This is a genomic window from Pseudarthrobacter sp. RHLT3-21, assembly GCF_059383495.1.
The window spans coordinates 55693-112046 of record NZ_JBWZCI010000004.1 but is presented as its reverse complement, the minus strand read 5'-3'; the positions used below and the strand labels follow the sequence as shown (position 1 = coordinate 112046).

55 protein-coding genes (2 of these 55 only partly in view) are annotated in these 56354 nt (G+C 63.8%); 21 read left to right on the top strand and 34 right to left on the bottom strand.

Annotation, left to right across the window (positions count from 1 at the left end; translation table 11 throughout):
- From rpsK to AC50YA_RS06205, 4 genes are all read left to right on the top strand, one after another.
- Positions 1-209, top strand: partial view of a 30S ribosomal protein S11 gene (rpsK, locus tag AC50YA_RS06220; protein ID WP_018769149.1) — the 3' portion only. It extends 193 nt beyond the left edge of the window; 209 of the gene's 402 nt are visible here — the last part of the coding sequence; its start codon lies off the left edge, out of view; the stop codon is at positions 207-209.
- Between the two features lie 132 nt (positions 210-341).
- Positions 342-1352 (top strand): DNA-directed RNA polymerase subunit alpha, encoded by a 1011-nt coding sequence (locus AC50YA_RS06215; RefSeq protein ID WP_056344331.1) that lies wholly within the window; start codon positions 342-344, stop codon positions 1350-1352.
- 77 nt (positions 1353-1429) lie between these two features.
- Entirely contained in the window at positions 1430-2113 is a 684-nt protein-coding gene (gene rplQ / locus AC50YA_RS06210) for a 50S ribosomal protein L17, sunset domain variant (protein WP_494981467.1), read from the top strand.
- A 32-nt stretch (positions 2114-2145) separates the two neighbouring features.
- Positions 2146-3039 carry a tRNA pseudouridine synthase A gene (locus tag AC50YA_RS06205; protein WP_494981466.1) on the top strand — a complete coding sequence of 298 codons (894 nt, stop codon included), beginning with the start codon at positions 2146-2148 and terminating at the stop codon, positions 3037-3039.
- A 129-nt stretch (positions 3040-3168) separates the two neighbouring features.
- Here AC50YA_RS06205 and AC50YA_RS06200 read toward each other — a convergent pair whose 3' ends face one another.
- The gene (locus AC50YA_RS06200) at positions 3169-3333 is read right to left on the bottom strand and encodes a hypothetical protein (RefSeq protein ID WP_494981465.1); all 165 of its coding nucleotides are present in this window, start codon (positions 3331-3333) and stop codon (positions 3169-3171) included.
- Positions 3334-3808: 475 nt separating this feature from the next.
- On the opposite strand from AC50YA_RS06200, the gene AC50YA_RS06195 reads away from it, so the two are divergent.
- Positions 3809-4612, top strand: coding sequence for a response regulator transcription factor (locus tag AC50YA_RS06195; protein WP_494981464.1), 804 nt, complete (start codon positions 3809-3811; stop codon positions 4610-4612).
- On the opposite strand, the gene AC50YA_RS06190 is transcribed toward AC50YA_RS06195, so the two are convergent.
- From AC50YA_RS06190 to AC50YA_RS06095, 20 genes are all read right to left on the bottom strand, one after another.
- Entirely contained in the window at positions 4609-5073 is a 465-nt protein-coding gene (locus AC50YA_RS06190; protein ID WP_494981463.1) for an Hpt domain-containing protein, read from the bottom strand. The genes AC50YA_RS06195 and AC50YA_RS06190 overlap by 4 nt on opposite strands.
- 92 nt (positions 5074-5165) lie before the next feature.
- The gene (locus AC50YA_RS06185) at positions 5166-6050 is read right to left on the bottom strand and encodes a type II secretion system F family protein (protein WP_494981462.1); all 885 of its coding nucleotides are present in this window, start codon (positions 6048-6050) and stop codon (positions 5166-5168) included.
- 7 nt (positions 6051-6057) lie between these two features.
- Complete coding sequence (locus AC50YA_RS06180; RefSeq protein ID WP_494981461.1) at positions 6058-6990, bottom strand: type II secretion system F family protein; 933 nt, start codon at positions 6988-6990, stop codon at positions 6058-6060.
- A 6-nt stretch (positions 6991-6996) separates the two neighbouring features.
- A complete protein-coding gene (locus tag AC50YA_RS06175) occupies positions 6997-8532 on the bottom strand; it encodes a TadA family conjugal transfer-associated ATPase (protein WP_494981460.1) in 1536 nt (511 codons plus the stop codon).
- Positions 8533-9729 carry a CpaE/TadZ family protein gene (locus AC50YA_RS06170; protein WP_494981459.1) on the bottom strand — a complete coding sequence of 399 codons (1197 nt, stop codon included), beginning with the start codon at positions 9727-9729 and terminating at the stop codon, positions 8533-8535.
- Positions 9726-10505, bottom strand: a complete 780-nt coding sequence (gene cpaB, locus AC50YA_RS06165) for a Flp pilus assembly protein CpaB (RefSeq protein WP_494981458.1) — start codon at positions 10503-10505, stop codon at positions 9726-9728. Before cpaB (AC50YA_RS06165) ends, AC50YA_RS06170 begins: the two co-directional genes overlap by 4 nt.
- A gap of 27 nt (positions 10506-10532) precedes the next feature.
- Positions 10533-11504, bottom strand: coding sequence for a pilus assembly protein TadG-related protein (locus AC50YA_RS06160; RefSeq protein ID WP_494981457.1), 972 nt, complete (start codon positions 11502-11504; stop codon positions 10533-10535).
- Positions 11492-11881 carry a TadE/TadG family type IV pilus assembly protein gene (locus AC50YA_RS06155; protein WP_494981456.1) on the bottom strand — a complete coding sequence of 130 codons (390 nt, stop codon included), beginning with the start codon at positions 11879-11881 and terminating at the stop codon, positions 11492-11494. The genes AC50YA_RS06160 and AC50YA_RS06155 overlap by 13 nt, the downstream gene beginning before the upstream one ends.
- Positions 11882-11970: 89 nt before the next feature.
- Complete coding sequence (locus tag AC50YA_RS06150) at positions 11971-12183, bottom strand: Flp family type IVb pilin (RefSeq protein ID WP_494981455.1); 213 nt, start codon at positions 12181-12183, stop codon at positions 11971-11973.
- Positions 12184-12457: 274 nt separating this feature from the next.
- Positions 12458-12673: a Flp family type IVb pilin gene (locus AC50YA_RS06145; RefSeq protein ID WP_494981454.1), complete on the bottom strand. Its 216-nt coding sequence runs from the start codon at positions 12671-12673 to the stop codon at positions 12458-12460.
- Between the two features lie 8 nt (positions 12674-12681).
- On the bottom strand, positions 12682-13557 hold the full coding sequence (locus tag AC50YA_RS06140; RefSeq protein WP_494981453.1) for a type II secretion system F family protein: 876 nt from the start codon (positions 13555-13557) through the stop codon (positions 12682-12684).
- A gap of 11 nt (positions 13558-13568) precedes the next feature.
- The gene (locus tag AC50YA_RS06135) at positions 13569-14519 is read right to left on the bottom strand and encodes a type II secretion system F family protein (protein WP_494981452.1); all 951 of its coding nucleotides are present in this window, start codon (positions 14517-14519) and stop codon (positions 13569-13571) included.
- A 2-nt stretch (positions 14520-14521) separates the two neighbouring features.
- A complete protein-coding gene (locus tag AC50YA_RS06130; RefSeq protein WP_494981451.1) occupies positions 14522-16006 on the bottom strand; it encodes a TadA family conjugal transfer-associated ATPase in 1485 nt (494 codons plus the stop codon).
- On the bottom strand, positions 16003-17208 hold the full coding sequence (locus tag AC50YA_RS06125; RefSeq protein WP_494981450.1) for a CpaE/TadZ family protein: 1206 nt from the start codon (positions 17206-17208) through the stop codon (positions 16003-16005). Before AC50YA_RS06125 ends, AC50YA_RS06130 begins: the two co-directional genes overlap by 4 nt.
- Positions 17205-17891, bottom strand: a complete 687-nt coding sequence (gene cpaB / locus AC50YA_RS06120) for a Flp pilus assembly protein CpaB (RefSeq protein WP_494981449.1) — start codon at positions 17889-17891, stop codon at positions 17205-17207. Before cpaB (AC50YA_RS06120) ends, AC50YA_RS06125 begins: the two co-directional genes overlap by 4 nt.
- Positions 17892-18011: 120 nt before the next feature.
- A complete protein-coding gene (locus AC50YA_RS06115; RefSeq protein WP_494981448.1) occupies positions 18012-19031 on the bottom strand; it encodes a pilus assembly protein TadG-related protein in 1020 nt (339 codons plus the stop codon).
- On the bottom strand, positions 19019-19468 hold the full coding sequence (locus tag AC50YA_RS06110; RefSeq protein WP_494981447.1) for a TadE family protein: 450 nt from the start codon (positions 19466-19468) through the stop codon (positions 19019-19021). Before AC50YA_RS06110 ends, AC50YA_RS06115 begins: the two co-directional genes overlap by 13 nt.
- 19 nt (positions 19469-19487) lie before the next feature.
- Entirely contained in the window at positions 19488-19688 is a 201-nt protein-coding gene (locus AC50YA_RS06105; RefSeq protein WP_494981446.1) for a Flp family type IVb pilin, read from the bottom strand.
- Positions 19689-19836: 148 nt separating this feature from the next.
- Positions 19837-20037: a Flp family type IVb pilin gene (locus AC50YA_RS06100; RefSeq protein WP_111906599.1), complete on the bottom strand. Its 201-nt coding sequence runs from the start codon at positions 20035-20037 to the stop codon at positions 19837-19839.
- Between the two features lie 267 nt (positions 20038-20304).
- On the bottom strand, positions 20305-20970 hold the full coding sequence (locus tag AC50YA_RS06095; RefSeq protein ID WP_494981445.1) for a prepilin peptidase: 666 nt from the start codon (positions 20968-20970) through the stop codon (positions 20305-20307).
- 297 nt (positions 20971-21267) lie between these two features.
- Here AC50YA_RS06095 and rplM point away from each other — a divergent pair, with 297 nt between their 5' ends.
- Positions 21268-21711: a 50S ribosomal protein L13 gene (gene rplM, locus AC50YA_RS06090; RefSeq protein ID WP_058931751.1), complete on the top strand. Its 444-nt coding sequence runs from the start codon at positions 21268-21270 to the stop codon at positions 21709-21711.
- A gap of 38 nt (positions 21712-21749) precedes the next feature.
- Entirely contained in the window at positions 21750-22256 is a 507-nt protein-coding gene (gene rpsI / locus AC50YA_RS06085; RefSeq protein ID WP_056344277.1) for a 30S ribosomal protein S9, read from the top strand.
- Between the two features lie 133 nt (positions 22257-22389).
- Here the strand turns inward: rpsI and AC50YA_RS06080 are convergent, their stop codons facing one another.
- From AC50YA_RS06080 to AC50YA_RS06065, 4 genes are all read right to left on the bottom strand, one after another.
- Positions 22390-24288, bottom strand: a complete 1899-nt coding sequence (locus AC50YA_RS06080) for an ArnT family glycosyltransferase (RefSeq protein WP_494981444.1) — start codon at positions 24286-24288, stop codon at positions 22390-22392.
- Positions 24260-26143, bottom strand: coding sequence for a glycosyltransferase family 39 protein (locus AC50YA_RS06075; RefSeq protein WP_494981443.1), 1884 nt, complete (start codon positions 26141-26143; stop codon positions 24260-24262). Before AC50YA_RS06075 ends, AC50YA_RS06080 begins: the two co-directional genes overlap by 29 nt.
- On the bottom strand, positions 26140-27378 hold the full coding sequence (locus tag AC50YA_RS06070) for a bifunctional glycosyltransferase family 2/GtrA family protein (protein WP_494981442.1): 1239 nt from the start codon (positions 27376-27378) through the stop codon (positions 26140-26142). Before AC50YA_RS06070 ends, AC50YA_RS06075 begins: the two co-directional genes overlap by 4 nt.
- 118 nt (positions 27379-27496) lie before the next feature.
- Positions 27497-28606, bottom strand: coding sequence for an acyltransferase family protein (locus tag AC50YA_RS06065; RefSeq protein WP_494981441.1), 1110 nt, complete (start codon positions 28604-28606; stop codon positions 27497-27499).
- 168 nt (positions 28607-28774) lie between these two features.
- On the opposite strand from AC50YA_RS06065, the gene glmM reads away from it, so the two are divergent.
- Positions 28775-30136 (top strand): phosphoglucosamine mutase, encoded by a 1362-nt coding sequence (gene glmM, locus AC50YA_RS06060; RefSeq protein ID WP_494981440.1) that lies wholly within the window; start codon positions 28775-28777, stop codon positions 30134-30136.
- Positions 30137-30216: 80 nt separating this feature from the next.
- Here glmM and mscL read toward each other — a convergent pair whose 3' ends face one another.
- From mscL to coaA, 3 genes are all read right to left on the bottom strand, one after another.
- On the bottom strand, positions 30217-30606 hold the full coding sequence (gene mscL / locus AC50YA_RS06055; RefSeq protein WP_494981439.1) for a large conductance mechanosensitive channel protein MscL: 390 nt from the start codon (positions 30604-30606) through the stop codon (positions 30217-30219).
- Between the two features lie 71 nt (positions 30607-30677).
- Entirely contained in the window at positions 30678-31553 is an 876-nt protein-coding gene (locus tag AC50YA_RS06050) for a M15 family metallopeptidase (RefSeq protein WP_494981438.1), read from the bottom strand.
- A 20-nt stretch (positions 31554-31573) separates the two neighbouring features.
- On the bottom strand, positions 31574-32539 hold the full coding sequence (gene coaA / locus AC50YA_RS06045; RefSeq protein ID WP_494981437.1) for a type I pantothenate kinase: 966 nt from the start codon (positions 32537-32539) through the stop codon (positions 31574-31576).
- A 189-nt stretch (positions 32540-32728) separates the two neighbouring features.
- Between coaA and AC50YA_RS06040 the strand changes: the two genes are divergently transcribed.
- From AC50YA_RS06040 to AC50YA_RS06030, 3 genes are read left to right on the top strand one after another with little or no spacing between them, the layout of a single operon-like run.
- Positions 32729-33931 (top strand): ATP-binding protein, encoded by a 1203-nt coding sequence (locus AC50YA_RS06040; RefSeq protein ID WP_494981436.1) that lies wholly within the window; start codon positions 32729-32731, stop codon positions 33929-33931.
- 32 nt (positions 33932-33963) lie between these two features.
- On the top strand, positions 33964-35856 hold the full coding sequence (gene glmS, locus AC50YA_RS06035) for a glutamine--fructose-6-phosphate transaminase (isomerizing) (protein ID WP_494981435.1): 1893 nt from the start codon (positions 33964-33966) through the stop codon (positions 35854-35856).
- Positions 35857-35864: 8 nt separating this feature from the next.
- Positions 35865-37019, top strand: coding sequence for a hypothetical protein (locus tag AC50YA_RS06030; RefSeq protein ID WP_494981434.1), 1155 nt, complete (start codon positions 35865-35867; stop codon positions 37017-37019).
- Between the two features lie 135 nt (positions 37020-37154).
- Here AC50YA_RS06030 and AC50YA_RS06025 read toward each other — a convergent pair whose 3' ends face one another.
- Positions 37155-37421, bottom strand: a complete 267-nt coding sequence (locus tag AC50YA_RS06025) for a type II toxin-antitoxin system RelE family toxin (RefSeq protein WP_494981433.1) — start codon at positions 37419-37421, stop codon at positions 37155-37157.
- Positions 37418-37669, bottom strand: a complete 252-nt coding sequence (locus AC50YA_RS06020; protein WP_494981432.1) for a type II toxin-antitoxin system Phd/YefM family antitoxin — start codon at positions 37667-37669, stop codon at positions 37418-37420. Before AC50YA_RS06020 ends, AC50YA_RS06025 begins: the two co-directional genes overlap by 4 nt.
- A 216-nt stretch (positions 37670-37885) precedes the next feature.
- Between AC50YA_RS06020 and AC50YA_RS06015 the strand changes: the two genes are divergently transcribed.
- From AC50YA_RS06015 to AC50YA_RS05985, 7 genes are all read left to right on the top strand, one after another.
- Complete coding sequence (locus tag AC50YA_RS06015; protein WP_056344245.1) at positions 37886-38233, top strand: holo-ACP synthase; 348 nt, start codon at positions 37886-37888, stop codon at positions 38231-38233.
- 37 nt (positions 38234-38270) lie between these two features.
- Complete coding sequence (locus AC50YA_RS06010) at positions 38271-39890, top strand: NAD(P)H-hydrate epimerase (RefSeq protein WP_494981431.1); 1620 nt, start codon at positions 38271-38273, stop codon at positions 39888-39890.
- Between the two features lie 63 nt (positions 39891-39953).
- Positions 39954-42209, top strand: coding sequence for a glycogen debranching protein GlgX (glgX, locus tag AC50YA_RS06005; RefSeq protein ID WP_494981430.1), 2256 nt, complete (start codon positions 39954-39956; stop codon positions 42207-42209).
- Entirely contained in the window at positions 42206-44560 is a 2355-nt protein-coding gene (treY, locus tag AC50YA_RS06000; protein ID WP_494981429.1) for a malto-oligosyltrehalose synthase, read from the top strand. The genes glgX and treY overlap by 4 nt, the downstream gene beginning before the upstream one ends.
- The gene (gene treZ / locus AC50YA_RS05995; protein ID WP_494981428.1) at positions 44557-46344 is read left to right on the top strand and encodes a malto-oligosyltrehalose trehalohydrolase; all 1788 of its coding nucleotides are present in this window, start codon (positions 44557-44559) and stop codon (positions 46342-46344) included. The genes treY and treZ overlap by 4 nt, the downstream gene beginning before the upstream one ends.
- Positions 46345-46395: 51 nt before the next feature.
- Complete coding sequence (mgrA, locus tag AC50YA_RS05990; RefSeq protein WP_494981427.1) at positions 46396-47433, top strand: L-glyceraldehyde 3-phosphate reductase; 1038 nt, start codon at positions 46396-46398, stop codon at positions 47431-47433.
- Positions 47434-47591: 158 nt separating this feature from the next.
- Positions 47592-48677: an inositol-3-phosphate synthase gene (locus AC50YA_RS05985; protein ID WP_494981426.1), complete on the top strand. Its 1086-nt coding sequence runs from the start codon at positions 47592-47594 to the stop codon at positions 48675-48677.
- Positions 48678-48763: 86 nt separating this feature from the next.
- Here the strand turns inward: AC50YA_RS05985 and AC50YA_RS05980 are convergent, their stop codons facing one another.
- From AC50YA_RS05980 to mshA, 3 genes are all read right to left on the bottom strand, one after another.
- Positions 48764-49681 carry a DUF559 domain-containing protein gene (locus AC50YA_RS05980; RefSeq protein WP_494981425.1) on the bottom strand — a complete coding sequence of 306 codons (918 nt, stop codon included), beginning with the start codon at positions 49679-49681 and terminating at the stop codon, positions 48764-48766.
- Between the two features lie 131 nt (positions 49682-49812).
- Positions 49813-51495, bottom strand: coding sequence for a formate--tetrahydrofolate ligase (locus AC50YA_RS05975; RefSeq protein WP_494981424.1), 1683 nt, complete (start codon positions 51493-51495; stop codon positions 49813-49815).
- Positions 51496-51549: 54 nt separating this feature from the next.
- Positions 51550-52815 carry a D-inositol-3-phosphate glycosyltransferase gene (gene mshA / locus AC50YA_RS05970; protein ID WP_494981423.1) on the bottom strand — a complete coding sequence of 422 codons (1266 nt, stop codon included), beginning with the start codon at positions 52813-52815 and terminating at the stop codon, positions 51550-51552.
- A 119-nt stretch (positions 52816-52934) separates the two neighbouring features.
- Here mshA and AC50YA_RS05965 point away from each other — a divergent pair, with 119 nt between their 5' ends.
- Positions 52935-53459, top strand: a complete 525-nt coding sequence (locus tag AC50YA_RS05965; protein ID WP_494981422.1) for a GNAT family N-acetyltransferase — start codon at positions 52935-52937, stop codon at positions 53457-53459.
- Here the strand turns inward: AC50YA_RS05965 and AC50YA_RS05960 are convergent.
- A complete protein-coding gene (locus AC50YA_RS05960) occupies positions 53456-54886 on the bottom strand; it encodes a family 4 glycosyl hydrolase (protein WP_494981421.1) in 1431 nt (476 codons plus the stop codon). The two genes, AC50YA_RS05965 and AC50YA_RS05960, sit on opposite strands and share 4 nt — an antisense overlap.
- 95 nt (positions 54887-54981) lie before the next feature.
- Between AC50YA_RS05960 and AC50YA_RS05955 the strand changes: the two genes are divergently transcribed.
- Both AC50YA_RS05955 and alr read left to right on the top strand, forming a co-directional pair.
- On the top strand, positions 54982-56073 hold the full coding sequence (locus AC50YA_RS05955; protein ID WP_494981420.1) for a carbohydrate kinase family protein: 1092 nt from the start codon (positions 54982-54984) through the stop codon (positions 56071-56073).
- A gap of 103 nt (positions 56074-56176) precedes the next feature.
- On the top strand, positions 56177-56354 hold the 5' portion of the coding sequence (alr, locus tag AC50YA_RS05950) for an alanine racemase (protein ID WP_494981419.1). It continues 1103 nt past the right edge of the window; 178 of the gene's 1281 nt are visible here — the first part of the coding sequence; its start codon is at positions 56177-56179; its stop codon lies beyond the right edge, outside the window.

The window sequence follows — 56354 nt, the reverse complement described above, 5'->3', positions numbered from 1 at the left end:
TCGCAGCCCAGATGGCTGCCGAAGCTGCTGCCAAGCGTGCGCAGGAGCACGGCATGCGCAAGGTTGACGTTTTCGTCAAGGGACCGGGATCCGGACGCGAGACCGCAATCCGCTCGCTGCAGGCCGCTGGCCTGGAGGTTGGCTCCATCCAGGACGTCACCCCCGCAGCGCACAACGGCTGCCGTCCGCCGAAGCGCCGCCGCGTCTAAGGCTTTTCCAGCAGCTTGAGCTTGCCCGGACCGTCAATGGTCCGGGCAAGCCCCGCCGCGTTAAGTCTTCAGACCGAATTTCCACCACCTGTGTTGCGTCATATAGCGGATGCTCGCCGAAAGGAAACCTAAGTGCTCATTGCACAGCGCCCCACCCTCTCCGAAGAGGTAGTCTCCGATAACCGCTCGCGTTTCATCATTGAACCGCTGGAACCGGGCTTCGGTTACACCCTCGGAAACTCCCTCCGCCGTACCCTGCTCTCCTCCATCCCCGGTGCCGCTGTAACCAGCATCCGGATCGATGGCGTGCTGCACGAGTTCACCACGGTTCCGGGTGTCAAGGAAGATGTCACTGAGATCATCCTGAACATCAAGAGCCTGTCGGTTTCCTCCGAGCACGACGAGCCGGTTGTGGCTTACCTGCGCAAGCAGGGCCCCGGAGTCGTCACCGCCGCGGACATTGCTCCGCCGGCCGGCGTCGAATTCCACAACCCGGATCTGCACATTGCCACGCTGAACTCGAAGGGCAAGTTCGAACTCGAACTGACCATCGAGCGCGGCCGCGGCTACGTTTCGGCAGCTCAGAACAAGTCCGGCGACTCCGAGATCGGCCGTATCCCGGTCGACTCGATCTACTCGCCGGTCCTGAAGGTTACCTTCCGCGTGGAAGCAACCCGTGTTGAGCAGCGCACCGACTTCGACAAGCTCATTGTCGACGTCGAGACCAAGCAGGCCATCGCCCCGCGCGATGCTGTTGCTTCCGCAGGTACCACCCTGGTGGAACTCTTCGGTCTGGCCCGCGAGCTGAACACCGCAGCTGAAGGTATCGAGATTGGCCCGTCGCCGACGGATGCTGCCCTGGCAGCAGACATGGCACTGCCGATCGAGGATCTGGACCTCACCGTCCGTTCCTACAACTGCCTCAAGCGTGAGGGCATCCACACCGTGGGTGAACTCGTTGCACGCTCCGAGGCTGACCTCATGGACATCCGTAACTTCGGTGCGAAGTCCATTGACGAGGTCAAGGCAAAGCTGGTTGAACTGGGCCTGTCCCTCAAGGACTCGCCTCCCGGTTTTGACCTCGCAGCACGCGCCGCAGCAATTGAAGAGGACGACGCCGCCTTCGGCGACGACGAACTCTAACAAACAGATCTTGGCCGGCTGGCTGGATGCACCACGGTGTGCGCAGCCCACTGGCTTCCATATGAGGAGAAACTATTATGCCTACCCCCGCTAAGGGTCCGCGCCTCGGAGGCGGAGCGGCTCACGAGCGTCTTATGCTCGCGAACCTGTCCGCCGCACTGTTCGAGCACAAGCGGATCACCACCACGGTGACCAAGGCCAAGCGACTGAAGCCGTACGCCGAGCGTCTGGTGACTTTCGCCAAGCGTGGCGACCTGGCTTCCCGCCGCCGTGTACTCGGCCTGATCAGCAACAAGGGCATCGTCCACGAGCTGTTCACCGACATTGCACAGGCAGTGGAGAACCGCGACGGCGGCTACACCCGCATCACCAAGATCGGCAACCGTAAGGGCGACAACGCTCCCATGGCTGTCATCGAACTGGTTCTCGAGCCGGTTTCCGCCAAGCAGGCCGTTGTGACCGAGGCTACCCAGGCTGCCGCCAAGGCTGCTCCGGTTGCTGAGCCTGTCGAAACTGAAGCTGCTGAGACCGAAGCTGCCGAAGCCAAGTACGCCGGCTCCAAGCCTGCTACGGCTGACAACGTCGCCCCTGAGGGCTTCGAGGTCAAGGGCAACGAGGACTCCATGAAGTACCACGTTCCCGGCTCACGCTGGTACGACGCCACGGTTGCTGAAATTTGGTTCGACTCTGCCGAGTCCGCCGCAGCCGCAGGCTTCGTGCCTGCCGGTGGCGAAGCTGCTCAGGCCGTCGAAGCTGAGTAATCAGGCTCTGACGCTCAAGTAGACTTATGTCTATGAACGACCAAAAACCCGCTGCCCCCGTTTTGGGGGGCAGCGGGTTTTTGCGTGTCCGGTTTGATTTATCGTACGACGGCGGTCCCTTCAACGGGTGGGCAGTGCAGCCCGGATTGCGGACCGTCCAAGGGATCCTGGAAGAGGCGCTGGCGTTGTTGATCCGCCGGCCCATCCGGGTCACCGTGGCGGGACGTACCGACGCCGGCGTGCACGCCCGCGGCCAGGTGGTCCACCTGGACCTGACCGAGGCCGAGTGGCTGAAGCTACCGCGCGGGCACGAACTGGATCCCGCCGTGGCGTTCCTACGGCGGATTCGTGGCGCCCTCAGCCGGGGGCTGGGGGACCTGAGCGGGGCTATCGAAGTCCACCTGGTGTCCTTGGCACCCATGGGGTTCGATGCCAGGTTCTCTGCACTCTGGCGGCGCTACAGCTACCGCATCGCGGACGGTCCTGCCCTGTGGGATCCACTCGAACGGTACTTCACGCTCTGGCACCAGAGCCCGCTGGACGTGGACCTGTTGAACGCGGGTGCCATGCAGCTGCTGGGGCTGCAGAACTTCCTGTCCTACTGCAAGCCGCGGGAGGGTGCCACCACCGTCCGTGAGCTGCAGCGCTTCGAGTTCCACCGCAGTGAAGACGGCGTCATCGTGGCCACAGTCCAGGCCGACGCGTTCTGCCACAACATGGTGCGGTCCCTGGTTGGCTCGGCCCTGTTCGTGGGCGAGGGCATCGAGGAGCCCGGCTGGCTGCATGAGCGGCTGCTGGCCAAGAAGCGTGACGCCAAGTCCGTCCTGGCCGCCCCGCACCCGCTGGTCCTTGAGGAAGTGGCCTACCCGTCCGACGACGAGATGCTGGCGCGTGCTGAGCTGACGAGGGCTGTCCGCAAGCACTGAGCCGGTCCGGTGGTTGAGCCTGTCGAAACCGAGTCCGGTGGTTGAGCCTGTCAGTAACCGAGCCGGTGGTTGAGCCTGTCGAAACCGGGCCTGTCGAAACCGGGCTCGGTGGTTGAGCCCGTCGAAACCCTACGGAATCGCTCGCCTGCCAGGTGCGGCAGAAAGTCCAGGCAAGTCGCTGCATCGGCCGCTTATGAGGGCTTCCCGCTTGGCGCGGCTCCAACCTTGAACCTGCCTTTCCCGGGTAAACGCCTGGTCGACACGGCTGAACTCTTCAATCCAAACGAGCTCCACCGGCCTACGGCGGCGTGTGTAGGCGGCCCCTTCACCCGATTGACGTTTGCGCGAAGCGCATTTCCATATTCACAGTGCTGCCCACGTAGTAGGAGCCGTCTGAGCATCGGAGCATATAGGCAAATGGCATGTGACGATTCTTCACCGAATTCCGAGCGTTCAAGAGTGCGAGAACGCGTATGTGGAAAACGGGCGTGGGGTTACTGACAAGCTCGACCACCGGGCCGGGGTTTCGACGGGCTCAATCACTGGGGTTTCGACAGGCTCAACCACCGGGGCGGGTTTCGAAGGGCAGCGCCAGCAACGCTCTGAATCCTAATGTGTATGCCCTGTCATGGTAATTGACTTTCCAAAACTAAACGCGGGAAGGCGTGTCATCCGCCGTTCATACTTGTACCGTATAGAGAGTTGGAGTGGATGAGGGGATTAGCGCTGGGCTGATGGGGACCTTTTCCACCTGGCAACAGGGATACACATGGAAGATCTTGGGGTAGCAGTAGTCATTGAAGACGACGCCGACGTACGGAATCTCCTGGAGGGGATCCTGCGTCAGGCCGGATTTGAGGTCCATACTGCCGCCGAGGGGCGGGCGGGCGTTGAGGTGGTACGGGATAACAAGGCCCAGGTGGTCACGCTGGACATCGGCCTTCCGGACATTGACGGTTTCGAGGTCCTGCGGCGGATCCGGAATTTCAGCGATGCCTATGTAGTCATGCTGACAGGCCGGACCGAGGAACCCGATTTGCTCTCGGCCCTGAACGCCGGCGCGGACGACTACATCGCCAAACCCTTCCGGCCGCGTGAACTCCGGGCCAGGGTGGCGGCCATGATGCGCAGGCCGCGCCATGAGATCACCACTCCACCCGAAGCTGCTTCATGGGCTTCACCTCCGGCTGCGCCGGTAACGTTCGCCCACACGGGCGTTCTCCAGCACAACGGGCTCATTCTGAACTACCGGACCCGCACGGTGGTGATTGGTGAGGCCAACCTCGGGCTCACACGCAGCGAGTTCGACCTCCTGCACACTTTGCTCCGCGGCGAGGGCGCAGTGTGCACGCGGTTGGATCTGGTGCGCGCGGTCCGGGGTGACCTTTATGAGGCCGATGCCTACATCAGTGAGGCTGACGAACGGGCCGTGGAAGTCCACGTGGGGAACCTTCGCCGCAAGCTGCGGGAGGATCCACAGTCACCGCGCTGGCTCCAGACCGTGCGGGGAGTGGGCTACCGGCTCGCACCGAACAGGACCGACCTGCAGGGCTGGCCGGGGGCGGATCACTAGTCGTTTTTGAGGATGTAGTTCGCCTGGAGCTCTGAGACTGTACGCACGCCGTGCTCGGCCACGGTTGCCAGCAGTGCCTGGCCTTGGACGAAGTCGCTGCGGCGGATGGCATCCTCCAGCGCTTGGGCCAGAACGGACAACCGGATCCCGCCCACCATGGCTGAAGCGATCCGCAGGCTGATGACGGCGTCCAATGCAACGGGGCGGTCCTCGGTGTGGACCGCTGCGGCCAGCCGGCTGAAGCGCTGGTCCCACAAAGACGCGTAATCGCGGGCGAATCCAAGGGCAAGTTCGGGGCCGTCCAGCTCTTCTTCCAGCTCCGCCAGGATGTCCGGTTCGACCCATCGCACGGGCTCCTCGCCCATTTTCGGCAGGCCAGTGCCCACGCCCGCAGCAGCCCCCGCAGCCGACGGCTCGGCAGGGACACCCCCGCTGCCGGAGGTGAGACGTGGACTATCCATGCTTCAAGGCTACTTCCTGTAGTTACTTGGGAGTCCGTTTTAGGTCGAACCTGTGGAAACCTTGAGTCATCCTTGCGCGAGATTTTCCGGGGCTATTGCCCGCTGAATGTGACAACTGTGTTGATAACCGCTGGCCCCAGAATGGCGATGAAGAGCACGGGAAAGATAAAGAACAGCAGCGGAAAAAGGATCATCACGGGAAGTTTCATGGCCTTTTCCTCGGCACGCTGGCGGCGTTTGACGCGCATGACTTTCGCCTGGATCCGCAGCACCCGGCTGATGGCGATGCCGTAGGTGTCGGCCTGGACCACGGCCTGGACGAAGCTTCGCAGTTCCGGGATGCTGGTCCGCTCGGCCAGTGCCTGGTAAGATTCACGCCGGCTACGGCCCACCTGCATGTCCTGCAGGGTGCGGACCAGTTCGTCGGCAAGTGGTCCTTTGCCGTTTTCGCCTGCGCGGGCCATGGCCCCTTCGAAGCCGAGCCCCGCCTCTACCGAGATCAGCATCTGGTCCAGGGTGTTGGCCAGTTCCAGCTGCATGGCCTTCTGGCGCTCCAGGCCCTTGCTGTACAGCATCAGGTCCGGGATGAAATAGCCCAGAAAGAGGAGGAAAAAGCCCGCGAGCTTCAGCATGGGCTGAGGGCTGCTCATGCTGATCAGGACAAACAGCGAGGTTCCTACCAGGCCCAGCGCCGGCTTGGCCATGAGGATTCGGCTCAACGGCCAGCCGCTTGGCCGTCCGGCGAGCGCCAGCAGCCTGTCCAGTTTGCGGACGTAGGCCGGTGGCGTCAGGCGGTAGCCGATGCCGGCCAGCAAGCCTGCGGATTTCTTCTCAGGCGCCTCGGCAGACCGTCGGCCCCGGTTCAGGATGGCCACCGTGGCAGTCCGTGCCTTCCGGTCCACGGAGAGGACAGCCCACGCCAGGTAGCCGATGGGCAGGGAGACCAGCAGCAGCGAGGAAATTACGAGAGGGCTCATCGCAGCCTCAGAACTTCAGGTCGATGATTTTGCGCATCCACAGGCTGCCGATGGTCATGAGGATGACCGAAGCCCCGATCATGCCCCACCCCAGCGGGTGGGTGAACATCGAGTTCATGTAGCCCGGGTTGACTGTCATCAGCATCAGCACGATGCCGATCGGCATGGCGATGAGGATGTAGGCGGAGAATTTGCCCTCCGCGGCAAGGGACTTGATGTGCCCCTTGATCTCGCTGCGCTCGCGGATCGTTTCGTTGACCTGGTCCAGGACTTCCGCCAGGTTTCCGCCTACTTCGCGGTTGATCTGGATGGCCTGGGCGATCCAGACGAAGTCCTCGTTGTGCATCCGCTCTGACGTGTCAGTCAGGGAATCCAGCAGGTCGCGGCCCAGGCTGGTCTCGGTGATGACGCGGCGCATCTCTTCGGAGGTGGGGCTCTGCGACTCGGCGGCGGCTGCGTCGATGGCACGCAGAATGCTGTGCCCGGCCCGCAACCCGCCGGACAGGAGCTGCAGCGTGTCACCCAGCTGCTGATCGAATTTGGCCCGCCGTTTGCCCGCAAGGATTCCCAGCAGGACGTTACCGACGACGGGCGCCAGGATGACCAACAGAACCGAGACAAAAGATACGCCGATCACCAGCCCCACCAGGGCCCCCACGATGGCGCCGGCAATCACCAGCACCATGAATTCAGCCTGGCTGAGGCGGACGCCGGCATTCTCCAGAGCGTCGCGGTTATAGAGCCGGACGTTCCTGGTTGCCAGGAACCTGTCCAGGGCTCCCACGGTGGCGCCGGCCAGCCGGGTAAGGCCCGACGGCGGCTCTGCCTCATACGGGCGGCGCCGGTCCAGCGCTATGTCGGGGATTCGCGGCAGCACCAGCGCCACGCCCACCAGGATAGGGGCAAAGAGGAGGAGTGCGGCTCCCAGAATAATCAGCATCGCGGCCTAACCCTTACCATCGGCCGCTGTGGCGGCGCCCGTCGGAGTGGCGAAGACTGCAGGCGAAACGTGGATCCCCAGGTCCTCGAAGCGGTCGATGAACCGTGGCCGGATTCCTGTGGCCACGGGCTTGCCGAGGAAGCGCCCGTGGGCGTCCACTCCGGCCGAGTAGTCGAAGACAAAGGCATCCTGGAGAGTCACAATGTCGCCTTCCATGCCCTGGACCTCGGTCACATGGGTGATGCGGCGGGACCCGTCGCGCAGGCGCGAGATCTGCACAATGAGGTTCACGGCCGAGGCAATCTGTTCACGGATGGCCCGCAACGGCAGATCCATGCCGGCCATCAGCACCAGCGTTTCCAAGCGGGCGACGGCGTCGCGCGGCGAGTTGGAGTGCACGGTGGAAAGGGAGCCGTCGTGGCCGGTGTTCATGGCCTGCAGCATGTCCAGGGATTCACCGCCACGGACCTCGCCCACCACAATGCGGTCAGGGCGCATACGCAGGGAGTTCCGGAGGAGTTCGCGGATGGTCACTTCGCCTTTGCCCTCGGTGTTGGGCGGGCGGCTCTCAAGCCGGACCACATGGTCCTGCTGGATCTGGAGTTCCACGGCATCCTCGATGGTCACGATGCGTTCGTTGGCCGGCAGGAAGGAGGACAGGACATTAAGCAGCGTGGTTTTGCCGGTACCCGTTCCGCCGGACACGATGATGTTGAGCTTGGCTTTGACGCAGGCGTTGAGCAGTTCCGCCATTTCCGGCGTCAGGGTGCCGAAATCGATGAGGTTCCGGACGGTGAGCGGGACCTTGCTGAACTTACGGATGGTCAGCGATGATCCGCCCACGGCCAGGGGAGGGATCACGGCGTTCACGCGAGAACCGTCTTCGAGCCGGGCGTCCACGAGCGGCGAGGACTCATCAATGCGGCGCCCCACCTTGGACACGATGCGTTCGATGACCTTGCGCAGGTGCTCCTCGGAGCTGAACCGGGAATCCGCCAGGGTGAGGTGCCCTTTACGCTCCACGTAGATCTGGTCCATCCGGTTGACCATGATTTCGGTGACCGCGGGATCATCCAGCAACCGCTGAAGCGGACCGTAGCCCAGGACGTCATCGGCCACGTCCTGGACCAGGCGTGTACGTTCCTCGGCGGAGAGCGGCACCTGCTCGGCATCGATGATCCGGGTGAGTTCGTCCTTGGCCGATGACTTCAGTTCGAGTTCCGTGATGGCGGAGTCGCTGAACCGCGCACCCAGGTGCTCAAAAAGGGCCTTTGCGGCCCTTTCCTTGAGGGCGGCAAAGGCGTCCACCGGTTGCTGGGGTTTGACTCTCACCTCCTCCGGATGATCGGCGACGACGACGGCGGCAGGAGGTGCCGCCGTCGTCGTCCGTTGTTCAGGGGTCTGTTCAAACCACTGCACACGCTGGGCGGGTATTTCCGGGCGCGGGAGCTCGAGTGTGGGGGACGATGCCCGCACTGGGGCAGGCTGGTGACCGGCCTGGGTTTTCGCCTGGGCAGCGCTGATGCGCTCTGAAAGTTTCATCTAGACCACTACCCTTCGGTGCAGTTTGCGCTGGGACTTGGCCCGCCACGCCGGGTTGAACCGTTCCACGAGCTGGTTGAGCCCTTTGGTCGCGGGGTCTTTGACCGGTTCCTGGAGGACAGGGATTCCCCGGTTTGTGGACATGGCAACGGCGCGGGACCGCGGGATGCTCACATCAACGGGCGCGCCCATGGTCGACTCGAGGTCCTGGACCGTGAGGCCGTTCTTGGCGTCAGCCATGTTCAGCACCACGTGCCGGGTCTCGGGAAGGATGTCCAGTTGGCGCAGGATATCCAGCCCGGACCGCAGGCCACGAACACTGGGGATGTCCATGCCGCTGACCCAGACCACATCGGTGCATTTTTCCATGGCCGCGAGCCCGATTTCCGGCAGTCCGGGCGCGGTGTCCACCACCACGTATTGGAACTGCTCGGACAGCTGTTCGAGCAGCCGGCTGATCTGGTCGGGTGTGATCTCGTCGGCGTCGATGGGAGTGGGCGGGGCGCAGAGGGCATAGATGCTGCCCGGGTGGACGGTAAGAAAGGCCTTGAGGACCAGGGAGTCCTGGCTGGCGGCGGGGGAGACCGCATCCGTGACAGTGTGCTCGGGGTCAAGGTAGAGCCCCGAGGCGACGTCCCCGAACTGGAGGTCCAGGTCCACGATGACGACGCTCATGGGCGCCACTTTGCCCAGGCCTATGGCGATGTTGGTGGCAATGGTGGTCTTGCCTACGCCTCCTTTGGGCGAGAAGACGCCGATGACCAGGCCCTTGCCGGATTCCGTTGTCTGCGCGGGCGCCAGTGTGCGTTGCCGGCTGGCGAAGGACTGGCTGGCGCGTTCCAGGAGTACGCGGATCTGCGCCGCATCGGAGTCCGGGGGGACGATGTCCCGGATGCCGGCACGCATGGCATGCAGGAGGAAGCTGGGATCGGGTTCGGTGGCCAGAATGACGCTGAGTTCGGGGAAGCTGACGTTCAGCACGGTGGCGAGCCGGAGGGCGTCGTCGACGGGCACTTCCGGTCCGAGGACCAGTACTTCGGGCTGCTCCTGGTTCAGGTGCGCGAACAGTTCATGGGGGTCCGCGGGCAGCAGGCTGGTGAAGAATGTCTGCACGCCGCCCTGGAGTCCGCCGGCAACGGCCTGGCGGAGGCGGGCGTCGAAGTCGACGTCAGGGGTGATGAGGACGAAGCGGCTCATTTGTAGACGTCCGGCCGGATCATGATGCGCGGTCCGCTGTCCTGCGCGTCGAGGGGTTCCCTACTGAGCCAGATGGAGGCGAAGTCGGGGAGCTCAGATGCGAATACGATCTTGCTGGCGTTGATGTCGTTGGCGGCCACTGTGATCATCAGGGATCCGGTGGGGAGGTTAACGTCACGCGGGTCTGGCGCAGTCGCGTCGGTTGCCGACGGCGCGGGCTTTGCGGCTGCTCCTTCCGGGGCGCGCTGGACGGCTGTCACGAGGACCTTGTGGATGGAAAGTTGCGTAGTTTCCTTTTCGGGCTTCGACTCGACGCCGCCCCCTCGCATAGTGATGAAGATGCCCACGTGGTCGCCGGGTACAAGGCGGCCGCCGACGACGCGCTGCGGCTCGAGCTGGAAGGAGACTTCCTGCAGGCCTGCCGGCACCGGCACGGATCCGGAGGACTTCAGTTCCTCGGGGGAGACAAGGCGTTCGGCCAGCAGCTGCTCGCCGGGGACAAGGTCTGCGGAGGTGACCTTGCCGCCCGAGCCGTCCAGGGTGTTCAGGGCGGTCTTCGCGACGGCGGTGCCCGGCAGTTGCTGCAGTGCCACGGCGGCCTTCAAGGCCTCTGCCGAAGAGCCGGCCGGCACGGCTTTGGTGACCACCAGGACGCCTACCGGATCCAGGTTACGGACAGCCCGTTGGTCCGCGCCCTGGGCGTAGGTGACAACGATGACCGCCCCGACGATGGCCAGCAGGACTGCCACCACTCCTGCCAACAAACGTGACTTCACTGAGTGCTCCTGTAGTTTCGGTTCTTGCTAGGGGGTGAGACGGACAACCGTCGTCCCGTAGTCGGGGGTGTTGCCGAGCGCGAAAGCCTCGGAAAGGGAGACGAACCTAACGAAGTAGCCTCGGATGGTTTTGTTCTGGATTGTCCCGCCGGACGTCCAGCTGAAGTTTGCAAAGTGGTATCCGGTGACGTGGAAGGCGGCGAAACCCTTGACGTAGTACTTGCCGGCGGACCCGGTGCCAGTGGCCAGGTCGTAGAGCGGTAAAAGCACCGTCTGATCGTTCATCTGGCTGAAGTCGGCAGCCGTGCACACCGTCGGAGCGCTGGCGCCGGTGTCGCTGTCGAACCAGATTCCTGGATTGTTCGCGAGACCTGCCGTTAACGTCACCGCGCATTTCGTTCTGGAGCCACCTATCCACCCGAATCCGCCGGGAATCCCACCGCATCCATGTACGGCCTGTTCCAGCACCTGTACAGTGCCTGATGTGGAACCTGGCGTGAGGTCCAGCTTGCAGTAGGCAATCGCCAGCGGCAGAATGACTGGTCCCTTGGAGGGCGTACCCCATTGGGCCGAAGAGCTGGCCGTGACTTCCGCGGTGTTCAAACCAAGGACGCGGGCGAAGAAGAGGGAAACCTGGTTTGGGGTGTGGCCGGCTTCCTGGGCCCCGACTGTGACGGACACGGTGCGGTTGGTCTTGTCGAGCAGAGTGGACTTGATGTGGCTGAGGCCGTCCGTGGCGTTGAAGTTGGTGAGGCCTGCTGCCAAGGACGAGGTGGTGGAGCAGTCCACATCGCTGGTGTTGCGGCTGCACTTCTGGGCGATTGCCAAGGCAGCCGCGTCGGCTCCGTTCCGGAGCTGGGTCCGTTCGGAGTAGAGCATGCCGACGTCCACAGCCATGGCTCCGAACCCCAACAGTGCCACGAGCAGTAGGGCGACGATCACGCTCACGGCGCCCCGTTCGCCGTCGTACCCTGACCTGGATCGCGTCAGCCGCCGCATAGCATGGCGCCCTTTCCAGTCATCGCGAATGGGCCGGCTATTCCTGTCATGGTGGACAGGCTGTAGGTGATGGTGATGGTCATACGGTTGCCCGGTGCACAGGTGGCGGTGCCTGTATCGAGGTTCTTGAAGGCGATGTCTGTGTCCGCCAGCCCCGGCTGCAGCGAAACCGCCGTGCTTTTTGCTGCTGTCTTGGCATCTGCTGGGTTTTTGGAGATGGCCATGGCCCGGACCCCTTCACGAGCGGCGGCGGAGAGTGAGGCCTGGGCGTTGTACGCCCGGCTGAACTCCATGATGCCCAGGAGCAGCATGACCAAGAGGGGCGCCACGATCGCAAACTCGACCGCGACGGCTCCACGCTCGGATGCCCTGGACATGGTGGTGCCTTTCGGTCAGTCCGATCTCGTTCGTGAAAGCAGAGTGGCGGCGGCCTAGTTGCCGCCACCACTCTTATGCCTGTGCTGTACTACTTGGAGCAGACGGAGGCTGCGGACATAGTGCCGCCCTTAAGCTGGCAACTTACGGTCTCGAACATGGTGTTCAGCTGACCGCCGAGGGTGGTGACGGCAACGATGATGACGACAGCGATCAGAGCGACCATGATGCCGTATTCGACGGCGGTGGCGCCCTTTTCTTCACTGCGAAGGCGGATCATGAGGTTGGTGTGGAGAGAAAGCATGTGGACTCCTGAGCGAGTTCGGGTGGCTGGTCCTGCACCAGCTCAACCACGAAACTAGCAACACTTGATGCAACGTTGATGAGAACTTGCAGCATCCTGCGCAAAGACTTCTACGGCTATTCGTTTCCTGCGCTTTCCCTGCGCAAATCCTGTGCGGACGCTTCGAAGTGGTCATAGGGCTGAGCACACAAACGGACCCCCTCGGTTCTGGGTTCCGAGGGGGTCCGGTATTTGGGGCGCCGTGGCGCGGTGAGGTGCTGGCAGGGATGTCAGGCTATGGAATTCCGAGAGCGGTCTTGAGGGTGGTGGTCATACCCACGTAGTGGAGGTTGAGAGCCTGGCCGAAGGCCGTCACTCCCAGGACGATTGCCAGAGCCAGGAATGAAAGCAGGATCCCGTACTCCGTGGCGGTGGCTCCGCGTTGGTCGTACCCCAGAGCCCTGAGGGTGCTGGCGAGCCGTGTGAACTGGACGGTGAGCTGACGGAACATAGATCCCCCTAAGAAAAAGCGGCCATGATCTGGAGCATGGCTGGCCCCAGTAAGACGATAAACAACGTGGGCAAGATGAAGAAAATCAGTGGAAACAGCATCTTGACGGGCATCTTCATTGCATGCTCTTCTGCCCGCTGCCGCCGTTTGATGCGCATATCCTTGGCTTGCATCTTGAGCACGCCCGCGATGGCAATGCCATAGGTGTCTGCCTGAACGACGGCCCTGATGAAGCTGCGAACATCCGGAACGTCTACCCTCTCTGACAGCGCCAGATAGGCTTCCTTCCGAGAACGGCCAACCTGGATGTCCTGCAGCGTCCTGATCAGCTCATCGGCAAGCGGTCCTCGGCCGTTTTCACCGGCACGGCCCATTGCGGTCTCGAAACCGAGGCCGGCCTGAACCGAAATCAGCATCTGGTCCAGTGCATTGGGCAGCTCCAACCTGATTTCCTCACGGCGCTTCTGCGCCCGGTTGCGAATGAGGATGTCCGGGACGAAGTAACACAATGCGGCGATACCGATGCACAGCATGAATCGTCCGGCGGAAGGTGCTCCCAGGAACACGAGCAGCCCCAGCATCGCTCCACCGAAGGCGAGCATGGGCTTGACCATGATGACTCGGGCCAGCGGCCATTGCTTAGGCCGCCCAGCTCCTGCCAACTGCTTGTCAAGCCACGCTTCGTAGCTATGGGGGGTCAGACGGCGGGAAAGGGCAGTAATCCGCTCATTGACATTTAAAGATTGGACTGCCTGGTTCGGCCGCCTGCCGAGATTGGCTTGGATATTCCGGAGTCCTGCACGGTCGCCCGTGAATGCAAGCCAGATCATTCCCGAAATCGGAAGAATGATGGCCAGGATTGCTGCGAGTGCGATGGGTTGCATCTCTTCTGCCCCTAGTACTTCGGTTTGATGATTCGGCTGAGCCAGAGCCCACCCACGGACAGGAGGACCACTGCTGCAGCCAGCATGGCAAAGCCGACGACGGTGGTCGTGAAGACCCTTGCGTAGAGGGGGTTGAAGAGCACCAAACCGATGAACATGAAAATCGGAAGCGCCATGAGCACCAAAGCTGACACACGGCCCTCTGCGCTCAAGGCGCGCACCTGGCCACGAACCTGGTTTCTATCCCTGATAGTCTCGCCAACGTGGTCCAGGACTTCCGCAAGGTCTCCACCGACCTCGCGGTGGATCTCAATGGCCTGTGCAATCCAATAGAAGTCCTCGCTGGCACTTCGCCGCGAGACATCGGCCAATGATTCGCCCAGGTCGCGGCCGATTCTGGTCTCGTTGACAACTCGGCTCAGTTCCTCAGCCATCGGTCCCTCGTTCTCCTGGGCAGCAGCATCAATGGCCCTCAGGAGACTATGGCCGGCGCGGAGGCCGCCGGAGAACATCTGGAGGGTATCCGGCACCTGGTCGTCGAACTTCCGGCGACGCCGCGAGATGAGAAAATTCAGGACGAGAAATAGCAGGAACGGGGCGAGGAGCAACGACAGGATGCTGATGCCGAGGCCGCCAAGGAAGAAGCCCAGGACGGCTGCCACCAATGTGACGGCGCCAGCCATCAGCAGGTAGTCGCCAGGCTCTTTGTTGAGGCCTGCTTGTTCCAGTTTTTCCCGGTTGAATACGCCTGTGGGCCGTTTCTTGAGGCGGCGGTTGAGTGCTCCCACGGCCTGGTCAGTCAGGCGCGTCAGACTGGACGTGTAATGCACAGCGTCAGGGCGTCTCCGCGAGAGGGGCACCCCTGCCCGGCCCTTCAGGACCACTCCGAATACCAGGCCGAGGGAGAGGTAAATCAGGAAAAGCCCGCCCATCAATACGCCCAAGGGCAGGTCTGTGGCCATGACTACCGACCCCTTACCGGCTGGGCCCCGAAAACGTGGGGTGAGATCTTGATACCAAGCTCGACGAACCTGTCCGTGAACCGCGGCCTCACACCGGTGGGGACCGGCTTGCCGAGGAAGCGGCCGTTGGCGTCCACTCCGGCGGAGTAGTCGAACACGAAGGCGTCCTGCAGGGTGACGATTTCACCCTCCATTCCCTGGACCTCCGTGATGTGCGTAACACGGCGGGTTCCGTCCCGGAGCCTTGAGATGTGCACGATGAGGTTCACTGCGGAAGCCACCTGTTCACGGACTGCCCGGAGAGGGATATCCATGCCAGCCATCAGTACCAGGGTCTCCAGACGTGCGATGGCGTCCCTGGGCGAGTTGGCATGGACGGTGGAAAGTGATCCGTCGTGGCCGGTGTTCATGGCCTGCAGCATGTCCAGACATTCACCGCCACGGACTTCGCCCACGACTATGCGGTCAGGACGCATTCGGAGCGAGTTCCGGACGAGGTCCCGGATGGCAACTTCGCCTTTGCCTTCGATGTTTGGCGGCCGGCTCTCCAACCTCACTACGTGGTCCTGCTGCAGTTGGAGCTCAACCGCGTCCTCAATCGTCACGATGCGGTCCGAATCCGGAATGAAGGAAGATAGGGCATTGAGCAAAGTGGTTTTGCCAGTGCCCGTACCTCCGGAGACGATGATGTTCATGCGCGCCAGGACACATGCCTGGAGCAGCTCAGCCATGTCCGGGGAAAGACTGCCGTACGCGATCAGTTTCTGGACAGTCAATGCATCGCGCCCGAATTTTCGGATGGTGAGCGCGGGTCCGTTTACCGCCAACGGAGGAATGATCGCGTTGACACGGGAACCGTCTGCCAGCCGGGCATCAACGAGCGGCGATGATTCGTCGATTCGACGTCCAACCTTGGAAACAATCCGTTCAATGACGCGGCGCAGAGCATCGTCTGATGCGAACTTCGTGTCTGTCATGAAGAGCTTGCCGTCGCGTTCCACATACACCTGGTCAAAGCGGTTCACCATGACTTCGGTGACGGAGGGGTCGTCGAGAAACCGCTGGATTGGGCCGTGGCCCAGCACGTCGTCGATGATCTCGCGGATCAGCCTCTGACGTTCCGTCGATGACAACGGGACTTGTTCCTCGTCGACGACGATCTTGAGTTCGTCCTTCACATATTGATGGAGTTCTGTCTCCTCAAGTGAAGAGTCAGTGATACGCGCGCCGAGGCGTTCGTAAAGCGCCTGGCTGGCGCGCTCCTTGAGGGCGCTGAGCGCGCCGCTGGCAACCGCCGCCGTCTGCGTCAGTTCAACCTGGTCCACGGCATTGGCGGTCTCTGCCGTCTTTGCCTCGTGGATGCGGCCAAGCGTCACTGGCTCAGCGGGGCCTGCCGAAGCTGTGAACGGGTTCGGCGGTATCGCTTTAACGAGGGCTGCTTGTGGTTCCGTGCCGCGCACTTTCTCGAGCCTGCGTGAGAGGTTCACTGGACTACCGCCCTTCGGTGCAATTTCTTATGAGGTCTGGCTTCCCAATTGGGTTTGAAACGGTCTACGAGCTGCCGGAGTCCTTTTGCCGCGGGGTCCCGGCCGCCGTCCTGAAGGACCGGAACACCCTTGTTGGTGGAGAATGGAAGGCTTCGTGACCGCGGCAGCACTACATCGACCGGCGCCCCGATAGTTGCTTCCACGTCCTGCAGCGTCAAGCCTGTGCGGCGGTCGGCCATGTTCAGCACCACGTGCCGGCGTTCAGGCAGGAGATTCAGTTCGGCGAGGATCTGGCTGCCGGTGCGGAGGCCTCGGATACTTGGGATGTCCATCCCGCAGATCCACACTGCATCCGAGGCCAGATCCAGGGTTGCAAGAACGTGTTCGCCCAGCCCTGGGGCAGTGTCAACCACTACGTACTGGAATTCCTGTCGCAATTGGCTCAGGAGGTGGCTCACGTTCTCACCCGTGATCCGATCCATTTCCACAGGATTCTTCGGCGCGCAGAGGGCATAAATCCCCGCCGAGTGCACGCTGAGGTAGGTCTTGAGGACCATGGAGTCCTGGCTGGCGGCACCCACCACTGCATCAGTGATGGTGTACTCCGGTTCCAGCATGAGGCCACTGGCAACATCGCCAAACTGGAGGTCGAGATCCACAATCACTACGCCCATGGGGGCGAATTGGCCTAAGCCGACGGCGATGTTGGTCGCAACGGTGGTCTTGCCCACGCCACCTTTCGGGGAGATGACGGCTATGATGCGTCCGCCCTCGGCGTGTTCGCTGTGTTCGGAGCTGCTGGGCGCAAGACCGCGACGTCGGCCAGCAGCTGCGAGGCTTGCCCGCTCCACGATGATGCGAATGTGATCCGCGTCAGCTGAGGGGTCGAGGAGGTCCCGTACACCGGCCCGCATGGCCTGGATGGCGATATCGGAGGATTCGCCAGCAACCAGGATCATGCTTATCTCCGGGTACTGGAGATCCATAACGGACGCAAACTTCAGGGAGTCGTCCTCCGGCAATCCTGGACCGAGGATGAAGACTTCCGGAGGCTCACCCAGGAGCTGTTTGAGGACTTCCCCGGGACCTTGCGGAAGATAGTCGGCCTGGAAGTACTGCAAGGAGCCCGGCATGCCGGCAGTAGCCATCCGGACGCGCCGTTCGAAATCGGAATTCGGTGTGATTAAGACAAAGCGGCTCATCGGAACACCTTCGTCTTATCCACGACACCGGTGTTTCCTTCGCTGGCTTCAGATGGTTCCTCGGACAGGTAGATCTTGCCGAATTCCACTGCGTAAACCAGACGCTCAGCTTCGACTGAGTTGCGGGCGACCGTAATGAGGTAGGTGCCGTCGCTTTGACTGTTCTTATCGGAATTCAGCGAGCCCTCGGATTGGTTTCCCTGTGCTGCATCCGGCTGTGCTGCGGTGCCGTTGCTGAACTGAGCCGCCGTGACCAGGACCTTGTGGAAGGTGAGCTGCGTGCCTGCCGACTGGGTTGACGTGTCGCCTGAACCGTTGGTGGAGGTCTCCTGCAGGGATATGAAGATGCCGACCGTGTCGCCTGCGGTGATCTTGCCCCCAACCACGCGCTCGATGGGCAGTTTGATCGAGATTTCCTGCATCCCGTCAGGTACCGCGACCCTTGAGGGCCCCAGGAACGAATCCGCATCCACCATCCGGCTGTTGAGCAGTTGCTCACCCGGGACCAACGAAACGGCGGTAACCTTAGTACCTAGTTCCGCAACGTCAGTGACTGTGCCTTCTGTGAGGGTGGACTTTGGGAGCGGTTTTTTGGCAACGGAGTCGCCGAGTTCGCTGCCGGGAGTACCGGCGGGGATGGCTTTCTGAACCACGTAGACCTCAGTGGTCTCCGTGCCTGCCATTGCCCGTTGATCTGCGCTTTGAACATATGTAATGAGAAGGACTGTGCCGATTATTGCAACGAGTAGCGCGGCGATGCCTCCCAGTAGGCGTGTTTTCAATTTCTCCCCTAAGATAAATGCTTACTTGATCAGCCCGATGACAATGACGTTGCCAGTGGGTGTGGTTGAGCCTCCGGTGAAGAGGCCCGGATCTGCGGAATACCCTACAAAGGTTCCGTAAACGCCTTTCTGACTCCCGGAGAAGACGCTGGTCGGGTCATACTTGGCCTGACCGGTAAAGTTCCAAGCCTGGATCTTGAATCCGGCCCACTTCTCGATGTAGTACTGGACGCTGCTGCCAATGCACGAGCCGAACTGTGCTGCAGGCATTCCCTTGCAGGTGTACTTGTACACCGGAAGGGCGACGGTCGAATTGGCAAGCGTGGGATTAATGGACGGGTTGAAGAGGTCCATGCAACCATTGGGAACTGCCCCGCCTGCGCTGGTGTAGCTCCACTGCCCAACTTCTGCGGTCACCTTGCAACCTACGTTTCCATCAGGGTTCAGCCAGGCGAAACCGCCGGGAATGATCTGGTTTGACGGGTTGAGTCCGTTGCAGTCCTGGGCGCCACCACCTCCTCCTTGCGTGAGGATCTTGTGGGGGAGGCCGTCATCCTTGAACTCGCAAGCTGCGAAGACCAAGGGGAGTACCGAAATGCCTTTGGTCGGATACAGCCACTTGGCGGTTGCGGTGGCGCCCACCGTAGCTGGCGGAGCATTCAGCACATTCGCGAACATCTTGGTGAGGAACCCGGCGTTCGTGGTGCCGTCCTTCGTAGAGGTGGTGACTGTCACTTGGCCGGCCACTGAAAGGTCTACGGACTGAACTGTCGACTTGGTGTCGTTGGAGTTGCTGTTGGCGAGCGCAGCCGCCAGGGCCTCCGCGTCGGTCTGAGTGCAGCCGCCCGCGTCTTTGCAAAGATCCATTCCGGCCAAGGCGCCGGCATCAGCAGCGTTCTGGAGCTGGGCCCGCTCGGCATAGATCTGCCCGACATCGACTGCCAGGGCGCCTGCCCCGATCATTGCCAGCATCATGAGCGCCACCAGGACGCCGGCCGCTCCACGTTCTGGCGATCCAGGGTCGGTCACTATCCGCCGCATCGCATGGCTCCTACTCCGGTAAGTGTCACAGAACTTCCAAACACCCCGGTCAGTGTTGTCGAGGTGTAGGTGATGGTTACTTTCATGTTGGTATTCGGGGTGCAAGCAGCGGGTGCAAATGCATAGCCGAAAGACCCAGTAAGGCCGGGAGCCCCGGCCACTGCCGCAGCCTTTGCCTCCGTTTGGTTGTTCTTGACGGCCATCGTGCGGGCTGCCTCGCGGGCCGCCTGCGTTACCGAGATCTGGGCGTTGTAGGCGTGAGCGAACTCGACGATTCCGGTGATCAGAGCCAGCAGCAGAGGCGCAACCAAGGCGAACTCGACGGCGACGGCGCCACGGCTCCTGTTGTCCGTGCTTTCCTTGCAGGTCTTCTTCAACGGATCCCCCGAGGTGGTTGGGTCTTGGGAGTATGCCGCGCCTACTGCGAGGAGCGGCATACTCCTGGGTAGTGTTCTGCTACCAGGTGCCCACACGGGACGCCAGCGTCGAGAACCAGTCGTTCAGCGCGTTTCCAAAGAGGGTGACGCCGGCGATGATAAGCAGGGCAATGAAAGCCACGAGGAGTGAATACTCCGTAGCCGTTGCACCCTTCTCAGAAGTGAAGCGGTCCTTGACTCCGGTAACGAAGGCCAAGAAGGAGACCATAAGAGAAGTCATTGTGAATTTCCTTAATGTGGGTGGAGCTCTTCATGTATGAGCTGAAGGCCTATACCGCCCCATGCGGCGATCCAGGGCTTCGCGTGGTGACCTCCGAAAGGTGCCGCGCCCTCAATGAACCGGCGCGGCACACGTCGCGGAGCGTCATCTACCAGGTGCCTACCCGTGATGCGAGGGTTGAGAACCAGGCGTTGAGTGCGTTGCCGAAGAGGGTGACGCCGGCGATGATGAGCAGTGCGATGAACGCAACGAGGAGTGAGTACTCCGTAGCCGTTGCACCCTTCTCAGAAGTGAAGCGGTCCTTGACTCCAGAAACAAAGGCAAGAACGGAGACCATGAGTGCAGTCATTTTGGATTCCTTAATTCGGTGAAATTGATGTGGATTATTTCAGCGAATTTCCAGCGGCCCCCATAATCCCTTAGCTGCTGGACTTTCGCTAGCTAAAGAATTGCACCGCGGCGCAGGGGCAACAATGCGTGGTGGTACTCGACTTTTTGCTGGCTATTGTTCGGGAGTACTCGACGACCGATTTCGAGTACTCAGTTTTTGGCTTGTGTCAGTATTTGGGGCGGTGCGTTGTGGTCCGCCCGGGAGCATCCCGGAGTCCGGGTCAGCTCAACCTGAGACGAGGGAGAGTGCAACTGTCGCTGCAAGCATTGATGGGCCGAAGGCCACTTCTGTCGGCTTATTGGCCCGCTTCAACCTCAACATAAGGGCGGACGCAATTCCTCCAAGGATGAAGCCAAGCAGTCCGCCGTAGAGCAAGTGGCTCCAGCCCAAGTACCCCAAGTAGAGGCCGACCGGGCCCGCCAGCTTTACGTCTCCCATACCAATGCCTTGAGGAGAGATTAGGGCCAGAATCAGGTAGATGACGAACAGGATTGCTCCGCCGGCAACGGCTCGAACGACGTCGCTCCAGGGTTCCCCAGCAATCGTTGATGCCGAAAGGAGAATGAGGCCGCCGAATAGAAGGGCCAATACCAGCTGATTCGGCAGCAGATGAAGTGAAATATCAATTCGTGCCAGCTGGATTCCCAAAATAGCGAGAAGCACAAATGCTGGCAGTTGCGGGACATTTCCGAACCGGAGGGCAAAGGCTATGCAAGCCGCGGCGGTGACAGCCGCCGTCGTAAGCCGGACCCGGGTGGCAGGCAGTCCGCCATTCCGGGGGAGGAGCCTGGCAATGGCCAGCTCGGCCAGAGGTGCAAGGATGAATCCCAGGAGTCCGATGACCGCCACAAACAGTGGCTCGGAGGTGCCGGCATTGCCCAAAGAAATCACTGAGTCCCCTTGCGTGCATCAGGCCGGCGGGTGGCGACGGAGCGTCCGGCTACCCCATTTTGACCCTGAGGCCCGGTTCAAGCTAGCATTGGTAGTCGTTGTGCGTGTCCTTTCTCGATGATGCGTGCCCGCTTGAGAATCCGGTTGCAGGATAACTACTCAACGAGCACATTCGGGACCTCAGGATGACTGGTTACATGGAGCCCTCACCTCTGTTCCGGTAGCGCATAGATAGTAGGTGCACACGCTTGAGTGACACCTAAACAAGAACGCCAGAACAAGAACGAGGCAAAAACCGTGCGTACGTACACCCCGAAGCCCGGCGATATCAACCGCCAGTGGCACGTCATTGACGCCACAGACGTTGTCCTTGGTCGTCTCGCGAGCCAGACCGCAATCCTGCTGCGCGGCAAGCACAAGGCCACCTTTGCGTCCCACATGGACATGGGCGACTTCGTCATCATCATCAACGCTGAAAAGGTAGCCCTGACCGGCGCCAAGCTGGAGCAGAAGCGCGCATACCGCCACTCCGGTTACCCGGGCGGCCTGACCTCCGTCAACTACGCGGAACTCCTGGAGTCCAACCCGGTCCGCGCCGTTGAGAAGGCCATCAAGGGCATGCTCCCCAAGAACTCCCTCGCTGCACAGCAGCTGGGCAAGCTGAAAGTGTACCGCGGTGCAGAGCACCCGCACGCCGCCCAGCAGCCCAAGACGTTCGAAATTTCCCAGGTCGCCCAGTAGTCCTGGCCACCAAACAACTTATCTATACAAGGAGAATCGTGGCTCAGAACGAAGAGACCACCGAGGCCGTTGTGGCTGAGGAAAACCCGACCAGCTACACCTCGGAGAGCGGTCCTGCAGAAGCAGAAGCGCCGAAGAAGGAACGCCCGGCACTGACCGTTGCCGGCGCCGCAGTTGGCCGCCGCAAGGAAGCTGTTGCCCGCGTGCGCATCGTCCCCGGCACCGGCAAGTGGACCATCAACGGCCGCGCGCTGGACAACTACTTCCCGAACAAGCTGCACCAGCAGGACGTCAACGAGCCCTTCAAGATCCTCGATCTTGACGGCGCCTACGACGTCATCGCCCGCATCCACGGTGGCGGCATCTCCGGCCAGGCCGGTGCCCTGCGCCTCGGCATCGCCCGTTCACTGAACGAGATCGACACCGAGAACAACCGCGCCACCCTGAAGAAGGCCGGTTACCTGCGCCGTGACGCACGCGTCATCGAGCGTAAGAAGGCCGGTCTCAAGAAGGCCCGTAAGGCTCAGCAGTACTCCAAGCGCTAAACTCGCTTACACAGAAGCCCGTCCCGCCATTGGCGGGGCGGGCTTTTTGGTTAGTGACGTCAGCGCCCTCTTGCGGCCAATAGACGAGGGCGGCAAAAGCGCCCGGTTAGCGCACCGGTGTCCGTGCAAGCGTCTAGCCGGTCAGGTCATAGACGGTAACGCCCTCGATCTGCTCTGACGCAAAAGTATCTGCGACCCAGTTATGAATCGCGAGGAGTTCGGGGCTATTTGCCGGAACCTTCAGCTGTTCGGGCTGCTCCACCACGTAGCAAACCCGACCCGATCGGGCCAGTTCTTTGAACTGCTCAAGGGTTGGGCTGGGGTCCAATGCAGCGAACCCTCCGAGGGGCATAACAGGACGGCCAACCTCCAGCTGAAAACGGGCAGCAGTTTGCCCCGGATATGTTGCTGCGACCCAGGTGCATCCGGGCGAAGCGTTCTTGAGATACTCCGAAAGGATCGGACCGGGAGTAGCCCCTATGGCCAGCCCTGTGGCCCACGCAGGGTCACCATTTTTGACGCCGTCCAGGAAGCGGCTGATGGTGCCAGGACTCCGGGAGAGACCCCCTGAAAGGGGGTTTGAGCCCTTCTGTGGAATGGCCAGCGTCATCATCGAACAGACAAGCGGTCCCACAAGCAGGCTTCCGATTGCCAGCCATGAGGCCGCCGGCTCTATCCACTTGATGGGGGCCGGCACGGACAGCGCGGCTCCGGTCAGCAGACCCGCCATGAGCAGGGCCGTTCCCAGGCCCTCCGGATAGGAAGAACTTAATTGCCACATCGCATGGGAGAAGAGCGAGCTCAACACCACAGCTGCCGAGATCCCGATCCGCCGTGGCATCGACTTAACGGACGAAATGACCAGCTCGGTGCCAAGGCCAATGCAAAGTGCCATGGGCGCCGCGAGCGAAGCCGTGTAGTAGGAGTGGACGCTGTTGCCCATGAAACTGAGCACTAAGTAGGTCGTGATCATCCAGGTCACGGAAGCCAGCGCGAATATCGATTTGCTGCGGCTGTATCTGCGCCGTACCACCTGGGCCACAACGAAGGCACAAACGATCAAGGCAGGCAGCAGGAGCCAGCCGCACTCCTGTCCATAGTTCGAGTTGAACAAGCGGAACATACCCGCGTCGGTATCAATGCTGCGGAATTCCTGAGGGGTCAGCGCTGCGGAGGGATCTTCAACGCGTTGGACGATACGATCGATTCCGTTATAACCAAGAGTCAGCTCGAGCATGCTGTTCGTCGTGGAACCGCCGACATACGGACGGGAAACGGGGGGACTGAGGTCGACAGCAAGAGGCCACGACAAGGATCCACCGGCCAAAACCGCGCCTGCCGCAACGAGTGAGAGAATCCTGGTCCGCCAAGACTTCTGCGCGTAGAGGCAGAATACCAAGGCTATGGCAGGCAATACGAGGAACGCTTGAAGCTGTTTCGCGAGAAACCCAAAGACCAGAAAACAGGCGGCGAGGTACAGAAACCTTGCCCGGCCGGTCTCTGTGGCCCGAATACCTGTATAGAGCGCTGAAAGCATAAGCAGCACCATCAGGGGATCGGGGTTGTTATAGCGGGCCAGCAGTACGGTGATGGGCGTGCTCGCGAAGGCAGCAGCGGAAACGAGGGCAGCCGGAGCAGGCAGCTGCCGCCGCACCAGATGATAGATCAACAGGGTGCTCCCCATTGTCATTGCCGCCTGAGGAAGCAAAAGAGCCCAGGTGTTAAGGCCAAAGAGCCGGACGGACAATCCCATGACCCACAAGCTCAATGGTGGCTTGTCCACCGTTATGGAGTTGCCCCAGTCCGATGATCCAAAGAAAAATGAGACAGGGTCATGCTGGCCAGCCTGCACTGCCGCCGAGTAATACGCGTTGGCCCAGCCGTTCGCGGCCAATCCCCAGACAAAGAGGAATGACGCTGCGAGCACTATGCCGAGGAGCGTTATTGTTTCCCACAACGGACGGCGGACCGCCGAGGGATGGTCGCCCGAGTGGGCTGGGCCTTCAACGCCTAAGATCGTAGATTCGGACACTGTCGACGTTCTCCCCCTCGAAGTTGGACTGAACCCACTCGGTTATGGCAGTTGCGTCCTTTCCCAGCGGTACTCCGTCCACGATCGGCTGTTGCCAGATGAAGTAGGCAATCGTCCGCGCTTCAACCAACGCCTTGAACTGATCGAAGGTTGGCGCCGGATCTTCACCCAGCCACCCTCCCAGCGCGATCACTGGCCTTTGCGAGGCAAGCTGGTACTGGGCTGCGTTTTGCGCAGTGTAGGTGGCCGCCGCCCATTGGACGCCGTTGGAGGCTCTCAGCAGCGGTGTAACTTCGGCTGAGGGCTCAACCCCAAATCCGAGGTGGCGAGAAAGCTGCGGGTCCCCGCGGCGAGCGGCTTCCAGATGGGCTGATAGTGCCTCGGGGTTGTTTCCCACCGGACCCGAGAGCGGATTGGTGCCCGCCTGGGGTCGCGTCAGGGTGATGATGTCCGTTGCCACAGGTGCCATCACGAGTGCGAGTGTTACAACGGAGAGGGCCGCAAGCTTTGGGAGTGGCGCGCTCGCCCAAAGCCACGCTCCTCCGGCAAGGATGGTCGCGCAGGCCATCGCGACGGGCCAGAATCCCCAATCGTCGCTGTATTGGAAGATCCGGAACCCAATGTAGCCAGTCCCGACCACCAGGACGGCGCCGATCATTCGGGGGACCAACCTCTGCCTCTGGTTCCACAGCAGGTGGATTCCGGAAGGCACCACAATCGCCACGGGAGCCGCGATGGAAAAGATGTAGTAGGTGTGCGTCATGGTGCCCATGAAACTCAGGACCCCGTACACCGAAACCAGCCATACGACACCCACGATCCTCAGGCCTGATTCGTGCCTGCCGCTGCCGGACTGCCGCCAGAGCACGACCAAGGCGAGGGCACAGATCAAGGCCGTAAAGAGCAGCCAGGCCCCTTCGGGCGCAAAATTGGCGTTGAAAAGCCGGCCCAGACCGCCGTCGTAATTGGGCTCAAATGCGGCGGGGGAGACGGATGTCCCGGGCTGGGGAGCTGTGCTGAATCGGAGGAAACGCGCCAGGCCGTTGTAATCAATGGTGAGCTCAATGACGCTGTTCGACGCAGACCCGCCCACATACGGCCGGTTCCCGGCTGGCGTCAGTTCCACCACGGCCATCCACCAGCCGCCGCTGACCACCAGTGCGGTGAGCGCGCCCAGCAGCTTGAGGAGGCGTGAACGCAAGGCGCCGGCCCCAAAAAGGAGTACGGCCAGCACCAGCGCGGGGATGGGGAGGAATGCCTGGATCTGCTTGGCCATGAATCCCAGGCCCAGCGCGGTTCCTGCGAGCAGGTACCAGGGCCAGCGGTTGTCTTCTACTGCACGAATAACGAAGTAGGCGGCGGCCACGGTCAGGAGTCCCATGAGAGGCTCTGGGTTGTTGAACCGTGACATGAGCACCACAACGGGTGTTGTGGCATAGATCAGGCCGCCCAGCAGTGCCGGGGCGGCTGGGTGGCTGCGCCGGATGACCTTATAGATGAGCCAGGTGGTGGCTATGCCCATGAGAGCCTGGGGCACCAAAATGGCCCAGGAGTTGAGCCCGAAGAGCCGCACAGAGAGTGACATGATCCAGACGCTGAGCGGTGGCTTGTCGATGGTGATCAGGTTGCCGGCGTCGAGGGATCCGAAGAAGAAGGCCTTCCAGTCCTGGGATCCGGCCTGGGCGGCAGCCGAGTAGTAGGGGTTTGCCCACCCGTTGCGGTCCAGGCCCCACAGGAATGACGCGGCGGTGCCCGCGAGGAGGACAACCAGTCCGATCCTTTCCCACGGCACTTGCCTGCGGGCAGCATGGACGCCGTGGGGAGCCGTGGTCCTGCTCGCCTCCGCGACACTCAACGGACGGACTCTCCAGCGGGCCGCAGCGCAAGGACCGCTGACCGTTCGTCACTGAGGCGGACCCTGAAGACCCAGATCCGGAGAAGTACGAACCGCATCAAGGTTGCGAAGATGTTGGCCGCAGTCAGCGTGAGCAGTTCCATGCTCGGCGTTGCGTCCAGGTTTACCGAATGCAGCACTAACAGCGACGACGACGTTATGGCCCAGGCCAGCAGGAAGACGATCAAGCCTTGGAATTGCTGTGTGAAGAGTTTCTCCGGGCCGCTAATACCGAAGGTAAACCTGCGGTTGGCCGCAGTGTTGCCGACAGCAGTCAGGAGCAAGGCCAGGAAGTTGGCCTGTTGCGCCCCGAACGGGCCCTGAAGAACCAGGTAGAGCAGTGCGAAAGCGAGCGTCGAAACGGCTCCCACAAGGCCGAAGCGGATGACCTGGCCAAAGAAGCTTGGCCGTCCGGGCGGGACGATCGGGCGCCGTCCAAGCTCGGCATAGATGGCCTGAACGGGAATCGATCCCTTGACCAGCGAACCCGCCACACGGACCATGCCGCGGATGTCGTCCAAGGCCGTCTGCTTAATGTCCACGCGGCTGTCGGGGTCATCCACCCAATCGACCGGAATTTCGTGGATGCGCAGCCCGGAACGCTCGGCGATAATCAGCAGCTCGGTATCAAAGAACCAGCCGTTATCTTCAACATGCGGAAGCAATCGACGCGCTACATCCGCGCGAATTGCCTTGAATCCGCACTGAGCATCGGAAAAGCGGACCTGCATGGTCCGGCGAAGCAGGAAATTATAGGAGCGGGAAATGAATTCCCGCTTCGGACCTCGGCTCACGCGGGAGCTTTGCCCGAGCCGTGTGCCAATGGAAATATCCGAGTGCCCGGACAACAGCGGTGCCACCAATGGCGGCAGCGCAGCAAGGTCAGTGGACAGATCAACATCCAGGTAGGCGAGGACTTTAGCCTCCGAAGCTCCCCATGCGTCCCGGAGAGCGTACCCCCGTCCTTTTACTTCCAGTCGGCGGTACTCCACGTTGGGCAGATGCTCGCTGAGCCCAGCTGCAATCACCGGAGTCTTGTCAGTGCTTGCATTGTCCGCAATGGTGATTTTCCACGTCGAAGGCATTTCGAGCGTCAGATATTCGGCGAGCCTTATGATGCTGTTTTCGAGTACCGCTTCCTCATTGAAAACCGGTACCACAATTTCGAGCGCCAAGCCCCCATAGCTAGGTGTCATGCATCGAATAGTAGGGGTGGCCAAAGACCGATGGCGAGGCTTTTTGCCAAAGACGAGTACTCGTCACCCAAAACCAAGTAGTGCGGCTCCCGGGTGCGTCAGCGGATCGCTCCATTACCTATTTGTCCGGGTGGTGTACCCCAACGACGATCGCTGATCCGGTCTGACGGGCACCCCGAGAGCGCAGCCATTTTTCGGATGGTTTCTCTACGAACTCATGGAGGAGACCGGAAAATGCGATCGACAGTCCGACAATGAGGACCGCGACAGGGAATGCTTCTCCATACCCCATGCCGGCTAGGAAAGGCTTGGCAAGCTTGATGATCAGTTCGTGCACGAGGTAGAGCGCAAACGACCACTGGCCCAGCCGAACCAGAGTCCGAGAGCCGAGAATGCCGCTATTCCCTGACAGATCCCGGGTTGCACACGCAGCGATGAGCGCAAGGCAGCCAGGTATCATGGCCACGTTCGCGAAGATCACCGGCACAGGCCCGGACATTCCGTTGAACATCATAGAACCAGTAAACAAGCCCAGGGTGAGCAGCGTTGATAATCCAACTGCGTGCACGAGATGAAATCGTGGGCGCCAGCCCCGTTTCATCGCCGTAGCGAGGCACATGCCAAGGACGAACTCTCCTAATCGGTAGAGCGGCATGGTTCCCAAGAGATAATCCGCTGTCGGAATTGACGCGTACGCGGACAGCAAGATGCCTGCGATGACCATGACTGCGAAGACCAGTCCTGCAATCCGGGCAACTCTCGGGTGACTCCCCAGGTTCCTGAAAAGTAACGGAAAGAGCAAATAGAAAAATGCCTCGCAGGACAAAGACCAGGAAACCCCGTTGAACGAGTTCAGGAATGGACTTGCCGGGATCCAGGCTTGCGTGAGCGTGAGGACGAACGGTGCTGCGGCCCACCCCGGGGTAGATGCGACACTCAACGCGGGAACCCAGATCGAAACGATCATGGTCAACACATGGAGGGGCCAGATTCGGGCGATTCGATTCCAGTAGAAGCTCCCAGATCGGACGTCCGCACGATGCGACCACGTCAGGACAAATCCGGAAAGGACAAAGAAGAAACTGACACCAGTGAACCCGTAGCCGAATAAGGCGAGACTGTCGCCCAGGGGAGTGAAATAGATCCTCAAGTGATAAAGCAGGACAGCCGTCGCTGCGAAGAAGCGAAGCCCCGTTAGGCTATTCAGCTGGATGCGAGTTGCTGGCATTCCCTGTGTCCCCCATTGCCATCAGTTCAGACTGCTGCTGTGAGCATAACCGCACTGCAGAGAACTCGGACGGATCAGGCCGGACTTGTAAGGGGTCCGACGCGTACGTAGTTTCGAACAGCGGAACGGAAGGGGAGCTCAGAGCCGCCATCCTCTAGACTTGTCCCGATGTCTAGATTATTTGGAACAGATGGTGTCCGGGGCCTGGCTAACGGCCTGTTGACTGCCGAGCTTGCGATGAACCTGGCCCAGGCGGCCGCCGTCGTGCTTGGTCATGACCGCAGTACCAACGGCACCCGGCCTCGCGCCGTGGTGGCACGTGACCCCCGCGCCAGCGGGGAATTCATCGCCGCCGCCGTCGAGGCAGGGCTCTCCAGCTCCGGTATTGACGTCTATGACGCGGGGGTTCTCCCGACGCCGGCCGCGGCCTACCTCGTGGCGGACCTCGACGCCGACTTCGGCGTGATGATCTCGGCCTCTCACAATCCGGCACCGGACAACGGCATCAAGTTCTTCGCCCGCGGCGGCCAGAAGCTCCCCGACGACGTCGAGAACGCTATCGAAGAACAGATGGGCAAGGAACCCGTGCGGCCCGTCGGCAGCAACGTGGGCAGGATCCAGCGCTTCTCCGACGCCGAGGACCGTTACATCGTCCACCTCCTGCAGACGCTCCCGCACCGCCTCGACGGGCTGAAGGTTGTCCTGGACTGCGCCCACGGCGCCGCCAGCGGCTGCTCACCTCAGGTCTTCAAGGACGCCGGAGCCGACCTCATCGTGATCGGCGCCGATCCGGACGGCCACAACATCAACGACGGTGTGGGCTCCACCCACCTCGGCCCGCTGAAGGCCGCCGTGGTCAAACACGGCGCGGATCTGGGTATCGCCCACGACGGCGACGCCGACCGCTGCCTCGCCGTGGACCACGAAGGCACCGAAGTCGACGGTGACCAGATCATGGCGATCCTCGCCGTGGCGCTGAAAGCATCCGGCAAGCTGACCGACGACGTCCTCGTGGCCACCGTCATGAGCAACCTTGGACTCAAGATCGCCCTCCGCGAGGCAGGCATCAGCATCCGTGAGACAGCAGTGGGGGACCGCTACGTTCTGGAAGGCATGCGGGACGGCGGATTCAACCTCGGCGGCGAACAGTCCGGCCACGTGATCTTCGCTGACTACGCCACCACCGGTGACGGTGTCCTCACCGGGCTGCAGCTGGCGGCGCAGATCGCACTGACGGGCAAAACGCTCAAGGAGCTGGCCACGGTGATGACCAAGCTCCCGCAGGTACTCATCAACGTCAAGGGCGTTGACCGCAGCCGCGTGCACAGCTCCGAGGCACTCGCACTGGCCGTGTCCGAAGCCGAGGCCGAATTGGGCGACACCGGACGTGTCCTGCTCCGTCCGTCAGGCACCGAGCCTGTAGTGCGAGTCATGGTGGAAGCTGCCGATGAAGCAACGGCCCAATCCATCGCTGAGCGCCTGGCCCAGGTTGTCCGCACCGAACTCGCGCTCGAGCTGGTCACCGACTAGGCGCTGAGCAAATGATCCAAGACGCAAACAAGTGTGGCCCGCCTCCATCAGGAAGCGGGCCACACTTGGTTGCGGTGAAGTTACAGGACCCGGCTCTGCAGCGAGTCGCGGATTTCGGTGAGGAGCGCGAGCTGCGGATCTTCCGCAGCCTCTTCCTTGACATCCGGGTCGATGCCGAGCCGGCGGTTGCGGCGTTCGATCATATGGTTCATCGGCAAGATGACCACGAAGTAGATGGCGGCAGCCACCAGTACGAATGAAATGATCGAGGAGATAACGGATCCATACATGAATCCCTCCCACTGCATTTCTGCAATGCCCTTGGCACTGAACAGGAGGCCGATCAGCGGGGTGAGCAGGCCCTCGACGATTGAGGTCACGACGGCGCCGAAAGCGGCACCCATCACGACGGCGACGGCAAGGTCTACGACGTTGCCCTTCATGATGAAATTCTTGAATCCTGTCAACATACAAACCAAGTTAGCTCACCAAGGTGAGCCGCACATGACAGCTCTGTAAATTCCAGCCGGCGTGGAGGGAACTAAGTATGCGTAGCTTTCGTTTGGGGATACCCAGGTGCCGCTTCCACGCCGAAGTACTCCTCCACGGTGCTGATGCCCCGGGTGGCCATGTCGGCGGCGGCCTCCTCTCCGATGTACCGCAGGTGCCATGGCTCGTAGTAGTAGCCGGTGATCGGGTGGAGCATCCACGGATACCGCACCACAAAACCGAAGCGGTGGCCGTTCGCCTTCGCCCACACCGCCGCGGGCTGATCCGCGAAGCAGGGCTGGAAGCTGCATGCCCCGCCGCCGTCGCCGATGTCGAACGACCAGCCGGTCTGGTGTTCCGAGTAGCCGGGCCGGGCGCTGGCGGTGTCGGCATCGGCTTGGCCGCGGGCCGCCACATAGCCGTTGTACGTGGCCACCTGGGTGCCGTACGAGCGGTAACCGCTTGCCAGCGTCATGCTCACGCCGTCTTGCGCGGCTGCGGTGAACATCGCTTCCGCTGCAGCTGCCGTCGTGCTGTTCAGCTGGGCCGCTTCGCCGGAGACAGCCAGTCGGACGTTGGGCCGGACCAGATCTGCCGGAACGTAGTCCGCCGGCGACAATGGGCGGTGCTTGTTGACCACCAGCCACGGGCTGGCCGGATCCGTCAGCGAGAACTGACGGGGCAGTGCTGCCGACGGCGGCACGGAAGCCTGCGGCGGCGGCTCAGCTGCCGCCGTCGTGCTTTCCATTGAAGGGGCCGCCACGGCGGAGGGGGACGCGGAGGTCGCCGCAGGTGCAGGGGAGGACGACGGCGCCACGGCGGCGGGTGCCTCCGGCGTGCACGCTGCCAGCACCGTCAGTCCGGCTCCGGCGGAGAGGAAGCGCGCGAAGGACCGCCGGCTGGCCCCCGAGGGGACGCTGCCTGCCACGCAGCCGTGGCACACCTGTGTTAAACCTTCCGCAGGAGCATGCGGCGGATGGAGTGGTCCGCGTCCTTGGACAGAACCAGCTGGGCGCGGCCACGGGTGGGGAGGACGTTTTCCTCCAGGTTGGGCTCATTGATGCGCTTCCAGATGTCCCGGGCGGTGGTCTCCGCTTCGGCGTCGGAAAGCGTCGCATAGCGGTGGAAGTAGGACTCCGGCTGCGCGAACGCGGTGCTCTGGAGCTTGCGGAACCGCTCCACGTACCACTCCTCTATGTAGGAGGTCTTGGCGTCCACATAGATGGAGAAGTCGAAGAAGTCGCTCAGCGCCAGGCCCTGCTTGCCGTCATGGCGCGGGCGGGCGGGGGCCAGCACGTTAAGGCCCTCCACAATCAGCACGTCCGGGCGGCGGACCACCACTTCCTTGTCCGGAACGATGTCGTACGTGACGTGGGAGTACCAGGGCGCCCGGACTTCCTCCGCGCCGCCCTTTATCTCGCTCACAAAGCGCAGCAGCGCGCGGCGGTCGTAGGACTCGGGGAAGCCCTTGCGTTCCAGCAGCTGGCGGCGCTTGAGCTCGGCCAAAGGATAGAGGAAGCCGTCGGTGGTGATCAGCTCAACATTGGGGGTGCCGGGCCAGCGCCGCAGCATTTCCCGGAGCACGCGCGCGATGGTGGACTTGCCCACGGCCACCGAGCCCGCCACGCCGATGACAAAGGGAGTGCGCTGAGTCTGCTCACCAAGGAAGGTGGTGGTGGCCGAATGAAGCTGGCCCGCGGCCTCCACATAAAGGTGCAGGAGCCGGGACAGGGGCAGGTAGACCTCGCGGATCTCCTTCATGTCCAGGGGATCGCCGAGGCCACGCAGACGGACAATGTCCTCTTCGTTAAGGGGCTGCTCCATCTGGGCGGCGAGCCGGGACCAGGTCTGGCGGTCCAGCTCAACGAACGGGGAGACACCCTCACCGTTCGCTTCATTGCGTTGCAAAGTCACTTTAGAGATTCTGCCCCTCGCGCGGCTGAGAGCGAAATGCGCCGCCCTGTTGTAACGACTTACCGTCAGGATGATCGTAATCGTATTGTGCTGGCCTCAGGTATTTTTGCTCGCGCGGATGGCCCCGCTTTATGCCAAATAATCCATAATTATCTTGATTTCGAAATAATTGCAGATAGGGTTTGATTCATGATTCTGAATACCCCTAACCCATTCCGGCCCGGCGCGGGTCGGGTACCTCCTGAACTGGCTGGCCGCTCTGCAGTACTGGCTGACTTCATGGGCACGCTCGAAGCCGTAGCCGCCGACGGTGAGGGGGAGCGGCCATGGATCATCTCCGGCCTTCGGGGTGTTGGTAAGACCGTGCTGCTGAACCAATGCGCTCGAAACGCCGTTGATGCAGGCTGGGTCGTCGTCAAGCTTGAAGCATCCGGCAGCCAGCCGCTGGCGGTTCAGCTGGCCAAAGAAATCTATGTCGCCCTACGCAAAGCGGCCACGGCCTCCGAGAAGGTCAAGCGGTCATTCCGTGAGGCCTTCGCCGTCTTCCGCTCCTTTCAGCTCAAAGTTGACCCGGCCGGCACGTACGGTTTCGGGTTCGACATCCAGGCCGCGGCAGGGAAGGCTGACAGCGGCCAGCTCTCAACAGACCTTGCCGAAATGCTGGAATCGCTGGGCCTCGCCGCTCGTGCCGCTGGAACGGGAGTTCTGCTGGCTGTCGATGAGCTGCAGGAAGCACCAAAGGAGGACCTGGAGGCGCTCAACGTCGCCTTGCACCAGCTCGGCCAAGATCCGCGTCCCGCGCCGCTCATGTTCCTCGGCACGGGCCTCCCGTCACTGCCTTCCGTCCTTGCCAAAGCTTCCACCTACGCAGAGCGCATGTATCTTTACCGAACTGTGGGGCTCCTAAGCGACGAGGACACTAAAGACGCCCTCGTAACACCATCGCAGCGGGAGCGTGTGACCTGGAGCGAAAGTGCCTTGGTTGTTGTCCTGAAAGCATCCGGCGGGTACCCATATTTCGTCCAGGCCTGCGGCAAGCACATCTGGGATGTTGCCGCTTCCCGGACAATCGACGCAGATGATGCACGCATAGGGATCGGCAGGGCCCGCGACGAAGTGGACGCCGGACTCTACAACTCACGCTGGGAAAGAGCGACCACTGCCCAACAGGAGTTCATGGCGGCCATGGCCCAGGACAATGACGCCCCTTCCCTGGTCAGCGACATCGCTACACGACTGGGCAGGGTTCAAACTGCGGTGTCCGCAGCGAGGCAGTCACTAATCCACACGGGTCTCATCTACGCCCCGCGCCGTGGCTACCTCGCCTTCACCGTTCCTGGTATGGCGGATTACATCGGCAGGCATGGAGGTGAGTCTCGTCACCCGGTTTAGATCTCAACGCTGCTGCCGATAAGCTGGAGCCCATGTGTGGAATCGTTGGATATGTGGGCCATTCTGCTGGCCGTGTGAATGCCGGTCACAGTGCGTTGGACGTAGTCCTTGAGGGATTGCGCCGTCTGGAATACCGGGGTTACGACTCCGCGGGGGTTGCGGTGGTCTCTGAGGGGTGCATCCAGTCCCGGAAGAAGTCCGGCAAGCTGAGCAACCTCCTCGCCGAGCTGGAGGAGCACCCGCTGCCGGAGACCTCCACCGGTATCGGCCACACGCGCTGGGCCACGCACGGCGGCCCCACGGACCAGAACGCGCACCCGCACCTGGCCGACGGCGGGAAGCTGGCCCTGATCCACAACGGCATCATCGAAAACTTCGCCGAGCTCAAGCTCGAGCTGGTGACCAAGGGCTACGCCTTCGAGTCCGAGACGGACACCGAAGTCGCCGCCGTGCTGCTGGGCGATATCTTCCGCACCCAGCAGGATGCTGGAGCGTCCGACGGCGGCCTGACCACTGCGATGCAGCTCGCCTGCCAGCGCCTCGAGGGTGCGTTCACCCTCCTCGCCGTGCACGCTGACCAGCCGGACGTTGTGGTGGCTGCCCGCCGCAACTCACCCCTGGTGGTGGGCTTGGGCGAGGGCGAGAACTTCCTGGGTTCGGATGTTTCCGGGTTCATTGACTACACCCGCCGTGCGGTGGAGCTGGGCCAGGACCAGATCGTCACCATCACCGCCGATACGGTGGAAATCACGGACTTCTTCGGCGCCCCGGCCGAGGGCAAGGAATACAAGGTGGACTGGGATCCGGAATCCGCGGAGAAGGGCGGTTTCCCGTCCTTCATGGAGAAGGAAATCCATGACCAGCCCAACGCCGTGCTGCAGACCCTGCTGGGCCGCTCGGACATCGACGGGAAACTGACCCTCGATGAGCTGCGGATCGACCCGGAGCTGCTCAAGCACGTCGACAAGATCATTGTGCTGGCCTGCGGGACGTCCGCGTACGCCGGGCAGGTGGCCAAGTACGCCATTGAGCGCTGGTGCCGGATCGCCACGGAGGTGGAGCTCTCCCATGAGTTCCGTTACCGCGATCCGATCGTGGACGCGAACACCCTGATCGTCTCGATCTCCCAGTCCGGCGAGACCATGGACACCCTGATGGCGGTCCGCTACGCCAAGGAACAGGGCGCCAAGACGGTCTCGATCTGCAACACCAACGGCTCCACCATCCCGCGTGAATCCGACGCCGTGCTCTACACGCACGCAGGCCCGGAAATCGCCGTGGCCTCCACCAAGGCGTTCCTGGCGCAGATCACCGCCGCGTACCTGCTGGGCCTGTACCTGGCGCAGCTGCGCGGAAACAAGTTCCAGGGCGAGATCAAGGACATCCTGGCGGACCTGAACAAGATCCCCGCCAAGATCCAGCGGATCCTGGACAACGAGGCGGAGATCAAGGCACTCGGCGTGTCCATGGCCGACGCGAAGTCCGTGCTGTTCCTGGGCCGCCACGTCGGCTTCCCGGTAGCCATGGAAGGTGCGCTGAAGCTCAAGGAGCTCGCCTACATCCACGCCGAAGGGTTCGCCGCCGGTGAGCTCAAGCACGGCCCCATTGCGCTGATCGAGGAAGGCCAGCCGGTGTTTGTGGTGGTCCCGTCCCCGCGCGGCCGCGACTCGCTGCACGCCAAGGTTGTCTCGAACATCCAGGAAGTCCGGGCGCGCGGCGCCAAGACCATTGTGATCGCCGAAGAGGGCGACGAGGCCGTGAAGGCCTACGCCGAGCACGTCTTCTACATCCCGGAAACCGATACCCTACTGGCCCCGCTGCTCAGCACGGTCCCGCTGCAGATCTTCGCCCTGGCCCTCGCCTCGGCCAAGGGCTACGACGTGGACCAGCCGCGCAACCTCGCCAAGAGCGTCACCGTAGAGTAACCGGGCTGATGGGCATCGACGAACTGTTGAACCGGGCAGGGAACCTCAAGGAAGCCCTGGTTGACTACGCATCCTCACCGGGGTTCGCCCGGCGCCTCTCGCAGGCCATGTCAGACTTCTCCGGGCTCGGGGGTGGGGAACAGGATCAATGGGCGGAGGCCGTCGAGTCGCTGCTCTATGATCCCGACCAGGACGGACGCGAGCCGCTGCTCGACCGCTATCTGCGCACCAACAAGAATATTGAGCCGGACGAGCGACTCGTCTACGAGGGTTGGCGGGAGCGCAATGTTGTCGGCGTCTTCCGCGTCGATGCCCGCAAAGGTGCCCGGCTTAGCCTGCATAACCTCATCGATGAGATGGATTACCTTTCCCACGCTACTGCCGGGGCGGAGGCAATCAGCTTCGTCCAGCGAGGCGGCTACGTCATGACGCGCCTGGTGCCCATCGGGGACATCTGGACCATCAGCGGGACCATGCGCCTGTTCGGCCCGCGGGACCTCCCCGGCGTCCAGACCCTGGCGGCGTCCCTGCTCAAAAGCTTTCCCACCCTGGTATTCAATAATCCGGCGAATGTCGAGCAGGAACGCAAGATCGTCGGAGAGCACCACACCACGTTCCTGGACCTCTTTGGCGCGCATATCGTGAGCGGTACCGGGGGCGACATCATCGCGGCGTACCGCAGTTTCCTGAATGCCTGCAGCGAGGCGTCCGTCGCTGCAAATCCCAAGGCTTCCGCGCTGGTGACCGCGGCCGAACAGATCGCACCGGATGATTCCTTCCCGCCGGAGCTGGCAGAGTCCGACGACGTAGCGCTCTACCATCATCCGCTGATGGGTGTGTCCTTCCTCGTCTGCTACGGGCAGGTCGAGGCCGCATACCGTACGCCGCCGGCCAATGCGGAGGACCCGGCTGCGGAAGTCCTGCGTGGCTATGTGGAGGACAAGACGGTTCCCGGTTACGTCCTTGAGGACCTCGCAGCGAAATACCCGGACACGGTCGACGCCGCCTACCGGGCTGCCTTGTCCAGCCCCGGATTCCAATGGGAGCTTGATGGCGCGGCCCTGCTCCGCCGTCACAGGCCGGATTCTGGCTCCGGTAAGGACCTTCCCGGCGTCTCGCCGGTGCCTTCATCACTGATCGATGAATACCGCCGGCTCGGGTAGGCCCCGGAACTCCCCGCGCGAGCTTGCTGGTAAGAATGGAGTTGGCCGCGACACGGTAAGCCTGGCACTGCGCCTCCTCCGGAGCGGAAAGATGCCCTTCAGATCCGCTCCCTGTCCGGGCCCCTTCACGAGGCTTCAGTGCCGGTAAACTTCCCGGCGGTGTCCCACATGCAATACCAGAATCAAAAGTTCCTGATCCCGGATCTCATAGATAATCCGGTAATCGCCGGTGCGGATGCGCCATTCCCCATCCCCGCCAACCAGCTGCTTTCCCTTGGGTGGCCGCGGCGTGTCACTGAGGATTTCGATCGCTTTGAGCACCCGCATCTGTGCCTGCCGGTCAAGCTTCCGGATTTGCTTGGCCGCCACCGCTGTATATCGAACGCCAAACCGGCCCGTCATACCCCGATGCCAAGGTCACGCAGCAGTTCCTCGTGAGTGATCGTCGGCCCCTCATCCGCACGGGCTGCCCGCGCGGCGGCAACATCCTCGGCGTCCTCCAACGCCTCTACGGCGCGTTCATAAAAATCCGGGTCCACCACCACCGCGACAGCCCGCCCGCGGCGGGTGATATGAACCGGCTCGGAACGCACACCATCAATCAGCTCAGCCCAATGAATCCGGGCTTCATTCGAAGTAGTCGTTGTCATATATCAACCTTACGAACCAACCGAACCGTAAGCAATACGCCCTAAGAAACCCGCGCCATCTGGGATGGATACGACGGTGCCCCGCATGGACGGGGACATCCAGCCGTGCACACGGCCTCCTTGATGAGTTACTCGGAATGGGAGCCTTGTGATTACGAAAACGTAATGCCGCAGGTTGTGCACGGCAGGTGCGGAGCGTCCCCGTAGAATAGCGCCATGATTGTTGGCATTGGCGTAGACGTTGTAGACATCGAGCGGTTCGGCCGCCAGCTTGAGCGCACCCCGGGGCTCCGGGACCGGCTGTTCGTACCCGCGGAACGCGAGCTGAACACCCGCTCGCTGGCCGCGAGGTTCGCCGCCAAGGAGGCCGTGGCCAAGGTCCTCGGCGCGCCGGCCGGCATGAACTGGCAGGACTGCTGGATCGGCCTGGACCAGCACGGCCCCACCATCCAGGTCAAAGGCACGGTCCTGGCGGTAGCCGAGTCCAAGGGCGTCAAGCGCTGGCACGTCTCCATGAGCCACGACGGCGGGATCGCTACCGCCACGGTGCTGGCCGAAGGCTGAGCCACCTACGGCTCAACCCACCAACAGACCTGACACCATGATCAGCGCCTATACCGGGACTCAGATAAGGGCGGCCGAACAGCCGTTCCTGGCTGCCGGGATGGGCGCTGTTCTGATGCAGCGAGCCTCCCATGGGCTCGCCAACGCTGTGGTCCGCGAGCTGAAAACACGCGGCCGGCGGCTTTACGGCGCGAGCGTGGCCGTGCTGGTGGGCAAAGGCAACAACGGGGGAGACGGCCTCTTCGCGGCCTCGTTCCTGGCGGCCAGGGGAATGCGTACGACGGCGGTGCTCACCGCAGGAAGGGCCCACCCCGAGGCGCTGGCTGCTTTTGAGCGCGCCGGCGGGCGCGTGCACCTTCTCACGGAATTCAATGCCAGCGAGCTGGCGGCACACGTGGCTAGTGCCGACGTCGTGATTGACGCAGTCCTGGGCACGGGTGCCAGTGGGGGCCTTCGAGGAGCGGCCGCCGACCTGGTGAGCGGTCTTTCGGATTTGCTTCTGTCGTCCGGGGACCCGGGGATTGTGGTGTCCTGCGATGTCCCCAGCGGCGTGGACGCCGACACCGGGGAAGCCCATGCGCCCGTACTATCCGCGGACCTGACCGTAACGTTCGCCGCAGCCAAAGTGGGGCTCCTGACGGACCCGGGCGCCGATCACGCCGGCCGCGTCCACGTGGTGCCCATCGGCATTGAAGAAGAGCTGCCGTGGCCTGCCCTGCGGAGGTTGGAGCCGGTGGATCTGGCCCGGCTCCTGCCGCAGCCCGGGAGGCGCTCGCACAAATATTCCCGCGGCGTGCTGGGCGTCGTGGCCGGATCCGCCGATTATCCGGGCGCCGCAGTGCTGGCCTGCCGGGGTGCGCTGGCCGCCGGCGCGGGGATGGTCCGCTACCTGGGCCCGCCCGAGGTGGCCGACCTGGTGCGACAGTCCTGCCCGGAGGTGGTGTGCAGCACGGGGTCCGTGGCGGACACGCACGTCCAGGCATGGCTGGTTGGCTCGGGCATGGGTCCCGGCGACACCGAACAGCTCCAACGTGCCCGCGACGCAGTGGAATCCGGCCTGCCCGTGATCGCCGACGCCGGAGCGCTTCCTGCCCTGCCCGTGGTCCTGGGCCCACAGGTGGTGCTCACGCCGCACGCCGGCGAGCTGGCGGCCCTCCTCCAGCGGCTCGCCTCGTTCCCGGAGAACCCGGACTTTGATCCCGCCCCCGACCGTCCCGCCGTCGAGTCCTCCACCCTCGGCGCGGCCCGGCATGCCGCCGTGCTGACCGAGGCAACCGTCCTGCTCAAAGGGGCCACCACCCTGGTTGCGTCGCCCTTCCAGGACTACTACAGCCAGGCGGACGGCACGGCGTGGCTCGCCACCGCCGGAAGCGGCGACGTCCTGGCCGGGATCATCGGTGCGCTGCTCGCCCAATTGGGTTCCGACGTCGGGCGCTTCCGTGATGCGGGCATCGATCCGGACGAGCGCTGGGCGGCGATTGCGGCCCTCGGGGCCAGCCTCCACGGCCTCGCGGGAACAGCAGCGTCCGGCAGCGGGCCACTGACGGCAGGCCGGATTGCGGACGCCGTACCAGACGTTTGGCATAAAGTCAGCCTGCTTAGTAAACCAGCAGGCCGGAAACGTAATAGTCACACCCACCCGCTACCGTTGGCATAGGTTCTGTATCGGCAGGGGCGGCTATTCCACGCCCCCGCTGTCGAACAACGATGAGGAGTACGCATGGAAGTCTGGCCCGGAACGGCTTATCCGCTTGGCGCCACTTTTGACGGGACCGGCACGAACTTCGCGCTGTTCAGCGAACACGCCGAAAAGGTGGAGCTGTGCCTCTTCGATGACGACGGAGTGGAAACGCGGTTCGAGCTCGACGAAGTGGACGGCTACGTGTGGCACTGCTACATCCCGCAGGTCCAGCCAGGCCAGAAGTACGGCTACCGCGTCCACGGGCCCTATGACCCCGACTCCGGCAACCGTTTCAACGCGAACAAACTCCTCCTGGACCCCTACGCCAAAGCCGTGCACGGGCAGATGGACTGGGACCCGGCACTCTTCTCGTACAACCTGGGCGAGCCGGACTCCATCAATAACGACGACTCCGCGCCGCACATGATGATGGGCGTGGTCATCAATCCGTTCTTCGACTGGGCCGGCGACCATAACCTGCGCGTGCCGTACCACAAGTCGGTCATTTACGAGGCCCACGTCAAGGGCCTGACTCAGCTCCACCCCGAGATCCCCGAGGAGCAGCGCGGCACGTACGCCGGCGTGGCGCACCCGTCGGTCATCGCGCACCTGCAGAAGCTGGGCATCACCGCCATCGAACTGATGCCCGTGCACCAGTTCGTCAACGAGGGAACCCTGCAGGACAAGGGCCTGAACAACTACTGGGGCTACAACACCATCGGCTTCTTCGCGCCGCAGAACACCTACAGCTCCACCGGCGACACCGGCCAGCAGGTCCAGGACTTCAAAGCCATGGTCCGCACGCTGCACCGCGCCGGCATCGAAGTGATCCTGGATGTGGTGTACAACCACACGGCCGAGGGCAACCACCTGGGCCCCACCCTGTCCTTCAAGGGCATCGACAACGCCTCCTACTACCGCCTCATGGAGGGCGACGAGAAGCACTACATGGACTACACGGGCACGGGCAACTCGCTCAATGTCCGCCAGCCGCACTCCCTGCAGCTGCTCATGGACTCACTGCGGTACTGGGTCACCGAAATGCACGTGGACGGCTTCCGCTTCGACCTGGCGTCCACCCTTGCCCGCGAGTTCTACGACGTGGACAAGCTCTCCACCTTCTTCGAACTCATCCAGCAGGACCCGGTGGTGTCCCAGGTCAAGCTCATCGCCGAGCCCTGGGATGTGGGTCCCGGCGGCTACCAGGTGGGCAACTTCCCGCCCCAGTGGACGGAGTGGAACGGCCAGTACCGCGACACGGTCCGGGACTTCTGGCGCGGTGAACCGTCCACGCTGGGCGAATTTGCCTCCCGCCTGACCGGCTCCGCTGACCTGTACGAGCACTCGGGCCGCCGGCCCGTGGCGTCCATCAACTTCGTCACCGCCCATGACGGCTTCACGCTGGCCGATCTGGTGTCCTACAACGAGAAGCACAACGACGCCAACGGCGAGGACAACAACGACGGCGAATCCCACAACCGGTCCTGGAACTGCGGGGCGGAAGGCCCCACCGATGATCCTGCTGTGCTCGGGCTGCGGGCCCGCCAACAGCGGAACTTCATAGCGTCACTGCTCCTGTCCCAGGGTGTGCCCATGCTCCTGCACGGTGACGAAATGGGCCGCACCCAGCAGGGCAACAACAACGGCTACTGCCAGGATTCGGAACTGACCTGGATCAACTGGGAGAACATCGACCAGCCCCTCGTCGAATTCACCGCCGCCGTCAACGCGCTCCGCGCCAAGCACCCCACGTTCCGCCGGAGCAGGTTCTTCGACGGCAGGCCCGTGCGCCGAGGCGAAGGCGAACGGCTGCCGGACATCGTATGGCTGGACTTGGACGGAACCACCATGCAGCCCGAAGATTGGGGCAGTGGGCTGGGCCGGTCTTTCGGCGTGTTCCTGAACGGCGACGGCATCCGAGGCAGGGACGAGCGGGGGCGGCGCATCACGGACGTCAATTTCCTGCTCTACTTCAACGCCCACGTTGAGGAAGTGAAGTTCAAGGTGCCGGCCGACGAATATGCGCCCGCCTGGGACATCATCATCGACACTGCCGGGCACAATGCGGACACCGAGCCGGTCAAGGCCGGTGAGGCCCTGCCCGTGGATGCAAAGTCGCTGGTGGTGCTCCGTGCCCACAGTGTTCCCGATGTTGAACCGGATCACTCCGTAGCCGCGTCGCTCGCCGCGCTGTCGCAGACCGCCACCAGCGAGACCGAGTCCCTCAGCACACCCACGGTGGCCGAGCCCGGGAAGACCAGGAAAGTCGGGGCCCGGAAGGACGCCGCAAAGTGAAGGTTCCGGCGTCCACCTACCGGCTCCAGATCCGCAGCAGCTTCACGCTTTTTGATGCCGCCGCGACGGTTCCGTACCTGCAGTCATTGGGCGTTGATTGGGTCTACCTGTCTCCGATCCTGACGGCGGAACACGGTTCCGATCATGGCTATGACGTGACGGATCCGTCGTCGGTGGATCCGGAGCGGGGTGGCCCGGAAGGGCTGCTGACACTCTCTGAGGCTGCCCGCGCCCATGGCATGGGCGTGCTGGTGGACATCGTCCCCAACCATGTGGGCGTGGCCTCGCCGGCGCAGAACCCGTGGTGGTGGTCGCTGCTGCAGGAAGGGCGCGGCTCGCCCTACGCCGAAGCGTTCGACGTCGACTGGGACTTTGGTGCCGGCCGGATCCGGATCCCCGTCCTGGGCAGCGATGACGACCTTGGTCTGCTGGAGGTTGCAGATGGCGAGCTCCGTTACTATGGCCACCGCTTTCCGTTGGCCGCAGGTTCCTACTCCGGCGGCGACTCGCCGCGGGCTGTGCATGACCGGCAGCATTACGAACTGATCTCCTGGCGCCGGGCGGACAGCGAGCTGAACTACCGGCGGTTCTTCGCGGTCAACACCCTGGCGGGCATCCGGGTGGAGGACCGTTGGGTCTTCGACCAGGCACATGCCGAGGTGAAGCGCTGGTTCCACGACGGCCTGGTTGACGGGCTGCGTGTGGACCACCCGGACGGCCTGGCGGATCCTGCCGGGTATCTTCGCTGGCTCAAGGACCTCAGCGGGGGCGCCTATGTCCTGGTGGAGAAGATCCTGGAGCCGGGGGAGGAGCTCCCGGCGGAATTCACCTGCGAGGGTACCACCGGCTACGACGCCCTGGCTGACCTGGACCGCCTGCTGGTGGACCCGGCCGGCGAGGCTGCGTTGGACGCGTTGGATGCACAGCTGCGCTCGGGTGAGCCTGCGGACTATGCGGCTATGATCCTGGGGACCAAGCGCGCCGTGGCGGACGGCATGCTGCGGTCCGAGATCTTGCGGCTGGCACGCCTGGTCCCTGCTTCCGCGGACCAGCCCGTGGGCTTGTCCGAGGACGTCGCTGCGGATGCCCTGGCCCAGGTCATCGCGGCCTTCCCCGTGTACCGCACGTACCTGCCCACGGGTGGGGACGTGCTGCGCGAGGCCTGTGCGGCCGCGGCTCGCCAGCGTCCTGACCTGGCGGACGTGTTGGACGTGCTGCTGCCCCTGCTGCTGAAGCCCGAGACTGAACTGGGCCGGCGGTTCCAGCAGACGTCCGGCATGGTGATGGCCAAGGGTGTTGAGGACACAGCCTTCTACCGGTACACCCGGTTGGGAACCCTGACGGAAGTGGGAGCGGACCCGTTCCACTTCTCCCTCGCCCCTGAAGAGTTCCACCGGCGCATGGCTGAGCGCCAGGAATCCATGCCGCTGTCCATGACCACGTTGACCACGCACGACACCAAGCGCAGCGAGGATACCCGCGCACGGATCTCCGTGATCGCCGAGCTGCCGGACGAGTGGGCAACAACACTGAACACCCTTCGCGGGCTCGCCCCGGTGCCCGACGGCCCGTTCGAGGCCCTTCTGTGGCAGGCGGTCATCGGTGCGTGGCCGGCATCGCGGGAACGGCTGCAGGCGTATGCGGAGAAGGCGGCCCGGGAGGCAGCCAACTCCACTACGTGGACGGATCCGGACGATGAGTTCGAATCACGGGTCACGGCAGCGGTGAATACGGCGTTCGACGACGGCCGGGTCACCACCGTGATCGAGGACTTCGTCGCCAGGACGGATGCCATTGCCGCAACCAACTCGCTGTCCCTGAAGCTGCTCCAGCTGACCATGCCGGGGGTACCGGACGTGTACCAGGGCACGGAATTCCACGACCGCTCGCTTGCGGACCCGGACAACCGCCGGGCTGTTGACTTTGAGCGCCGGGCGGCCGCTTTGGCCGCGCTGGATGCCGGCACGCTTCCGGCAGACTTCCGGGACGAGGCCACCAAACTGCTGCTGACCTCCCGGGCGCTCCGGCTCCGCCGGGACCGGCCCGAACTCTTCCAGGGCTACCGGCCGGTTCTTGCTTCCGGCCCGGCCGCTGATCACCTGGTGGCGTTCGACCGCGGGGCGGACAGCAAGGGCATTGGCAGCACACCCGGCGCCTTGACCCTGGCCAGTCGGCTCCCCTGCGAACTGGAACGCGCGGGCGGGTGGCGGGACACCGCCGTCGAACTTTCCACTGCCTTTCGGGACGAACTCACGGGACGGACGCATGGCCCCGGCCCGGTGCCGGTGGCCGACATCCTCCAGCAATACCCTGTGGCGCTTCTAGCGCCCGTGAACGGAGACAACGCATGAGCCTGACGCACCACGGTTCCGGCCGGTTCGATGTCTGGGCCCCCGATGCCTCGGCCGTCTCGCTGCTCGCCAACGGTCAGCAGTACCCCATGAAGCAGGTGGCGGGAGCCCCCGGCGCTGGTGGCTGGTGGTCCGCGCCGGACGCCCCCGGGGACCCGGACGTGGACTACGGCTACCTTCTCGACGGCGACACGCACCCGCTGCCGGACCCGCGGTCCCGCCGCCTCCCGGACGGCGTCCATGCCCTCTCCCGCACCTACGATCCCGGCTCCCACGCCTGGCAGGACGCCGGCTGGTCCGGGAAGGAACTGCACGGCTCGGTCATCTACGAACTCCACGTCGGGACCTTCACGTCCGAAGGAACCCTTGATTCGGCCGCTGACAAACTCGGCTACCTCGCGGACCTTGGCATCGACTTCGTCGAGCTGCTGCCGGTCAACGGATTCAACGGCACCCACAACTGGGGCTACGACGGCGTGCAGTGGTTCGCGGTCCACGAAGCCTACGGCGGGCCTGCGGCCTACCAGCGTTTTGTGGATGCCGCCCACGCCGCCGGGCTGGGCGTCATCCAGGACGTGGTCTACAACCACCTGGGCCCCAGCGGGAACTACCTGCCCAGATTCGGCCCGTACCTCAAGCAGGGCGATTCCAACACGTGGGGCGATTCGGTCAACCTCGATGGCCCCGGGTCCGACGTCGTGCGTGAATACATCCTGGACAACGCCGCGCTGTGGCTGCGCGACCATCACGTGGACGGCCTGCGCCTGGATGCAGTCCACGCGCTTCGCGACGAGCGGGCCGTGCATCTCCTGGAGGAGCTCGGCGCGCTGGGCGATGCCATCTCCGCGGAGACGGGGCTTCCCAAGACCCTCATCGCCGAATCGGACCTCAACAATCCGCGGCTGATCTACCCCCGCGATGCCAACGGCTACGGCCTCGCCGGACAGTGGAGCGACGACTTCCACCACGCGGTGCATGTCAATGTCAGCGGGGAGACTGCGGGTTATTATGGCGACTTCGCGTCGCTCGGCGTGCTGGCCAAGGTCCTCACGGACGGCTTCCTGCACGACGGCAGCTACTCCAGCTTCCGCGGGCGCCATCACGGCCGGCCCATCAACACCTCGCTGGTCCAGCCCGCGGCCCTGGTGGTGTGCAGCCAGAACCATGACCAGATCGGCAACCGTGCCATCGGGGACCGGCTGTCCCAGTCCCTGCCGTATGGACCGCTGGCCGTAACCGCGGTGCTGACGCTGACCTCGCCGTTTACGCCCATGCTGTTTATGGGTGAGGAATTCGGCGCCTCCACGCCGTGGCAGTTCTTCACCTCGCACCCCGAGCCTGAGCTTGGCAAGGCGACGGCGGAGGGCAGGATCCGCGAGTTCGAACGCATGGGGTGGGATCCCGCCGTCGTCCCCGATCCGCAGGATCCCGAAACGTTTAGGCGCTCCAAGCTCAACTGGGCCGAAGCCGCGGACGGTGACCACGCGCGGCTCCTCTCGCTCTATGGCTCGCTGACCGCGCTGCGGCGCGCTTATCCCGAACTGGCTGGCCTCGGGTTCGCGGAAACGCACGTGACGTTCGACGACGACGCAGGCTGGCTGCGCTTCCGGCGCGGGTCGGTGGAGGTGCTGCTGAACTTCTCGGCGTCGCCTGTTCGACTGGACGGTGTGCGGGGCACGGTACTGCTGTCGACGGACGAGGCCACTCTGCTCGACGGCGATTCGTTCGTGCTGGCGGCGCACAGTGGGGCGGTTCTGACTACTGGGGCAGCTACGGGGCCTTAACCAGGGGCCTCGCGGTCTGTAGCGCGCGTCACAGGTGGCAGGATGGTATGTATGACTTATTCAGCCGCGGAAAACCGCTATGAATCCATGCCCTACCGCCGCGTCGGACGCAGCGGACTGAAGCTGCCGGCCATTTCCCTGGGCCTCTGGCACAACTTCGGCGACGACAAGCCCTTCGAAGTGCAGCGCGCCATCCTGCGCCGCGCCTTCGATCTGGGCGTCACCCACTTCGACCTCGCGAACAACTACGGTCCGCCCTACGGCGCCGCCGAAACGAACTTCGGCCGCCACTTCAAGGACGACTTCAAGCCGTACCGCGACGAACTCATCATCTCCAGCAAGGCCGGCTACGACATGTGGCCTGGCCCGTACGGCAACTTTGGCTCGCGCAAGTACCTGCTGGCCAGCCTGGACCAGTCCCTGGAGCGCATGGGCCTGGACTATGTGGACATCTTCTACAGCCACCGGCCGGACCCGGAAACGCCGATGGAAGAGACCATGGGCGCGCTGGACCACGCAGTCCGCTCGGGCAAGGCCCTGTACGCCGGCATCTCGTCCTACACCCCGCAGCAGACCCTCGAAGCGGCCCGGATCCTGAAGGAACTGGGCACGCCGCTGCTGATCCACCAGCCGAGCTACTCCATGCTGAACCGCTGGACCGAGAACGGCAGCCCCAACCTCTACGAAGCACTGGAGCAGGTGGGCGCCGGCTGCATCGCCTTCTCGCCGCTGGCCCAGGGGATGCTCACGGGCCGCTACCTCAACGGCGTGCCCGCAGATTCCCGGGCAGCGCAGCACAAGTCCCTGGACGAAGCCATGATCACTCCCCAGAACCTGGACCGCGTGCGCGGGCTCAACCGGATCGCCGAGGGCCGGGGCCAGACCCTGGCGCAAATGGCGATCGGCTGGATCCTCCGCGAGCAGGGCAAGAGCTCCTCCGTGACCTCCGCCCTTGTGGGCGCGTCCAGCGTCCGGCAGTTGGAAGACACCCTCTCCGCCGTCAACAACCTGGACTTCACCGCCGACGAGGTTAATGCCATCGACGAGTTCGCCGTGGAATCGGACATCAACCTGTGGAAGCAGAAGTAACCACGTAACGCTTCAACTGACGGGGGCCGGGAACAATCCCGGCCCCCGCTTGGTTGGGTAAGATGAAAAGGCGCCGAATGGCGCACTGCCAGCGTGCCGCCGTCGTACTTTCCGGTACTGACCGTCCCTGCGGCTGAAGTTGTCTTCAAAGGAGTTCCGTGTCTGCAAATCCGATTCGTGTTGCCATCGTTGGTGTGGGTAACTGCGCCGCCTCGCTCGTCCAGGGTGTGCACTACTACCGCGACGCCGATCCCCACGCCACGATCCCGGGTCTGATGCATGTGGAGTTCGGCAAGTACCACGTCAACGATGTCCAGTTTGTTGCCGCGTTTGATGTCGACGGCAAGAAGGTGGGCGTGGACCTCGCCGACGCCATCCTGGCCAGCGAGAACAACACCATCAAGATCGCCGACGTGCCCCCCACCGGCGTGACCGTCCAGCGCGGCCACACCCTGGACGGCCTCGGCAAGTACTACCTCGAGACCATCGAACAGTCCGTCGAAGAGCCCGTTGACATCGTCGCCGCGCTCCGCGAATCCAAAGCAGACGTTATGGTCTGCTACCTCCCGGTTGGTTCCGAGGATGCTGCCCACTTCTACGCGCAGGCTGCCATCGACGCCGGCGTGGCGTTCGTCAACGCCCTGCCCGTGTTCATCGCCGGCACCAAGGAATGGGCCGACAAGTTCACGGCCGCCGGCGTCCCGATCGTGGGCGACGACATCAAGAGCCAGATCGGTGCCACCATCACGCACCGCGTTATGGCAAAGCTCTTCGAAGACCGCGGCGTCACGCTGGACCGCACGTACCAGCTGAACGTCGGCGGCAACATGGACTTCAAGAACATGCTGGAGCGCGACCGCCTCGAGTCCAAGAAGATCTCCAAGACCCAGGCCGTGACGTCCAACGTTGAAGCCGACATTGCACCGCGCAACGTCCACATCGGCCCGTCGGACTACGTCCAGTGGCTCGACGACCGCAAGTGGGCCTTCGTCCGCCTCGAGGGCCGCAACTTCGGTGACGCACCCGTGTCCCTGGAATACAAGCTCGAAGTCTGGGACTCACCCAACTCCGCCGGCGTGATCATCGACGCCATCCGCGCCGCCAAGATCGGCCTGGACCGCGGCATCGGCGGCCCGCTGCTCTCCGCCTCGAGCTACTTCATGAAGTCCCCGCCGGAGCAGTTCAACGACGACCTCGCCCGTGAAAAGGTAGAGGCCTTCATCCGCGGAGACCTCGAGCGCTAACCCCGCTCCACACCCACTCGTTGCTCTATCAGTTGTGGTCCTCAAATCTATGGTTTGGCGACTACAACTGATAGGGCAACAGGCGCTTAAGTGGACTTGAGCGCAAGCCGGACCTGATTGACCGCACGGCGAAAGTCGTGAGCCAGGTCGTCCGCGTTGAATTTGAAGTACCTCCAGCCAGCGGCGTTGAACGTTTCGTCGCGGCGATTGTCGCGCGACTGCTGCTCGCGGGTCAGGTGATGGCCGCCGTCGTACTGGATGGCGATCCGCTGGGCGCGGTAGCCCAGGTCTGCCGCCGGAGAGTCCGGGTCGGCCTCCACCATCCGCAGTTGCAGTTCCGGCTCCGGCAGGCCCGCGGCAGTCAAAGCGAGGCGTAGGAACGTCTCAGGTGCGGAATCTGCACCGGGACGAATGAGCTCGGCGGCCTCCCTGGCCTTCACGATACCCTTGAGCTTCGGGTGCCTCGTCAGCATTTCGTGCAGCTCCGGAAGCTTTGACCAAGGCGCCACCCTGGCCTCGAGGCCGGGCCGGGGTCGACGGATCAGCTGGTCACCCACAGCCACCAGATCCTCCAAGGGCATGAGGCTGGCAAGGTCAAGCCAGGTCCGGGCCGGCGTGGAGATCCGCATCCCGTCCAGCACCATGACCTCCCCATCAAAGGCCAGGACAGTGTGGCCGACCACGCCTTCGCGCCGCACCGGTGGCAGGTTCCTGGGCTTGCTCAGATGGAGTTCCCGGCAGTCGCGGAACCAGGTAGGAAGCCAGAGCCCGAGCACGACGGCGGCCGTCAGATGCGAGATCCAGGCACCTGGCGTGGCAGCGGACAGAGCCCTGGCAAGGCCACGGATTTCAAAGTCCCAGCCCGTGGGCAGATACAGCAACCGTCCGGCCGAGGCGAGGTCGGAGGAACGCAGTCTTCCGCTGCTCAGGCTGGCAGCTCGCGCCTCATGGACAGTGAACGGAGCGGACGAAAGGTTGAACGGCAGAGGTGAAGAGGGGCGCATGCGCACCATTGTCGCCCGAAGCCAATCTCTCCCGCAGAAGTTATCCACAGGTCCCGTTGCTCTATCACTTCCGGTCGCTAAACCGCCGGAATGGGAGCTCCAAGTGATAGAGCAACGTGTGTTGGGGCTGGTCAGGAGAGGCCTACCGGGTTGCCGGCGTCGTCCACGTCCATGCGCATGGCGGCGGGGGCTGCGGGGAGGCCTGGCATAGTCATGACGGCGCCGGTCAGGGCCACAATGAAACCCGCGCCGGTCTTCGGGATGAGGTCGCGCACGTGGATGGTGAAGCCCTTCGGCGCGCCGAGCCGGGAGGCCTCATCCGTAAATGAGTACTGGGTCTTGGCCATGCAGACCGGCAGCCCGGACCAGCCGTTCTTTTCGATGTCGGCCAGGCGTTTCAGGGCGGGGACGGAGAAGTCCACGCCGTCGGCACCATAGATCTCCTGTGCAATGGTCCGGATCTTCTCCTCCACAGGAAGGTCCAGGGGGTACAGATGGTGGAAGCTGTTCGGCGCAGCAACCGCGGCCGCGACCTTCGCGGCCAGTTCGTCGCCGCCATCGCCGCCCCCGCCCCGGCCCCACACGTCTGCCACCGCGGCCTGGACCCCCTCCGCCGCACACCATTCCAGCAGCCAGTCCAGCTCCTCTTCGGTGTCGGACGAAAACCTGTTGATGGCCACCACCGGCGCCACCCCGAACTTCTCCACATTGTGCACGTGCCGCCGGAGATTCGCGACGCCGGCCTGCAGCGCCTCAAGGTCCGGCTCAGTCAGCCGGTCCTTGGGCACGCCGCCGTGCATCTTGAGCGCGCGGACGGTGGCCACAACCACAACGGCCGACGGCGCCACGTCAGCGATCCGCGCCTTGATGTCCATGTACTTCTCTGCGCCCAGGTCGGCGCCGAAGCCGGCCTCGGTGACCACGATGTCCGCCAGCCGCCGCGCGGTCTGCGTGGCGATCAGAGAATTGCATCCGTGCGCGATGTTGGCGAAGGGCCCGCCGTGCACCAGCGCGGGAGTACCGGCGATGGTCTGCACCAGGTTGGGTTTGATAGCTTCCTTCAGGAGCAGGGTCAGGGCACCCTGGACGCCGAGGTCCGCCACTGTGACCGGAACGCGGGAGTACGTGTAGCCGAACGTGATCCGGCCCAGGCGCTCGCGGAGGTCAGCCAGGCTGGTGGCCAGGCAGAAAACTGCCATGATCTCGGAGGCCACCGTGATGTCGAAGCCGTCCTGCCGGGGGACACCCTGTGTGGGCCCGCCCAGGCCGATGATCACCTCGCGGAGTGACCTGTCATTCATATCCAGGACCCGCTTGAACGTCATGCGCCGCGGGTCGATGTTCAGCTCGTTGCCCTGGTAGATGTGGTTGTCCACGAGCGCCATCAGGGCGTTGTTCGCAGACGTCACGGCATGGAAATCGCCGGTGAAGTGCAGGTTGATCTCGTCCATGGGCAGCACCTGGGAGTAGCCGCCCCCGGTGGCGCCGCCCTTCATGCCCAGGACGGGACCCAGCGAGGGCTCCCGCAGCGCGATCATCACCTTGTGCCCGGCCCTGGCGAGCGAATCGGCGAGCCCCACCGTGGTGGTCGACTTCCCCTCACCAGCGGGCGTGGGCGACATCGCCGAGACCAGCACCACTTTCCCTGTCGGCGCCGCAGCAGTCAGCCGTGCCGGATCAACCTTCGCCTTGTACCGCCCGTACAGGTCCAGCGCGGCGGCGTTGATGCCCGCGGCAGCCGCAATCTCCTCGATCGGCCTCATGGTGGCCTGCCGTGCGATCTCGAGATCGCTCAGGGTATTCCGTTCAGACATCCTTGTCCTTTGGTTGGGGTCGGGTACTAAAAGCCGACGGCGGCTGCCCGCCGCTTACGGTGCCGGGACCGCCGGGATCAGCCGGCTGGCCAGCTGCTGTTCGACGGCGGCGTGGTAGGTCTCCAACGTGATGGCGGCAGTGCGGTTCCAGCCCAGGTTCTCCGCCCGGATGGCCGCGGCCCGCCCCATATCGGCGCGGGTGTCCGGATCGTCGTACATGGCCTCGAGCGCGTCCGCCCAGTCCCTGGCATGGTGCCCGTCCACCAGCAGCCCGGTCCGGCCATGGCAGATGGCGCGGGACAGCCCGCCCACCCGGGTGCCCACCACGGGGGTCCCGCAGGCCTGCGCTTCGATGGCCACCAGCCCGAACGATTCGCTGTAGGAAGGCATCACCACAACGTCGGCAGCACGGAACCAGGACGCCAGATCACTGGCGCTGACCGGGGGAAGGTGCGTGACGACGTCGTCCATTCCAGACTCCGCAATCAGGTGCCGGAGGTTGAAATCCTTGTTGCCGCTGAGGGCACCCAGAATGGTGAGCCGGAGATCGATCTCGGGGCGACGGGCGCGCAGCAGGGCCGCGGCCTTGAGCAGGACCTGCGGGCCCTTCAGCCGCTGGATCCGGCCGGCGAACACCAGGTGGAAGGTCTCCGGCGAAACTCCCCGTTCGGCCCGGGACCGCGCGCGGAACGCGGGTGTAAAGGTGCTGAGGTCCACGCCCGGCGGTGCCACATCGATGCGGTCGTAATCGGCACCGTAGTGGGACACCAGCTCTTCGGCTTCGGCGCTGGTGTTGGCGATCAGGCGGGCGGCGCCGTCGACGATCCGGTGCTCGCCTTCCTCGCGCCGCCGCGGCTCGGGCTGTTCGCCGGACTCCAGCAGGAGGTTCTTGACCTTGGCCATGGTGTGCATGGTGTGGACGAGCGGCACGCCCCAGAGTTCCGAGAGCTCCAGGCCTGCGATCCCGGACACCCAGTAGTGCGAGTGGATGACGTCGTAGCGGCCGTGCGGCTGGCGCTGGCGGATCTGGTCGATCTCGGCCACCATGCTGTGGAGTAGCGCCGGCAGTTCTTCCTTGGGGATCTTCCGCGGCGGCCCGGCCAGCACGTTGTGGACGCACACACCGGGGTCCGGATGTTCGACGGCGGCCTGCTTGGCTGAGGTGGAGCGCGTGAAGATCTCCACCTCCACGCCGGTCTCGGCCAGCGCAGAGGCCAGCTCCCGGATGTAGACGTTCATCCCGCCGGCGTCGCCGGAGCCTGGCTGCTCCATGGGGGAGGTGTGGAGGGAGAGTAACGCGACCCTGCGGATCAATGTCATGGCTTCTCCTTCCCACCGCTGGCGCGGCGCGGGCCCCGCTGTTGCCCACTCGGTAAAACACTACTCCAGCCGCTCCCGGGCGGCCTCCCTGCAGGTGACCTGCTGCTAACGTGGCGCGGGTGAAAGCAGCCACAAGCCGGCCCAGTTCGGCAGAATTCTCGATCCGCCCCGGCACGGACGCCGACTGGCCAGGCATGTGGGCCGTGCTGGAGCCCGTCATCAGGTCCGGCGAGACGTTCACCTGGGACCGGGACACCACGGAGGCGGACGCCCGCAGCCGATGGTTCAAGGACGCCCCCGGCCAGGCCTTTGTGGCCGTGACGGCCGACGGCGGCGTGATCGGCACCGGCGAGCTGCATCCCAACCAGGGCGGCGCCGGCAGCCACGTGGCCAACGCCGGCTACATGGTCCACAGCGGCCACGGCGGCAAAGGCGTGGCGCGGGCTTTGTGCGCCTACTCCCTGGACGCGGCACGGTACGCGGGCTTCCGGGCCATGCAGTTCAACGCCGTGGTGGAAAGCAATGTCCGCGCGGTGGCTGCCTGGCAGGGCATGGGCTTCCAAATCCTTGCCACCATTCCCGAGGCGTTCAACCATCCCACGCTCGGATACGTGGGCCTGCACGTGATGTACCGGAAGCTTTAGCCGCCCCAGAGCTCCCGCAGCGCAGGGAAGGTGCGTTCGTAGCCGGCCAGCAGCTTGGCGCCCAGGGCGGGGGAGTCCACCAGCGGATGCCGGCTGAAAGCAGCGGCGGCGGCCGCCCGGTCTCCGTGCGTCGCTGCCCGGACAGTGAGCCGCTCCACTTCCTTGACGCGCCGGAGCAGGGTGAGTTGCTCCGTTCCAGGAGCTGACTGTGGAAGCGGCACCGCGCCGTCGGGCGTTACGGTGCAGGGGACCTCAACGACGGCGTCCGCCGGCAGCCCCGGAATGGCCGGTTCCGGAAGAGTGCCACCGGGGGCGGTCGCCCCGCCGGGATCGGACGGAAGCGTGTTGGGGGTGTTGAGGATGAGCTGGGCGTCCCCGGCCCCCGCCAAGGCGCGCATCACGGCCAGGGCGACGCGTTCGTAGCCGCCGCCGGCGAGGTCGTCCTCGTCGCGCTGCTCGCCGTGGGTCCGTGCCTCCGCGAGGTAGCCTTCCTCCCGCGAGCGGCGGGCCGCGTCCCACAATCTGTAGGCGTCCGCCCCGGCCGAGGCGAGCCGCGGGTAGAGCTCGGCCTGCTGGTGGTGGATGGATTCCCCGCGGGTCTGGGCCATGGCGCGCATGGCCGCTTCGGCGCTGTCCCGCTGGTAGTAGTAATAGAGGTACTCGTTGGGCAGGGCGCCGAGGTCCTTGAGGAACGGCTGCGGGAACAGCCGGCCTTCCTCAAACGTGCCGAGGGCGGCCGGGTCCGACAGTAGGCCCGGCAGCAGATCCTGGCCGTCGGACTCCAGCCGGTAGAGCCAGCCCAGGTGGTTCAGACCGAAGTAGCCCACGCCGTCGAGCCTTCCGTCCGCCAGCGGCATGCCGGCCGCGCGGGCCGCCCGGTGCACCAGACCGCCCGCTGAATCGCAGATCCCGATGACCTTCCTGCCGAGGACGGGCAGCAGGGCTTCCGTGACCATGCCGGCCGGGTTGGTGAAGTTGATCAGCCAGGCGTCCGGGCAGTGCTCCCGCATCTGCCGTGCCAGCTGCAGCATCTCGGGGATGGTGCGCAGCGCGTAGGAGATGCCGCCCGCGCCGGTGGTTTCCTGGCCCAGCAGGCCAAGGTCCTGGGCCACACGTTCGTCATTAATCCGGCCGGCCGTGCCGCCGGGACGGATGGCCGCGAACACCAGATCTGTACCCGCCAGGGCCTCCGGCAGGGACGTGGTGGTGCGGACTGCGGGCGGCTGGGCACGCTCGTTGGCGCTGGCGGCAGCACCGCCGTCGAACTCTGGCATGGCCTGCAGCACCGCGGTGATGGCACTGAGGCGGGCGGGGTCGACGTCGAACAGCACCAGTTCGCTGACCAGCCCCGCAAACGCGCCGGACGCCAGCGCCCGGTAGACAAGCGGCACGCGGAATCCGCCGCCGCCGGCAATCATAAGCCGCATAGTCAGCAGTCTAGGGGGCCGCCGGGCAGTTCACCCGCGGCGGGCGCCGGGCACGCCCCTACCGTGGGGCCGCGGCAGGGCGTAGTGTGCCGGACATGGACGCCATCCCGGACCGCCGCTTCGATCCGCTCTCAACCGTCCGCACACCGTCCGACGGCGGGTTCGACCTGCTGCTGGCGGGCACGGTTTTCCAGGACATCATCTTCACAGGGCTGCCGCACGCGCCCGAGCCGGGCACGGAAATCTGGAGCGAGGGCATGGGCAGCTGCCCCGGCGGCGTCGCGAACCAGGCCATTGCGGCGGCGAGGCTGGGACTGCGCACGGGACTGGCCGCCGCCTTCGGGGACGACGGCTACGGGGACTACAACTGGAAAATCCTGGCCGGGCAGGAACACGTGGACCTGAGCCTGTCGCGGCGCATCCCGGGGTGGCATTCCCCGGTCACCGTCTCGCTCAGCGTCCACAACGACCGTTCCCTGGTGACGCATGGCCACCCGGCCCCGGTGACGTCGTCGGAACTGATCGGTCCGCCGCCCCCTGCACTCGCCGGCATTGCGGCGCTCGACGATGAGATTGAACCGTGGGCCGTGGCCGCCCACCAGGCCGGCGTCAAGCTGTTCGGGGACGTGGGCTGGGACCCCAGCGGGAAGTGGTCACCGGTCCGGCTGGAAAACCTGCAGTACTTCCACGCTTTCCTGCCCAACCAGCGGGAGGCGATGGCCTTCACGGGGAAGGACAACCCGTGGTCTGCACTCTATGCCTTGGCGGACCGTGTGCCCGTTGCAGTGGTGACACTCGGCGCGCAGGGTGCAATGGCTGTGGACTCGGAAACGGGGGAGGAGGAGTGGGTGCCGTCGCTGCCCGTGACTGCCTTTGATCCCACAGGAGCTGGCGACTGCTTTGACGCGGCCTTCATCGTGGGCAGCCTGGCTGGCTGGCCGCTGGGCAACAGGCTCCGCTTCGCCAACCTTTGCGCCTCCCTGGCCGTCCAGGAGGTGGGCGGTTCGCTGGCGGCGCCCGGCTGGGGAGACATCGCCGACTGGTGGAAGCGGGCCAACGCCCGGCCCGAACGCCAGAGCAGCCAATGGCTTCGCCGCTTCGGGTTCCTGGCCGACATTGTCAGTGACGTCCCGCTCGCGGCACAGCGACGGGCGTCCGCCACCATCGCGCACCTCTCCGACGCCTGAGCCGTGACGCGGGCGCCGTGGCTTATGACGCCGTGGCTCGTGAACGGGGGCGCCTGAATGGCGCGATTATCCCGCCCTGAGCGCCCGCACTAGAATCACTAGGGTGACTTATCCCGCAATAACCGGTGACTTCAGCGCGGCCTCAGGACCTGATCCTCTGTACGAGCGGTCCGCCGTCATCGATCTGGACGCCATCCGCCACAACGTGCGGCGGCTGGCGGACGCGGCCTCACCTGCCAAGGTCATGGCCGTGGTGAAGGCCGACGCCTACGGACACGGCG

What these genes read in the sequence shown, in the direction of transcription:
- rplQ (WP_494981467.1), top strand. Translation starts at nt 1,430, where the DNA reads ATGCCTACCCCCGCTAAGGGTCCGCGCCTCGGAGGCGGAGCGGCTCAC.
- AC50YA_RS06205 (WP_494981466.1), top strand. Translation starts at nt 2,146, where the DNA reads ATGAACGACCAAAAACCCGCTGCCCCCGTTTTGGGGGGCAGCGGGTTT.
- AC50YA_RS06195 (WP_494981464.1), top strand. Translation starts at nt 3,809, where the DNA reads ATGGAAGATCTTGGGGTAGCAGTAGTCATTGAAGACGACGCCGACGTA.
- AC50YA_RS06190 (WP_494981463.1), bottom strand. Translation starts at nt 5,073, where the DNA reads ATGGATAGTCCACGTCTCACCTCCGGCAGCGGGGGTGTCCCTGCCGAG.
- AC50YA_RS06185 (WP_494981462.1), bottom strand. Translation starts at nt 6,050, where the DNA reads ATGAGCCCTCTCGTAATTTCCTCGCTGCTGCTGGTCTCCCTGCCCATC.
- AC50YA_RS06180 (WP_494981461.1), bottom strand. Translation starts at nt 6,990, where the DNA reads ATGCTGATTATTCTGGGAGCCGCACTCCTCCTCTTTGCCCCTATCCTG.
- AC50YA_RS06175 (WP_494981460.1), bottom strand. Translation starts at nt 8,532, where the DNA reads ATGAAACTTTCAGAGCGCATCAGCGCTGCCCAGGCGAAAACCCAGGCC.
- AC50YA_RS06170 (WP_494981459.1), bottom strand. Translation starts at nt 9,729, where the DNA reads ATGAGCCGCTTCGTCCTCATCACCCCTGACGTCGACTTCGACGCCCGC.
- AC50YA_RS06160 (WP_494981457.1), bottom strand. Translation starts at nt 11,504, where the DNA reads ATGCGGCGGCTGACGCGATCCAGGTCAGGGTACGACGGCGAACGGGGC.
- AC50YA_RS06155 (WP_494981456.1), bottom strand. Translation starts at nt 11,881, where the DNA reads ATGTCCAGGGCATCCGAGCGTGGAGCCGTCGCGGTCGAGTTTGCGATC.
- AC50YA_RS06150 (WP_494981455.1), bottom strand. Translation starts at nt 12,183, where the DNA reads ATGCTTTCTCTCCACACCAACCTCATGATCCGCCTTCGCAGTGAAGAA.
- AC50YA_RS06145 (WP_494981454.1), bottom strand. Translation starts at nt 12,673, where the DNA reads ATGTTCCGTCAGCTCACCGTCCAGTTCACACGGCTCGCCAGCACCCTC.
- AC50YA_RS06140 (WP_494981453.1), bottom strand. Translation starts at nt 13,557, where the DNA reads ATGCAACCCATCGCACTCGCAGCAATCCTGGCCATCATTCTTCCGATT.
- AC50YA_RS06135 (WP_494981452.1), bottom strand. Translation starts at nt 14,519, where the DNA reads ATGGCCACAGACCTGCCCTTGGGCGTATTGATGGGCGGGCTTTTCCTG.
- AC50YA_RS06125 (WP_494981450.1), bottom strand. Translation starts at nt 17,208, where the DNA reads ATGAGCCGCTTTGTCTTAATCACACCGAATTCCGATTTCGAACGGCGC.
- cpaB (WP_494981449.1), bottom strand. Translation starts at nt 17,891, where the DNA reads ATGGCAGGCACGGAGACCACTGAGGTCTACGTGGTTCAGAAAGCCATC.
- AC50YA_RS06115 (WP_494981448.1), bottom strand. Translation starts at nt 19,031, where the DNA reads ATGCGGCGGATAGTGACCGACCCTGGATCGCCAGAACGTGGAGCGGCC.
- AC50YA_RS06110 (WP_494981447.1), bottom strand. Translation starts at nt 19,468, where the DNA reads ATGCCGCTCCTCGCAGTAGGCGCGGCATACTCCCAAGACCCAACCACC.
- AC50YA_RS06105 (WP_494981446.1), bottom strand. Translation starts at nt 19,688, where the DNA reads ATGACTTCTCTTATGGTCTCCTTCTTGGCCTTCGTTACCGGAGTCAAG.
- AC50YA_RS06100 (WP_111906599.1), bottom strand. Translation starts at nt 20,037, where the DNA reads ATGACTGCACTCATGGTCTCCGTTCTTGCCTTTGTTTCTGGAGTCAAG.
- AC50YA_RS06070 (WP_494981442.1), bottom strand. Translation starts at nt 27,378, where the DNA reads ATGACACCTAGCTATGGGGGCTTGGCGCTCGAAATTGTGGTACCGGTT.
- AC50YA_RS06065 (WP_494981441.1), bottom strand. Translation starts at nt 28,606, where the DNA reads ATGCCAGCAACTCGCATCCAGCTGAATAGCCTAACGGGGCTTCGCTTC.
- glmM (WP_494981440.1), top strand. Translation starts at nt 28,775, where the DNA reads ATGTCTAGATTATTTGGAACAGATGGTGTCCGGGGCCTGGCTAACGGC.
- mscL (WP_494981439.1), bottom strand. Translation starts at nt 30,606, where the DNA reads ATGTTGACAGGATTCAAGAATTTCATCATGAAGGGCAACGTCGTAGAC.
- AC50YA_RS06040 (WP_494981436.1), top strand. Translation starts at nt 32,729, where the DNA reads ATGATTCTGAATACCCCTAACCCATTCCGGCCCGGCGCGGGTCGGGTA.
- glmS (WP_494981435.1), top strand. Translation starts at nt 33,964, where the DNA reads ATGTGTGGAATCGTTGGATATGTGGGCCATTCTGCTGGCCGTGTGAAT.
- AC50YA_RS06030 (WP_494981434.1), top strand. Translation starts at nt 35,865, where the DNA reads ATGGGCATCGACGAACTGTTGAACCGGGCAGGGAACCTCAAGGAAGCC.
- AC50YA_RS06025 (WP_494981433.1), bottom strand. Translation starts at nt 37,421, where the DNA reads ATGACGGGCCGGTTTGGCGTTCGATATACAGCGGTGGCGGCCAAGCAA.
- AC50YA_RS06020 (WP_494981432.1), bottom strand. Translation starts at nt 37,669, where the DNA reads ATGACAACGACTACTTCGAATGAAGCCCGGATTCATTGGGCTGAGCTG.
- AC50YA_RS06015 (WP_056344245.1), top strand. Translation starts at nt 37,886, where the DNA reads ATGATTGTTGGCATTGGCGTAGACGTTGTAGACATCGAGCGGTTCGGC.
- AC50YA_RS06010 (WP_494981431.1), top strand. Translation starts at nt 38,271, where the DNA reads ATGATCAGCGCCTATACCGGGACTCAGATAAGGGCGGCCGAACAGCCG.
- glgX (WP_494981430.1), top strand. Translation starts at nt 39,954, where the DNA reads ATGGAAGTCTGGCCCGGAACGGCTTATCCGCTTGGCGCCACTTTTGAC.
- treZ (WP_494981428.1), top strand. Translation starts at nt 44,557, where the DNA reads ATGAGCCTGACGCACCACGGTTCCGGCCGGTTCGATGTCTGGGCCCCC.
- mgrA (WP_494981427.1), top strand. Translation starts at nt 46,396, where the DNA reads ATGACTTATTCAGCCGCGGAAAACCGCTATGAATCCATGCCCTACCGC.
- AC50YA_RS05980 (WP_494981425.1), bottom strand. Translation starts at nt 49,681, where the DNA reads ATGCGCCCCTCTTCACCTCTGCCGTTCAACCTTTCGTCCGCTCCGTTC.
- AC50YA_RS05975 (WP_494981424.1), bottom strand. Translation starts at nt 51,495, where the DNA reads ATGTCTGAACGGAATACCCTGAGCGATCTCGAGATCGCACGGCAGGCC.
- mshA (WP_494981423.1), bottom strand. Translation starts at nt 52,815, where the DNA reads ATGACATTGATCCGCAGGGTCGCGTTACTCTCCCTCCACACCTCCCCC.
- AC50YA_RS05960 (WP_494981421.1), bottom strand. Translation starts at nt 54,886, where the DNA reads ATGCGGCTTATGATTGCCGGCGGCGGCGGATTCCGCGTGCCGCTTGTC.
- AC50YA_RS05955 (WP_494981420.1), top strand. Translation starts at nt 54,982, where the DNA reads ATGGACGCCATCCCGGACCGCCGCTTCGATCCGCTCTCAACCGTCCGC.